This window comes from Amycolatopsis sp. WAC 01416 (genome assembly GCF_003947485.1).
Classification (GTDB): domain Bacteria; phylum Actinomycetota; class Actinomycetes; order Mycobacteriales; family Pseudonocardiaceae; genus Amycolatopsis.
Map to the genome: position 1 here is coordinate 169,159 of NZ_QHHX01000003.1, position 57,325 is coordinate 226,483.

Annotated in this window: 52 protein-coding genes (1 of these 52 cut by a window edge); 38 read left to right on the top strand and 14 right to left on the bottom strand. The window is 69.2% G+C overall.

From position 1 onward, the window contains the following. The first annotated feature begins 12 nt into the window (after nucleotides 1-12). The gene (gene zapE / locus DL990_RS10695) at nucleotides 13-1,047 is read left to right on the top strand and encodes a cell division protein ZapE (RefSeq protein ID WP_125798579.1); all 1,035 of its coding nucleotides are present in this window, start codon (nucleotides 13-15) and stop codon (nucleotides 1,045-1,047) included. Here zapE and DL990_RS10700 read toward each other — a convergent pair. Beyond that, a complete protein-coding gene (locus DL990_RS10700) occupies nucleotides 1,001-1,609 on the bottom strand; it encodes a phosphatase PAP2 family protein (protein WP_125798580.1) in 609 nt (202 codons plus the stop codon). The two genes, zapE and DL990_RS10700, sit on opposite strands and share 47 nt — an antisense overlap. A gap of 69 nt (nucleotides 1,610-1,678) precedes the next feature. Here DL990_RS10700 and DL990_RS10705 point away from each other — a divergent pair, with 69 nt between their 5' ends. Next, the gene (locus tag DL990_RS10705) at nucleotides 1,679-2,554 is read left to right on the top strand and encodes an FAD-dependent oxidoreductase (RefSeq protein WP_125798581.1); all 876 of its coding nucleotides are present in this window, start codon (nucleotides 1,679-1,681) and stop codon (nucleotides 2,552-2,554) included. A 191-nt stretch (nucleotides 2,555-2,745) separates the two neighbouring features. Here the strand turns inward: DL990_RS10705 and DL990_RS10710 are convergent, their stop codons facing one another. Further along, nucleotides 2,746-4,107, bottom strand: coding sequence for a DUF2252 domain-containing protein (locus DL990_RS10710; RefSeq protein WP_125780391.1), 1,362 nt, complete (start codon nucleotides 4,105-4,107; stop codon nucleotides 2,746-2,748). A 31-nt stretch (nucleotides 4,108-4,138) separates the two neighbouring features. Next, nucleotides 4,139-5,341, bottom strand: a complete 1,203-nt coding sequence (rocD, locus tag DL990_RS10715) for an ornithine--oxo-acid transaminase (RefSeq protein ID WP_125798582.1) — start codon at nucleotides 5,339-5,341, stop codon at nucleotides 4,139-4,141. A gap of 156 nt (nucleotides 5,342-5,497) precedes the next feature. On the opposite strand from rocD, the gene DL990_RS10720 reads away from it, so the two are divergent. The 3 genes from DL990_RS10720 to DL990_RS10730 are packed head-to-tail and all read left to right on the top strand — an operon-like array spanning nucleotide 5,498 to nucleotide 9,446. After that, entirely contained in the window at nucleotides 5,498-6,352 is an 855-nt protein-coding gene (locus tag DL990_RS10720; RefSeq protein WP_125798583.1) for a PPK2 family polyphosphate kinase, read from the top strand. Between the two features lie 20 nt (nucleotides 6,353-6,372). After that, on the top strand, nucleotides 6,373-8,496 hold the full coding sequence (locus tag DL990_RS10725; protein ID WP_125798584.1) for a prolyl oligopeptidase family serine peptidase: 2,124 nt from the start codon (nucleotides 6,373-6,375) through the stop codon (nucleotides 8,494-8,496). Next, nucleotides 8,493-9,446: an LLM class F420-dependent oxidoreductase gene (locus tag DL990_RS10730; protein WP_125780399.1), complete on the top strand. Its 954-nt coding sequence runs from the start codon at nucleotides 8,493-8,495 to the stop codon at nucleotides 9,444-9,446. Before DL990_RS10725 ends, DL990_RS10730 begins: the two co-directional genes overlap by 4 nt. A 74-nt stretch (nucleotides 9,447-9,520) precedes the next feature. Here DL990_RS10730 and DL990_RS10735 read toward each other — a convergent pair whose 3' ends face one another. Continuing rightward, complete coding sequence (locus DL990_RS10735) at nucleotides 9,521-10,597, bottom strand: NAD(P)/FAD-dependent oxidoreductase (protein ID WP_125780401.1); 1,077 nt, start codon at nucleotides 10,595-10,597, stop codon at nucleotides 9,521-9,523. An 86-nt stretch (nucleotides 10,598-10,683) separates the two neighbouring features. Between DL990_RS10735 and DL990_RS10740 the strand changes: the two genes are divergently transcribed. Then, on the top strand, nucleotides 10,684-11,109 hold the full coding sequence (locus DL990_RS10740) for a MarR family winged helix-turn-helix transcriptional regulator (RefSeq protein WP_125780403.1): 426 nt from the start codon (nucleotides 10,684-10,686) through the stop codon (nucleotides 11,107-11,109). Nucleotide 11,110: 1 nt separating this feature from the next. On the opposite strand, the gene crcB (DL990_RS10745) is transcribed toward DL990_RS10740, so the two are convergent. Continuing rightward, a complete protein-coding gene (gene crcB / locus DL990_RS10745) occupies nucleotides 11,111-11,485 on the bottom strand; it encodes a fluoride efflux transporter CrcB (protein ID WP_125780405.1) in 375 nt (124 codons plus the stop codon). Beyond that, nucleotides 11,482-11,892, bottom strand: coding sequence for a fluoride efflux transporter CrcB (gene crcB / locus DL990_RS10750; RefSeq protein WP_125780407.1), 411 nt, complete (start codon nucleotides 11,890-11,892; stop codon nucleotides 11,482-11,484). Before crcB (DL990_RS10750) ends, crcB (DL990_RS10745) begins: the two co-directional genes overlap by 4 nt. 172 nt (nucleotides 11,893-12,064) lie before the next feature. Between crcB (DL990_RS10750) and DL990_RS42140 the strand changes: the two genes are divergently transcribed. From DL990_RS42140 to DL990_RS10795, 10 genes are all read left to right on the top strand, one after another. Continuing rightward, on the top strand, nucleotides 12,065-12,196 hold the full coding sequence (locus DL990_RS42140) for a hypothetical protein (RefSeq protein WP_255431246.1): 132 nt from the start codon (nucleotides 12,065-12,067) through the stop codon (nucleotides 12,194-12,196). Further along, nucleotides 12,197-13,387, top strand: coding sequence for a cupin domain-containing protein (locus DL990_RS10755; RefSeq protein WP_125798585.1), 1,191 nt, complete (start codon nucleotides 12,197-12,199; stop codon nucleotides 13,385-13,387). An 85-nt stretch (nucleotides 13,388-13,472) separates the two neighbouring features. Further along, complete coding sequence (locus tag DL990_RS10760; RefSeq protein WP_125798586.1) at nucleotides 13,473-14,420, top strand: sucrase ferredoxin; 948 nt, start codon at nucleotides 13,473-13,475, stop codon at nucleotides 14,418-14,420. A 90-nt stretch (nucleotides 14,421-14,510) separates the two neighbouring features. Continuing rightward, nucleotides 14,511-16,418, top strand: coding sequence for an intein-containing Rv2578c family radical SAM protein (locus DL990_RS10765; RefSeq protein WP_199746303.1), 1,908 nt, complete (start codon nucleotides 14,511-14,513; stop codon nucleotides 16,416-16,418). 467 nt (nucleotides 16,419-16,885) lie between these two features. Then, nucleotides 16,886-17,461, top strand: a complete 576-nt coding sequence (gene merB, locus DL990_RS10770) for an organomercurial lyase (protein WP_125788003.1) — start codon at nucleotides 16,886-16,888, stop codon at nucleotides 17,459-17,461. A gap of 287 nt (nucleotides 17,462-17,748) precedes the next feature. Next, the gene (aspS, locus tag DL990_RS10775; RefSeq protein ID WP_125788002.1) at nucleotides 17,749-19,521 is read left to right on the top strand and encodes an aspartate--tRNA ligase; all 1,773 of its coding nucleotides are present in this window, start codon (nucleotides 17,749-17,751) and stop codon (nucleotides 19,519-19,521) included. Beyond that, nucleotides 19,521-20,462: a DUF389 domain-containing protein gene (locus tag DL990_RS10780; RefSeq protein WP_125788001.1), complete on the top strand. Its 942-nt coding sequence runs from the start codon at nucleotides 19,521-19,523 to the stop codon at nucleotides 20,460-20,462. Before aspS ends, DL990_RS10780 begins: the two co-directional genes overlap by 1 nt. Nucleotides 20,463-20,541: 79 nt before the next feature. After that, entirely contained in the window at nucleotides 20,542-21,729 is a 1,188-nt protein-coding gene (locus DL990_RS10785; RefSeq protein ID WP_125788000.1) for a phosphotransferase, read from the top strand. A gap of 75 nt (nucleotides 21,730-21,804) precedes the next feature. Then, nucleotides 21,805-22,653 (top strand): SGNH/GDSL hydrolase family protein, encoded by an 849-nt coding sequence (locus tag DL990_RS10790; protein WP_125793727.1) that lies wholly within the window; start codon nucleotides 21,805-21,807, stop codon nucleotides 22,651-22,653. Nucleotides 22,654-22,696: 43 nt separating this feature from the next. Then, nucleotides 22,697-24,064, top strand: a complete 1,368-nt coding sequence (locus DL990_RS10795) for a replication-associated recombination protein A (RefSeq protein ID WP_125787998.1) — start codon at nucleotides 22,697-22,699, stop codon at nucleotides 24,062-24,064. A gap of 507 nt (nucleotides 24,065-24,571) precedes the next feature. Here the strand turns inward: DL990_RS10795 and DL990_RS10800 are convergent. After that, nucleotides 24,572-25,825, bottom strand: a complete 1,254-nt coding sequence (locus tag DL990_RS10800; protein ID WP_125798587.1) for an HNH endonuclease signature motif containing protein — start codon at nucleotides 25,823-25,825, stop codon at nucleotides 24,572-24,574. A gap of 269 nt (nucleotides 25,826-26,094) precedes the next feature. Between DL990_RS10800 and DL990_RS10805 the strand changes: the two genes are divergently transcribed. From DL990_RS10805 to DL990_RS10855, 11 genes are all read left to right on the top strand, one after another. Next, a complete protein-coding gene (locus tag DL990_RS10805; RefSeq protein ID WP_125798588.1) occupies nucleotides 26,095-27,678 on the top strand; it encodes a metallophosphoesterase family protein in 1,584 nt (527 codons plus the stop codon). A gap of 68 nt (nucleotides 27,679-27,746) precedes the next feature. Continuing rightward, a complete protein-coding gene (locus DL990_RS10810) occupies nucleotides 27,747-28,784 on the top strand; it encodes a BMP family ABC transporter substrate-binding protein (protein ID WP_233599085.1) in 1,038 nt (345 codons plus the stop codon). Further along, nucleotides 28,765-30,282 carry an ABC transporter ATP-binding protein gene (locus DL990_RS10815; RefSeq protein WP_233620436.1) on the top strand — a complete coding sequence of 506 codons (1,518 nt, stop codon included), beginning with the start codon at nucleotides 28,765-28,767 and terminating at the stop codon, nucleotides 30,280-30,282. The genes DL990_RS10810 and DL990_RS10815 overlap by 20 nt, the downstream gene beginning before the upstream one ends. Continuing rightward, nucleotides 30,279-31,283 carry an ABC transporter permease gene (locus tag DL990_RS10820; protein ID WP_125798589.1) on the top strand — a complete coding sequence of 335 codons (1,005 nt, stop codon included), beginning with the start codon at nucleotides 30,279-30,281 and terminating at the stop codon, nucleotides 31,281-31,283. Before DL990_RS10815 ends, DL990_RS10820 begins: the two co-directional genes overlap by 4 nt. Next, on the top strand, nucleotides 31,280-32,137 hold the full coding sequence (locus DL990_RS10825; RefSeq protein WP_125798590.1) for an ABC transporter permease: 858 nt from the start codon (nucleotides 31,280-31,282) through the stop codon (nucleotides 32,135-32,137). Before DL990_RS10820 ends, DL990_RS10825 begins: the two co-directional genes overlap by 4 nt. Continuing rightward, nucleotides 32,134-32,862: a nucleoside phosphorylase gene (locus DL990_RS10830; protein ID WP_125787994.1), complete on the top strand. Its 729-nt coding sequence runs from the start codon at nucleotides 32,134-32,136 to the stop codon at nucleotides 32,860-32,862. Before DL990_RS10825 ends, DL990_RS10830 begins: the two co-directional genes overlap by 4 nt. Then, nucleotides 32,859-33,989 (top strand): acyl-CoA dehydrogenase family protein, encoded by a 1,131-nt coding sequence (locus DL990_RS10835; protein ID WP_125798591.1) that lies wholly within the window; start codon nucleotides 32,859-32,861, stop codon nucleotides 33,987-33,989. The genes DL990_RS10830 and DL990_RS10835 overlap by 4 nt, the downstream gene beginning before the upstream one ends. Next, a complete protein-coding gene (locus tag DL990_RS10840) occupies nucleotides 33,989-34,999 on the top strand; it encodes a methylthioribose-1-phosphate isomerase (protein ID WP_125798890.1) in 1,011 nt (336 codons plus the stop codon). The genes DL990_RS10835 and DL990_RS10840 overlap by 1 nt, the downstream gene beginning before the upstream one ends. Then, nucleotides 34,996-35,712 (top strand): acireductone synthase, encoded by a 717-nt coding sequence (gene mtnC / locus DL990_RS10845; RefSeq protein WP_125798592.1) that lies wholly within the window; start codon nucleotides 34,996-34,998, stop codon nucleotides 35,710-35,712. The genes DL990_RS10840 and mtnC overlap by 4 nt, the downstream gene beginning before the upstream one ends. Beyond that, nucleotides 35,709-36,350 (top strand): methylthioribulose 1-phosphate dehydratase, encoded by a 642-nt coding sequence (gene mtnB / locus DL990_RS10850; RefSeq protein WP_125798593.1) that lies wholly within the window; start codon nucleotides 35,709-35,711, stop codon nucleotides 36,348-36,350. The genes mtnC and mtnB overlap by 4 nt, the downstream gene beginning before the upstream one ends. Then, nucleotides 36,347-36,925 carry an acireductone dioxygenase gene (locus DL990_RS10855; RefSeq protein WP_125787990.1) on the top strand — a complete coding sequence of 193 codons (579 nt, stop codon included), beginning with the start codon at nucleotides 36,347-36,349 and terminating at the stop codon, nucleotides 36,923-36,925. Before mtnB ends, DL990_RS10855 begins: the two co-directional genes overlap by 4 nt. A gap of 114 nt (nucleotides 36,926-37,039) precedes the next feature. Here DL990_RS10855 and DL990_RS10860 read toward each other — a convergent pair whose 3' ends face one another. Both DL990_RS10860 and DL990_RS10865 read right to left on the bottom strand, forming a co-directional pair. Then, on the bottom strand, nucleotides 37,040-39,436 hold the full coding sequence (locus DL990_RS10860; protein WP_125798594.1) for a glycosyl hydrolase family 18 protein: 2,397 nt from the start codon (nucleotides 39,434-39,436) through the stop codon (nucleotides 37,040-37,042). 178 nt (nucleotides 39,437-39,614) lie between these two features. Next, nucleotides 39,615-40,310, bottom strand: coding sequence for a VOC family protein (locus tag DL990_RS10865; RefSeq protein WP_125798595.1), 696 nt, complete (start codon nucleotides 40,308-40,310; stop codon nucleotides 39,615-39,617). A 153-nt stretch (nucleotides 40,311-40,463) separates the two neighbouring features. Here DL990_RS10865 and DL990_RS10870 point away from each other — a divergent pair, with 153 nt between their 5' ends. Next, nucleotides 40,464-41,057, top strand: coding sequence for a hypothetical protein (locus DL990_RS10870; protein WP_125787987.1), 594 nt, complete (start codon nucleotides 40,464-40,466; stop codon nucleotides 41,055-41,057). Between the two features lie 336 nt (nucleotides 41,058-41,393). Here the strand turns inward: DL990_RS10870 and DL990_RS10875 are convergent, their stop codons facing one another. Then, entirely contained in the window at nucleotides 41,394-43,472 is a 2,079-nt protein-coding gene (locus tag DL990_RS10875; protein ID WP_125798596.1) for a phosphocholine-specific phospholipase C, read from the bottom strand. A 94-nt stretch (nucleotides 43,473-43,566) separates the two neighbouring features. Here DL990_RS10875 and DL990_RS42290 point away from each other — a divergent pair, with 94 nt between their 5' ends. From DL990_RS42290 to DL990_RS10915, 8 genes are all read left to right on the top strand, one after another. Further along, nucleotides 43,567-44,088 (top strand): hypothetical protein, encoded by a 522-nt coding sequence (locus DL990_RS42290; protein ID WP_125798597.1) that lies wholly within the window; start codon nucleotides 43,567-43,569, stop codon nucleotides 44,086-44,088. Nucleotides 44,089-44,218: 130 nt separating this feature from the next. Beyond that, entirely contained in the window at nucleotides 44,219-44,617 is a 399-nt protein-coding gene (locus DL990_RS10885; RefSeq protein WP_005157207.1) for a DUF948 domain-containing protein, read from the top strand. Continuing rightward, on the top strand, nucleotides 44,614-44,925 hold the full coding sequence (locus DL990_RS10890; protein ID WP_037305987.1) for a hypothetical protein: 312 nt from the start codon (nucleotides 44,614-44,616) through the stop codon (nucleotides 44,923-44,925). Before DL990_RS10885 ends, DL990_RS10890 begins: the two co-directional genes overlap by 4 nt. Nucleotides 44,926-45,025: 100 nt before the next feature. Continuing rightward, nucleotides 45,026-47,689, top strand: coding sequence for an alanine--tRNA ligase (gene alaS, locus DL990_RS10895; RefSeq protein WP_125787984.1), 2,664 nt, complete (start codon nucleotides 45,026-45,028; stop codon nucleotides 47,687-47,689). Beyond that, nucleotides 47,682-48,185, top strand: coding sequence for a Holliday junction resolvase RuvX (gene ruvX, locus DL990_RS10900; protein WP_125787983.1), 504 nt, complete (start codon nucleotides 47,682-47,684; stop codon nucleotides 48,183-48,185). The genes alaS and ruvX overlap by 8 nt, the downstream gene beginning before the upstream one ends. 356 nt (nucleotides 48,186-48,541) lie before the next feature. Continuing rightward, complete coding sequence (mltG, locus tag DL990_RS10905) at nucleotides 48,542-49,987, top strand: endolytic transglycosylase MltG (RefSeq protein ID WP_125798598.1); 1,446 nt, start codon at nucleotides 48,542-48,544, stop codon at nucleotides 49,985-49,987. Beyond that, nucleotides 49,977-50,831 carry a shikimate dehydrogenase gene (locus DL990_RS10910; protein ID WP_125798599.1) on the top strand — a complete coding sequence of 285 codons (855 nt, stop codon included), beginning with the start codon at nucleotides 49,977-49,979 and terminating at the stop codon, nucleotides 50,829-50,831. The genes mltG and DL990_RS10910 overlap by 11 nt, the downstream gene beginning before the upstream one ends. Nucleotides 50,832-50,889: 58 nt before the next feature. Then, on the top strand, nucleotides 50,890-52,182 hold the full coding sequence (locus tag DL990_RS10915; RefSeq protein WP_125798600.1) for a GrpB family protein: 1,293 nt from the start codon (nucleotides 50,890-50,892) through the stop codon (nucleotides 52,180-52,182). A gap of 135 nt (nucleotides 52,183-52,317) precedes the next feature. Here DL990_RS10915 and DL990_RS10920 read toward each other — a convergent pair whose 3' ends face one another. Both DL990_RS10920 and DL990_RS10925 read right to left on the bottom strand, forming a co-directional pair. Continuing rightward, a complete protein-coding gene (locus tag DL990_RS10920; protein WP_125798601.1) occupies nucleotides 52,318-52,998 on the bottom strand; it encodes a TetR/AcrR family transcriptional regulator in 681 nt (226 codons plus the stop codon). Nucleotides 52,999-53,015: 17 nt separating this feature from the next. Beyond that, nucleotides 53,016-53,435, bottom strand: a complete 420-nt coding sequence (locus DL990_RS10925; protein ID WP_125798602.1) for a hypothetical protein — start codon at nucleotides 53,433-53,435, stop codon at nucleotides 53,016-53,018. A 152-nt stretch (nucleotides 53,436-53,587) separates the two neighbouring features. Between DL990_RS10925 and DL990_RS10930 the strand changes: the two genes are divergently transcribed. Next, nucleotides 53,588-54,787: an endonuclease/exonuclease/phosphatase family protein gene (locus tag DL990_RS10930; protein ID WP_125798603.1), complete on the top strand. Its 1,200-nt coding sequence runs from the start codon at nucleotides 53,588-53,590 to the stop codon at nucleotides 54,785-54,787. Between the two features lie 3 nt (nucleotides 54,788-54,790). Here DL990_RS10930 and DL990_RS10935 read toward each other — a convergent pair whose 3' ends face one another. Next, a complete protein-coding gene (locus DL990_RS10935) occupies nucleotides 54,791-55,420 on the bottom strand; it encodes a maleylpyruvate isomerase family mycothiol-dependent enzyme (protein WP_125798604.1) in 630 nt (209 codons plus the stop codon). A gap of 92 nt (nucleotides 55,421-55,512) precedes the next feature. Between DL990_RS10935 and DL990_RS10940 the strand changes: the two genes are divergently transcribed. Beyond that, nucleotides 55,513-56,454, top strand: a complete 942-nt coding sequence (locus DL990_RS10940; protein WP_125798605.1) for a D-2-hydroxyacid dehydrogenase family protein — start codon at nucleotides 55,513-55,515, stop codon at nucleotides 56,452-56,454. A gap of 150 nt (nucleotides 56,455-56,604) precedes the next feature. On the opposite strand, the gene DL990_RS10945 is transcribed toward DL990_RS10940, so the two are convergent. After that, on the bottom strand, nucleotides 56,605-57,325 hold the 3' portion of the coding sequence (locus DL990_RS10945) for a serine hydrolase (RefSeq protein ID WP_125798606.1). The gene runs 98 nt beyond the window's last position; only the last 721 of its 819 coding nucleotides appear in the window; its start codon lies beyond the right edge, outside the window — the gene reads right to left on this strand; its stop codon occupies nucleotides 56,605-56,607.

Sequence of the window (57,325 nt, forward strand, 5' to 3'; positions counted from 1 at the left end):
TACCCTCGGCGAATGCCCGCCCGCCTGATCGATCGCCGTCCGGAGCTGTCCGCCGAGGAGCTGATCACCGCGCTCGTCCCGCCGCCCCGGTTCGACGCGGTCCGGTTCTCCACCTACGTGCCCAACCCGGACGAGCCGAGCCAGGCCGAGGCCGTCGTCACCTGTGGCGCGTTCGCGAAGCGCGTGGCGGAGGCGTCGAACCGGAAGCCGAAGTCGAAGCTGCGCGCGTTGTTCGGCGGCGGGGACGAGGCGCCGTCCGGACCGATGGGGCTCTATCTCGACGGCGGTTTCGGCGTCGGCAAGACGCACCTGCTCGCTTCGACGTGGCACGAGACTCCGTCGCCCAAGGCGTACGGGACCTTCGTGGAGCTGACCCACCTCGTCGGCGCCCTGGGTTTCGCCGAGGCGGTGCGGCGGCTCTCCGAACACCGGTTCCTGGCGATCGACGAGTTCGAACTCGACGACCCCGGCGACACCATGCTCGTCACCCGGCTGCTGCAGGAGCTCATCTCGGCGGGCGTCTTCGTGGCGGCGACCTCCAACACGCTGCCGGACAAACTCGGCGAGGGCCGCTTCGCCGCGACGGACTTCCTGCGCGAGATCCAGTCGCTGTCCGCCCGGTTCGGCGTCTGCCGGGTCGACGGCCCGGACTATCGCCACCGCGGCCTGCCGGACGCGCCGCCGCCCGCGACCGCGGAGGAGCTGGAAGCCTCCGCCGCCACCCATCCCGAGTCCACTGTGGACGATTTCGACGCGTTGTGCGAACACCTCGGCGGGTTGCACCCTTCGCGCTACGGCAGGCTTCTCGACGGCGTGACCCGGGTGCATCTGCGCGACATCCACCCGGTTCCCGACCAGAACGTCGGACTGCGGCTGGTCGCCTTCGCCGACCGGCTCTACGACCGCGCGATCCCGCTGGTGGTGTCGGGCGAGCCGGTGCCGGACCTGTTCACCGAGGAGATGGTGAACGGCGGCTACCGCAAGAAGTACCTGCGAGCCGTCAGCCGTCTGACGGCACTGGCGCGCGACGCCGTGCAGCCCAGGTGAGCAGCACCCACGTCGCGCAGACGGTCGCGACGGCGAACAGCGTGCCGCCCACCACGTCGGTCAGGTAGTGGTAGCCGAGGCCGATCATGCCGATCGTGACCCCGCCGAGCACCACCGCGCCCACGACCGCGATGGCGGCCGTCGCGACCCCGGGGCGGGCGAGCAGGACTAGCACGGTCAGCACCGCGACCAGCGCGACGGTATGCCCGCTCGGGTAGGCGAGGTAGGTGTACTTCCAGCGGTCGAAGAGCGGTTTGAGCACCCAGGTGTTCGCGAGGATCGCGACGAGCGGGCCCACGATGGTCAGCACCGCTTCGAGCCGTCGCCCGCCGATCAGGCAGAGAACGGCGGCGAGGACCGCGACCGGGATGAGGACGTAGGCCTCGGTCGGCAGCACCAGTAGCCGGAGAAGGCCGGTGTCGCGGCCGAAGCTGCGCTCCACCCACTTGACGGCGAGCTCGTCGGGGCCGGAGAGGCCTTCGCCCGAGACCAGCATCCCGAGCACGACCATGATCACCGCGCAGGTGACCGCGACCAGCCCGTACGGCGCTCTTCCGCTCATCCGGCGAGATTACGGGACGGGTGATCAGTCACCATGCAGGGACGGCTCGCGAGGACGAAGGGGCTTTCGATGCGGATCAGCGTGGTCGGTGGCGGCGTGATCGGGCTGAGCTGCGCGCACCGGCTGGCCGGGGCCGGGCACGACGTCACGGTGCTCACCGACGCCGGACCGGGGGAGACGACGTCGGCGGTCGCCGGTGGCGTGCTCTTCCCGCCGTTGGCGGCGAACTCCCGCCGGGTCGATCGCTGGACCGCGGCGAGCGTGCGGGAGTACCGCTCGCTCGGCGCGCCCGGGATCCGCATGATCCGGGGGACCTACCTCGTCCCGCACGAGGCGCCGGTGCCGTCGTGGGCGTTCTCGATGCCCGGCCTCGACCACGAACCCGGACGGCTCACCTTCACGACCGCGGTGGTCGACACCCCGGTGTATCTCGCCTGGCTCGCCGACGAGGTCGCCGCGCTGGGCGCGCGCATCCAGCGCCGCACCGTCACGCGACTGGACGACCTCGACGCGGATCTCGTGGTGAACGCGGCCGGGCTCGGCGGCGGGCGGCTGGCGGGGGACGGCACCGTGGTGCCGGTCGGCGGCCAGGTCGTCCATCTCGCCGATCCGGGGCTGACCGAATGGATCGTCGACGGGGCCACCCCGGTGCTGCGGCACGTGATCCCGCACGGACGGCACGTCGTCTGCGGTGGCACGCAGGAACCGGGGCGCGACTCCGTCGAACCCGATCCCGGAGTGACCGCGGACATCGTGCGGCGGTGCCGGGAACTCGTGCCCGCGCTGGCCGACGCGCCCGTGCTGGGGGCGAAGGTGGGGCTGCGGCCCTTCCGGCCCGAGGTCCGGCTGGAGCGGGAAGGGCGTGTCGTGCACTGCTACGGGCACGGGGGCGCTGGGATCACCGTGGCCTGGGGATGCGCGGACGACGTCCTGGCCCTGATGTGACCCCCCCGCCGGGAGCCGGCCGCTTCCGGTGCCGAGCTGAAGTACATGAAGGGGTCCTTCACGGCGCTAGGCGCAAGGAAGGGGTCCTTCATGTACTCGGGAAGGTTCCCTCACGGACAGTGCGCCGGCAGCGCAAGTAGGTGACGAATTGCGCTGCCGGCCCTCGCAAGTAGGTGACGAATTGCGGTGGGTCAGAGAGCGGCGAAGGCGGCGAAGTCCGCTTCGGTCTGATCCGCGTAGCGCACGGCGTAAGCCCCGATGGCCTCGTCGAGGTCTTCGTCGTCCTCGAAGTACCCCGCCAGCATCCGCGGATGCAGTGACCGCGCGTGCGCCCGCGCCAGCAACGCGCCCGCCAGTCGGCCGTAGTCGTCGAGGTGGTCCTTCTTCAGCTCCGCCGGATCGATGTCGCCCTTGAGGTTCCGGAACTGCCGCACGATGTACGGCACGCCGTCGATGGTGGTCCAGCCGAGCAGGATGTCGGTCTCGGCCTGCACGAGCCGCGCGCCCTCGACGATCCGTCGGCCCTCGTGCTCCGGCGAAGCCAGCCCGAGATACGGCGCCAGTGCCGACGGGTTGGCCTGTTTCACTTGCAGCACAAGGTCTTCGCCCGAGTTTCCATGCAGCAGCGCGACGTAGCTGCGCAGCCCGACGCTGCCGGTGCCGACCACCCGGAAGGCCACATCGGACACCCGGTACCGCGAGATCAGCGTCCGCCGCGACTCGCGCAGGGTGTCCACATAGGACACCAAACCGGTGACGACCGCTTCCGCCGTCGCGTCGTCGACGTGCGTGAGCACCGGCGGGTCCTCGACGAACCGATGCCGTTCGAGGCCGGTCTCGTGGTCGTCGATCCGCCGGGTCCATTTCGCGGTGACCTTGGCGCTGGTGTTCTTCCGCGCCTTCTCGGCCGCTTCCTCGAAGTCGTCGATCAGATCGTGCGCCTTGACCTCGCTCAGCACCGACGCGTCCGGCAGCGCGTTCCACGACCGCAGGAACGGCAGTTCCGCCAGCCCCCGGATGGTGCGCCGGTACGATTTCACCGCGTCTTCGGCGGCCTCACGGCAGCCCGATTCGCCGATGCCGCCTTCGCGTCCGGCCAGTACGAGACTCGCGGCGAGCCGTTTGAGGTCCCATTCCCACGGGCCCGGCACGGATTCGTCGAAGTCGTTGATGTCCATGACGATCTGGCCTTCTGGCGTGCCGTACAGCCCGAAGTTCGCGGCATGCGCGTCCCCGCAGAGCTGAGCCGTCAGCCCGGACGACGGCGTGCCCGCCAGATCCGCGGCCATCAGCCCGGCCGCGCCGCGGTAGAAGGTGAACGGCGACGCGAGCATGCGCTCGCGCCGCAGTTCCACCAGTTCCGGCAGACGGCCTTCGTTGCTTCGCGTGAAGAACTCCGCCACGCTCGGCCGACCGTCGCCGGCCGCCGCGTGATCGTGCGCGGCCGTCGGCGCCTCGGCTCGCAGCGCCTTGCCCCTGGCGGACCAGTCCTCCGGCGACACCGTGTCGGTGCCGACCAGTGGCCGCTCCACCCATTCCCGCTCGTCTCCCATGGACAGGCAACGTACAGCCCGCCCGAAAGGTTCACCGGGTCCTGACGACCTCCGTGATGGCGTCGATACCGCGGTCGAGTTCCTCGCGCGTGATCACCAGCGGCGGCGCGATCCGCAGCGTGTGGTCGTGCGTCTCCTTGCACAGCACGCCGCGTTCGGCCAGCGCGGTGGACGCCTCCCGGCCGGTCGGCCCGCCGGGCGCGATGTCGATCCCCGCCCAGAGCCCGCGCCCGCGGACCTCGGCCAGCCCGTTGCCGACCAGTTCGCCGAGCCGCGAGTGCAGGTGGGCGCCCAGTTCCCGCGAGCGCTCCTGGAACTCGCCGGTCTTCAGCAGCCCGACCACGGCCCGTCCGATCGCGCAGGCGACCGGGTTCCCGCCGAAGGTCGAGCCGTGTTCACCCGGTCGCAACACGCCGAGCACGTCCTTGCCGCCGACCACGGCCGACACCGGCATGATCCCGCCGCCGAGCGCCTTGCCCAAGGTGTAGATGTCGGCACGGACGCCTTCGTGGTCGAGCGCGAGGACGGTGCCGGTGCGGGCGAGACCGGACTGGATCTCGTCGGCGATCAGCAGGACGTTGTGCTCGTCGCACAGCCGCCGCGCCTCGGCGAAGTAGCCGGTGGGCGGCACGATCACGCCCGCCTCGCCCTGCACCGGTTCCAGCAGGATCGCGGCGGTGCGTTCGGTGATGGCGTCGCGCAGCGCTTCGGCGTCGCCGTACTTGACCGTGACGAAGCCGGGGGTGAACGGGCCGAAGTCGGCGCGCGCGGTCTCGTCGGTGGAGAAGGACACGATGGTCGTCGTCCGGCCGTGGAAGTTGGAGCCGGCGACGACGATCTCCGCGGTCCCGTCCGGGACACCCTTGACACGGTACGCCCACTTCCTGGCGATCTTCACCGCGGACTCGACGGCTTCGGCGCCGGAGTTCATCGGCAGGGCCATCTCGGTGCCGGTCAGCTCGGCCAGCTCCTTGCAGAACAGCCCGAGCTGGTCGTGGTGGAAGGCGCGGGAGGTCAGCGTCACCCGGCCGAACTGTTCGACCGCGGCGGCGATGAGCCCGGGGTGGCGATGCCCGAAGTTCAGCGCGGAATAGCCGGAGAGGAAGTCGAGGTAGGTCTTGCCCTCGACGTCGGTGACCGAAGCGCCCTCGGCGGTGGCGATCACCACGGGCAGGGGGTGGTAGTTGTGCGTGCTCCACTGCTCGTCGAGCGCGATGAAGTCGGCGGTCGTCATGCGTTCAGGTTAGATGCCCATCCGTCTGCTTTCATCCGGGAAACGTTGCTTTGACCCGTTGTTCGTTGCGTATCGACTCCTTCGGGTGGCGAAATCGTGCATCGGCGTACTCGATCACCGCAGGCGCGGGACCCGGACCGCGGTTATCGTCGCCGGATGGCGAAAAAGGACACCGTCTCCGTCCGGGACACGCTGCGGATCGGCAAGGGGACCGAGCGGCACCATCCGGGCTCGTTCCCGATCGGGCCGCACAAGAAGCCCAAGGGGCTGAAAGACCTCGCCGACGCCGGTGGCAAGCTCGCCAACCTGCAGGAGGCCCTCTACGCGGAGGGCGTCGGCGGGGGAAACCGCAGCGTCCTGCTGGTCCTGCAGGGGATGGACACCTCCGGCAAGGGCGGCACGGTGGGTCACGTCCTCGGTCTGGTCAACCCGATGGGCGTGCGGTACGCGGGGTTCAAGAAGCCGACCGCGACCGAGCGGCGTCATCACTATCTGTGGCGGATCCGCAAACAGCTCCCCGTGCCGGGGCAGGTCGGCGTCTTCGACCGCTCGCACTACGAGGACATCCTGGTCCCGCGGGTGCAGAAGCTGGTGCCCGCGACCGAATGGCGCAAGCGCTACGCCGAGATCAACGCGTTCGAGAAGGAGCTGACCGACGCCGGAACGACGATCGTGAAGGTCTTCCTCGACATCTCGCCGGAGGAGCAGCTGAAGCGGCTCAAGGCGAGGTTGGAGACCCCGGAGAAGTGGTGGAAGTACAACCCCGCCGATCTCGACGCGCGTGCCCAGTGGAACGACTACCAGAAGGCCTACGCCGACATCTTCGCCAAGACCTCCACGGCGGCCGCGCCCTGGTACGCCGTCCCCGCCGACCGCAAGTGGTACCGCAACTGGCTGGTCGCGCGGCTGCTGATCGAGACGATCGAGGAGATGGACCCGGAGTTCCCTCCTGCCGGCTTCGATCCCGAGACGGAGATCGAGAAGCTGGAAGGCGTTGGCGTCTCCGGTTGATCGTCTGAGAGAGTGCGGACGTGACCGACACCAGCCTCGAAGATCTCCCGTTCCTCCGCCGCCAGGCCCGGACCCAGCGCTTCACCCTCGGCGCGCCGAAAGAGTTCAAGGTCGCCCCGGACGGTTCCCGCATCCTGTTCCTGCGGTCCGAGTCCGGCACCGACCCCCGGCACAGCCTGTGGTCGTTCGACGTCTCGTCGGGTGAGGAAACGAAGCTGGTCGACGCCGCCGAACTGCTGCCCGGTGAAGAGGACCTGCCGCCCGAGGAGCGTGCCCGCCGCGAGCGCAGCCGGGAGACCGGTGGCGGCGTGGTCGGCTACGCGGTCGACGCCGCCTTCACCGTCGCCGCGTTCTCGCTTTCGGGCAAGCTCCACACGCTCGACCTGGCCACCGGCGCGGTGGCGGTGCTGGTCGAGGGTTCGGTCGTCGACCCGCGGCCCAGCCCGGACGGCGCCAAGGTGGCTTACGTCCGCGACCGGCGGCTGCGGGTGATCGACCGCGCCACCGGTGAGGATCGCGTGCTCGGCGGTGAAGACAGCGAAGACGGCGACGACATCGCCTGGGGGCTCGCGGAGTTCATCGCGGCCGAGGAGATGGGCCGCACCCGCGGCTACTGGTGGGCTCCGGACGGGAAGAGCCTGCTGGTCGAACGCTCCGATCGCGCGAACGTGCCGCGCTGGACGATCGCCGATCCGGCCAATCCGCAGTCGCCGTCCAACGTCGTCGCGTATCCGGCGGCGGGCACCACGAACGCGGACGTGACGCTGGCGATCCTCGGGCTCGACGGCTCGCGCGTCAACGTCGAGAAGACGGACTGGGAGTACCTCGCCGCGGTGCACTGGTCGGCGGCAGGCAAGCCGCTGCTGTCCGTGCAGTCGCGTGACCAGCGGAAACTGGAGACCCAGGCGGTCGACCCGGCGGACGGTTCGGTCGAGGTCCTGCACACCGAGACCGACGAGCACTGGGTGGAGCTCGCGGCGGGCGTCCCGGCATGGACCACCGATGGCCGCCTGGTCCGGGAGAGCGCCGTCGACGGCGACCACCGGCTCGTCGTCGACGGGGTCGCGGTCACCCCGCCCGGACTGCAGGTGCGGTCGGTCCTGCACGTCGGCGACGAGGTGTTGTTCAGCGCGTCGGAGGCCGATCCGACGCAGATCCACGTCTTCCGCACCGAAGGCGGCGAGCTCCGCCGTCTGTCCACTGAGGACGGTGTGCACGTCGGCTCCGGGAACACCTCGCTGACCGTGCTCTCGTCGTGGAGCCTGGAGCGCAGCGGCCCGGTGGTGACCGTCGTCTCCGGCGAGAAGACGGTGGCGCGTATCGGTTCCTGCACCGTCGACCCGGACGTCGTGCCGAACCTGACCTGGCTGACGCTGGGGGAGCGGGGCCTGCGTGCCGCGCTCGTGCTGCCGACCGGATACGAGGAGAGCGAAGGCAAGCTCCCGGTGCTGCTCGACCTGGTCGGCGGCCCGCACGCCCAGCGTGTCCTGCAGACCCGCAACGCCTTCCTGACCCCGCAGTGGTTCGCGGACCAGGGTTTCGCGGTGCTCGTCGCCGACGGGCGCGGGACGCCGGGCCGGGGTTCCGCGTGGGAGAAGGAGATCGCGGGCAAACTCGCCGACGTCACCCTCGCCGACCAGGTCGACGCCCTGCACGCGGCGGCCGCGCTCCATCCGGAGCTGGATCTGGAACGGGTCGCGATCCGCGGCTGGTCCTACGGCGGCTACCTGTCCGCGCTGGCCGTGCTGCGCCGTCCCGACGTCTTCCACGCCGGTGTCGCGGGCGCGCCGGTGACCGATTGGTCGTTGTACGACACGCATTACACGGAGCGTTATCTCGGGCTTCCGCAGGAGGAAACGGCCGCGTACGAACACAACTCGCTGATCGCCGGCGCCGGCGACCTTTCGCGGGCGCTGTTGATCGTGCACGGACTGGCCGACGACAACGTTTTCGTCGCCCACTCGTTGCGCCTGTCGTCGGCCTTGCTGGCCAAGGGACGCGCGCATGTGTTCCTGCCGCTGGCAGGCGCGACGCATATGACGCCGCAGGCCGAAGAGGTCGCGGAGAACCTGATGCGCACGCAGGTGGACTGGATCGTGCGTGAGCTGTCCGGTGCCGCGGTCAAGAGCGAGGAGAACGCATGAAACGGTGGGGCATCACCATTCCGCTGACCGGGGTGCCGCTCGCGGCGCACGAGGAGCTGGTGCGGGAGCTGCCGGACCTCGGCTACACCGACGCGTGGTCGGCCGAGACGGCGGGCAACGACGCCTTCACCCCGCTGGTGCTGGCCTCGCAGTGGGCGCCGCGGTTGCGGCTGGGCACCGCGATCGTGCCGGTGTACACGCGCGGGCCCGGGCTGCTGGCGATGAGCGCGGCGACCGTCGCGGAACTGGCGCCCGGCCGGTTCGTGCTCGGCATCGGCGCGTCGTCGCCGGTGATCGTGAAGAACTGGAACGCCGCCGAGTTCGAGGCCCCGTTCGCGCGCTCCCGGGACACTCTGCGGTTCCTGCGGTCGGCGCTGGCGGGGGAGAAGGTCACCGAGGAGTACGAGTCGTTCTCCGTCAGCAAGTTCCGGCTGGAGCGGCCCGCCGACCCGCCGCCGTCGATCATGCTCGCCGCGTTGCGGCCGGGAATGCTGCGGCTGGCCGCGAAGGAGGCCGACGGCGCCATCACCAACTGGCTCGCCGCCTCCGACGTGCCGAAGGTGCGGGCCGAGATCGGTCCGGACACCGAGCTGGCCGCGCGGATCTTCGTGTGCCCAACCGAAGACAAGGCCGCCGCGCGCGGCCTCGGCCGGATGCTCATCTCGAGCTACCTGACCGTGCCGGTGTACGCGGCGTTCCACGAATGGCTCGGCCGCGGCGACGCGCTCGCGCCGATGCACGAGGCGTGGGCCGCGGGCGACCGGCAGAAGGCGAATCAGGTCATCCCGGACGAGGTCGTCGACGACCTGATCGTCCACGGCAGCCTCGACTCCTGCCGCGAGCAGGTGCAGTCCTATGTGGACAACGGGCTGACGACGCCGATCATCGCGCTGCTGCCGACGGGGGAGGATCCCTTCGCTCAGGTGCGGGGTCTGGCTCCGCGGTCCTGATCGCGTGTCACCGGCTGCTATGAAGGACGCTTTCATTGCCAAATTTGCAATGAAAGCGTCCTTCATAGCGGCCCCTAGGCGGTCCTGAAGAGCTCGTCGTAGCGCGAAGCCATCATGTGCGACCCCTTGATCTCCGAGGTCGTCGCCGCGTCCAGGACGCCGACCTCCTCGGCGTAGGTCGCGCCCCCGGAAGGTCCGAGCGGCAGCGAGATCATCGGCCCGCCCGGGCTGTGGGTCCGCAGTTCGCCGCCGTCGATCAGCGCCCGGATGTTGGCCACGACGACCTCCGCGTGGTCGCCCGCCACCTTCGCCAGCTTTCCTTCCGGCAGCGCGGTGATGTCGCCGAGCGCGAAGACGCGCGGCTGTCCCGGAAGCCGCAGGTCGGGTGCCACGTCCACCTGCCCGTTCGCCTGCCGCGCCGCCGCCAGATCGCCGGAGAGGTAGGCGGTGTGCGGAGCGCCGCCGTAGCACTGGAACCACAGGTCGGCGGTCACTTCGCCGCCGCCGGTGAGTCCCGAGGTGAACGTCTTGGCCTGCCCCGGTTCCGAGACCGGGGGCTCGGTCAATGAAGTGCCGAGCAGGAGCTCGACGCCCAGTTCGTCGAGCTGACGGCGGATCTCCGTGCGGAACTCCTCCGGGAAGCCGGGCAGGATCTCCTTCGCCGGGTCGACGATCGCCACCGCCTTGTCCGGCCACACCGCCTTGATCTCACCCGCCAGTTCGAGGCCCACCGGGCCGGCGCCGAGCAGCAGCACCTTGTCCGCGCCCGCGAGTTCCTCCCGGGTGGCACGGATCTTCGCCTTCGCCGACGCGCTGTCGTGGAAATCGATCTTCGCCGGGAACGGGTACGCCGAACCGGTAGCCAGCACGACGTAGTCCGGGGTGAGCCGCTCGCCCGACGCGAGCGTGACGCCGTCCTGGTCGACGCTCACCGCGCGGTCGCGGAGCACTCGCCCCCGTTCGAGAAGCCGGGCGTACGGGTAGAAGAGCCGATCCGTCCACTCGGGATCGACGAGCCCGCGCAACGCGGCCACGTGGTGGACGAAGTCCTCGCGTGGCTCGACGAGAACGACGTCGGCGAACGAGTCCAGCTCTTTGGCGACGGTGGTGCCGCCGTATCCCCCGCCGATGACGGCCACGGTCGTGGTCATGAGATCCCCTAGTTCGTAGTGCGTAATATTCGTACTGCGAACTACAGTAGTTCGTACTCCGAACGATCGTCAAGTAGACTCCGGTCATGACCACGGCCGAAGACCTCGGATTCGCGACGGCGCTGGTGCGGCTTTCGCATCTGGTGCAGCGGGCTTTCATCGACGTCGGCCGGTCGCACGACCTCACGCCGCAGCAGGCACAGCTGCTCTGTGTGCTGGCGCAGGGGGAGTCGGGCGTCGGGATGACCGACCTCGGCAAGATGCTGAACCTCGAGAAATCCAGCGTCACCGGCCTGGTGGACCGGGTGCAGCGGCGCTCTCTCGTCGAACGGGTCGCGGATTCCGGTGACCGCCGCGCGCTGAAGATCACGCTGACGGAAGAGGGCCTCCGGCTCGCGAACGCCGCACACGAGGGTGTCGTCGAGAAACTGGAGGAGATGGCGGCCGATCTCCCGGCCGAACAGCGTGAGGCGGTCGCGGCGGCCGTGTGGCGGATGGCGCCCGAAGACTGATTCAGGTCCAGATCGCGTCGGCGAGCAGGAGTCCCGCCGCCGCGGCGCCGATCCCGGCGACCATCGTGACGCCGACGTTCAGCACGGCCCGCGAGGGCGTCTTCTCGGTGAAGAGGCGCAGCGTTTCGTAGCCGAAGGTCGAAAAAGTGGTGAGCCCGCCGCAGAATCCGACGGCCACCAGTGAGCGGATCCCGTCCGGCTGGCCGCCGTGCAGTGCCCAGCCGGTGAGGACCCCGAGGATCGACGAGCCCACGACGTTGACCGCCAGCGTGCCCCACGGGAAGGCGGTACCTCGCCACGCTCGCAGCCGAAGATCGGTCAGGAAACGGATGATCGCACCGAAACCGCCGCCGAGCGCGACGAAGAGAACGGTCATTTCTTCACCGCGCGAGTGATCTCGTGGCCGGCGTAGACCGCTACCAAAGCGGCCGCCACCGTGCCGGACGCGTACGCCAACCCGGTGAACGGACGCCCGTTCGTCACAAGATCGAGTGTGTCCGTCGCGTACGTCGAAAACGTGGTGTAACCGCCCAGGATCCCGACCCCGAGGAAGGGGCGCAAGAGCCGGTGCGGGTCTTCCGCCGCGGTCAGCAACGCCATCAGGACACCGATGAGCAGACAGCCGGAAACGTTGGTGGCGAAGGTGGAAAGCGCGAACTGGCCACGGGAATGGGGGATCGCGACCGACAAGCCGTAGCGGGCGAGGCTGCCCAGCGCGCCACCCGCGCCGACGACCGCGAGCACGTCCCATCGCGGGCGGGGAACGGATGCCGCATCAGCCATGGATGGAAGCTTAGAACCGCTGTCCGGGTGAACTCGCGCCGCGGTGTCGAAGATCGCTCGCCAGGCCGTTTTTCCCTTCTGGACAGTGAATTTTCACGAAACGTGTCGTAGGCTCGGTGGCGCTCCAGGCCGATTTTCGGTCCGTCCGCTCGTCTGAGAAAAAGGTGGCAGGATGGCACAGGAACAGTCAGGTACGCAGGCTCCCGACAGCGGTTTGCTGCTGGAGGTCGAAATGATCCCGACCGCGGTCGACCGCGGGAAGGCCAACGGCGCGGCCGCCGACAACGACGGCAACGACGGCTGAGTGCCCGAAACGCCGACGCTGGCTGACCTCGTGGCTCCGCTCGGGGTCAGCCAGTTCTTCCAAGACGTCCAGGGCGAGACCTATCGCCGCTTCGAAGGCCGCGCGGGCCGCTTCGCCGACCTGCTGCCGTGGCCGGCGCTGAACGCCATCCTCCGGCAGCATCGCCTCGAGTTCCCGAGGCTGCGCCTCGCGCTCGACGGCACCCCGGTGCCCATGGAGAGCTACACCGATCTCGTCCCCACCCGCCGCAGCGGCACCGTCCCGCGGCTGCGAGCCGCTCCGTTCACCGAGCAGCTCCGCGGCGGCGCGACGATGGTGCTCGACGCCATCCAGGAACTCAGCGACCCGATCGGCGACCTCGCCAGGGGGCTCGAACACGACCTCCGCGAGAGCGTCCAGGTCAACCTGTACGCGGGCTGGGGCGTGACCCACGGCTTCGACGTGCACTGGGACGACCACGACGCGTTCATCATCCAGGTCTCCGGCCGCAAACGCTGGCGGATGCACGGCCCGACCAGGCCCGCTCCGCTGCACCGCGACGTCGAACAGCCCGAGCGGCCCGGTGAGCCGATCGACGACTTCATTCTCGAAGACGGCGACGTCCTCTATGTCCCGCGCGGGCACTGGCACGACGTCACCGCGGTGGGGGAGATGTCACTGCATCTCACGCTCGGATTCAGTCCGGCCACCGGGATCGACCTCGTGTCCTGGCTTGCCGACAAGCTCCGGGCGAGCGCCGTGTTCCGTCAGGACCTCCCGAGGTTCGGGACGGAGGGAGAGCGGGCGGACCGTGCCGCCGCACTGCGCGCGGAACTGGAAGCCACGCTGACCGCCGACGTCCTCGACAGGTTCCTCACCGAGCGCGACTCGTCCGCCCCGGCGCATCCGCGTGTCGGGCTGCCGTGGGCGGCGACCTCCGGGCTGTTGCCGGACGGCGACGAGACCGAGGTCCGCTTCCTCGTCCCACGGGCGGTGCTCGAAGAAGGCAGCGCCCGCGATGACCGGGTGACCCTGCTCGCGGACGGCAAACGGTTCGTCTTCGCGGGCGCCGCGGCCCCGCTGCTGAAGGCGCTGCTCGACGGCACGCCGCAGGCGGTCAAGCGACTCGCCGAACTGTCCGAACTCGATCGAGGGACCGTGCGGACCTTCCTCGGCGAGCTCACCACGCAGGGGCTCCTCTCGATCGGCTGAAAGTCACAGGGGACGAGAAGTGTGAAGGGAGCCCGGGCGGGGTAAGCTAAGGCATGCCTAAGGTGAAGTCCGGAGCGGTCGGCCGATGACCGCTCAGCTCTCGGACACCCCAGCGCCGCCCGCCGCTTTGCCGGGCTGCGCCACTGTCGCGCGCATGCTGGGCGCGAACCCCGCCGGCACCGCGGCGGACATGCGCTGCTGGCTGCTCGTCGAGCAGCCGGGCCCCTGGCCCGCGGACGCGCTGGAAAACGTCCTCGACGAGGCATTCCCCGCCGAGCGCCGTGAGCTGCTCGAGAACTTGAGACGGTCCCACGGGCTCCGCCCGCTGCTGATCCGGCGCCCCGGCAAACATCGTCGCGACCCGGATAGCCCTCGCTCCGTCTACGTCGGCGGAGGCGAACCGGGTAACCGCTGGCTGGAGCGGCTGGAGATCCGCGACCTGGGTGAACTTGCCGAACTGGACCTCGAAGCGGTCGCGGACGGCACCGGCGGACTCGGCACCCGGGTGGCCGGGCCGCTGTTCCTGGTCTGCACGCACGGCACCAAGGACATGTGCTGCGCGGTGCTCGGCCGCCCGCTGGCCTCGACGCTCAACACCAATCACCCCGGCAGGGCCTGGGAGGTCAGCCACGTCGGCGGTGACCGCTGGGCGGGCAATCTCCTGGTGGTCCCCGACGGTTTCCTGCACGGCCAGCTCAACCCTGCCGAAGCGGCGCTGGTCGCCAAGGCGGCCCTGCGCGGCCAGGTCGAGCCGGAGCAGCTTCGTGGCCGCACATCCGCCCGGACGGCGTGGGCGCAGTTCGCGGAGATCGCGCTCCGGCGGCAGCTGGACCTGCCCGGTCTGGACGACGTGCTCGCCGTCCAGGAGGAGCCGCTGCTCGAATCCGACGCGCGGGTGGTCACCGTGCGCGGCGGCCAGGACTTCTACTCGGTGACGGTGCGCCGCCGGTCGGCGACGCCGCGCGGGGAGAGCCGGTGCGCGGGGCTGATCCAGCCCGCCGGGTACGTGACCGAGGAGATCACGAAGCTCTGACGGCGCAAGTAGGTGACTACTTGCGCCCAAGATCACCCTTGTTCGAACGTCTGTTTGACACCTGTCTAGAACATGTGTTCGACTGGCTTGGTGCGATGGGATCGACAGCGGGCGGACGGCGGCGAGCCGGTGCTGCCCGGATTGGACGGGTTGCCGCGCTCTGTGCGCACCCCCGGGTTCGACGGCGTCACCTTTCACGAGGTGCACGCCAAATCCGTGCTGAACAAGGTGCCGGAGGGGTCGGGTGTCCCGTTCGGATGGACGGTGAACCCGTATCGCGGTTGTTCTCACGCGTGCACGTACTGCCTCGAAGGCGGGACGCCGGTCCTGATGGCCGACGGCCGGACGAAGGCGCTGGCGGACCTGGCGCCGGGCGACGCGATCTACGGCACGCGCGGGCGCGGCGCGGGGCGACGGCTGGTGCCCACGGAGGTGCTCGCGCACTGGTCGACGCTGAAACCGGCGTACCGCCTGACCCTCGAAGACGGAACGTCCATCGTGGCCAGTGGCGACCACCGGTTCCTGACCGGCCGCGGCTGGAAACACGTCACGGGTACCCGGTTCGGCGCGGCACAGCGGCCGCATCTGGTCGGCGGCACCGAACTCGTCGGCGTCGGCCAACTCGCCCGCACCCCGGACGACACCCTCGGTTATCGCGCCGGGTACCTGTGCGGGATGTTGCGCTCCGGCGGCTTCTCGGCCGAGAAGGACGCCGCGGACCGCGCGCTGAGGTATCTGCCCGATTTCGGCGCGTCGGTCGGTTTCGTCCAGGTGCCGCCTTCGCCGGATGCCCATTGGCGGCGCGGCTTCCTGGCCGGGCTGTTCGATCTCTCCGGGAGTTACCGGCACGGCGCGCTGCGCGTCACCCACGACGAGCAGGACATCGTCTCGACCTTCTGCGCCGCTCTCGACAACTTCGGCTTCCGTTACGTCAAAACCGAAAACGCCAAGTTCAGTCCGTTGTGGACGGTGCAGCTGCTCGGCGGGCCGTCGGAGGAAGTGCGGTTCTTCCATCTCTCCGATCCGGCCGTCGGCTGGAAACGGTCGCTGGACGGCCTCGTCATCGGCCGGACCAGGCGAAAGGTGACGTCCATCGAACCGCTGGGCATCGAGCTGCCGCTGTTCGACATCACCACCGGCACCGGCGACTTCATCGCCGACGGCATGGTCACGCACAACTGCTTCGCCCGGAACACCCACACGTACCTGGACTTCGACGCCGGACGCGATTTCGACACGCAGGTGATCGTGAAGGTCAACGCGCCCGAGGTGCTGTCCGCGCAGCTGCGGCGGCCGAGCTGGACCCGTGAGCATGTCGCGATGGGCACGAACACCGATCCCTATCAACGCGCCGAAGGCCGGTACAAGCTGATGCCGCGCATCATCACCGCACTGGCCGATTCGGGTACGCCACTGTCCATCCTGACCAAGGGCACCGTGCTGGCCAGGGATCTGCCGTTGCTGGAGTCGGTGTCGAAGGACGTGCCCGCCGGGCTGGCGATCTCACTGGCGCTGCTCGACGAGGACCTGCAACACCGCCTGGAACCAGGGACGCCGAGCCCGCGGGCGAGGCTCGACCTGATCCGCAAGGCGCGGGACGCCGGGCTCCCGTGTTCGGTGCTGGTCGCCCCCGTGCTGCCGTATCTGACCGATTCGGTGGAGGCGCTCGACGCCTTGTTCTCACGGCTGGCCGAGGCCGGCGCCACGCGGGTCACCGTCCTCCCGCTGCACCTGCGGCCGGGCGCGCGGGAATGGTTCGCGCGCTGGCTCGGCCGGGAACATCCGGAGCTGGTGCCGAAATACCGCGAGCTGTATGCCCGCGGTGCCTACCTGCCGAAGTCCTATCGGGAGCGGCTGGGCGCGCGCGTCGGTCCGCTGCTGCGGCGTCACGGCTTCGGTTCCCGTGCGGATGACGGGGACCGAATGCAGGTGACGATGCCCGTGCAGCGTTCGGGAGAGGCGGTGATCCCGGCGGCGGAGCAGCTCAAATTGCTGTAAACGGCCGGTCGGGTGGGTCGTGAGTGTTTTGGGTCGTTGTGGCGAGCCTCGGCCCAGGCTGAGGCGGGCCGGTGTGTCGTGAAGGGCCCCTTTGAGACCTTCAACGTCTCAAAGGGGCCCTTCACGACATCCCCACGACCGCGAAAGCTCACGTGAGCGCCTCTGACCGGAGTCCTTCACGGACCGGCCTGGCATCAACCGCAGCCGGAACCACGTAGGTACCTAAGACCCCCTTGGCTCTAACGACCCAAAACACCCACGACCCACCCGACCGCACCTCACGCGTCACTTTCGCCTCAAGTGGCCGAAAGTCCGCTCTTCCCGCGTCGCACCGGTAGGTCTTCCCGTTGCGCGGTGTGCGCTGTGGATTTTCTTACCGCGCAACGGATTCGGCCGTTCGGCGCAGTGACTTGGCGGAAATCCCTTTCGTGCTTAATCTCAAAGGGACGAAGGCGAGGAGGTGCCTGTTGACCACCCGTACGGATCGCACCGCCGCTGTCCGCATCGCCTGGGCCGCGACCAAGCTGACCAGAGCGGGCAGACACCCCATCGCCATCGGCAGACTCGCCGCCACCGTCGGCATGGCCCCGGACGAAGCTCACCGCCTGATGGATCTGATGGGTTTCGTCATCCGCGACGGCCTGGTCGTGATGGACCGCGGCTCGCGCCCGGCCGAGCGCGCGGGCTCCGACCGGTACCGGGTCGACCTGTTCCTGCTGGCCGTCGCCACCGGTGAACCGGTGCACGCGGATTCGGTCTGCCCGGCGACCGGAGCACGCGTCCGCGTCCACTTCACCCGCGAGAGGGTCTTGAGCGTCGATCCGCCGCACGCCGTCGTCGCCGCGTCGCGACTGTCCGGGATCGACCTCGCGCTCGGCCAGGACTACGTCGAGGCGCTGGTCTGCACACAGTTCTTCGCGTCGAAGGAGGCGGCCTCGGGCTGGCTGCTGGAGAACATCGACGGCCGGGTCCTGTCCGTACGCGACTATCTGGCGCACACCCGGCGGATGGTCGCGGCGCTGGAGTCCTGGCCGACGCTCTGAGCGTCGGCAGGTGAACCCGCGTCCGCGATCGACGTCGGCAGGGCGCAATCTGGTCTTTCACGTCGTGAAGGTGGTGAAGGCGCCCTGCCACCGCGATAGCGGGGCCTTCGGCCGGGCGGGTTCACGCCTATGGTCACGTTCCGGGCAAGACCTCGGCTCCGCCCACAGCCCCTGAAGACACCGGGCTTGTACCTGGTCGCGAGGCATCCGGGGCGATTCGTTAGCCTTTGACGTCGGCGAAAAGCCGTCGAATCGCAGAATCGTGATGCCGAAGGAGAGCACCCGCAGTGCTTCGCACCCACAAAGCCGGCACCTTGCGTGCCGAGCACGCCGGTCAGACGGTCACCCTCACCGGATGGGTGGCTCGGCGGCGCGATCACGGCGGCGTCATCTTCATCGATCTGCGCGATGCCGGCGGCGTGAGCCAGATCGTCTTCCGTGAAGGCGAAATGGCCGAGCGCGCCCACCAGCTGCGCTCCGAATACTGCGTCCGCGTCGTCGGCGAGGTCTCGAAGCGCCCCGAGGGCAACGCCAACGCCGAGATCCCCACCGGTGAGATCGAGGTGCTGGTCACCGAGCTCGAGGTGCTGTCCGAGGCCGCCGTGCTGCCGTTCCCGATCGACGACAGGGTCGACGTCGGCGAGGAGGTGCGCCTCAAGCACCGCTACCTCGACCTGCGCCGCAGCGGCCCCGCGGCCGCGATGCGCCTGCGCAGCGAGGTCAACCGCGCCGCCCGCGAGGTGCTGCACGCGCAGGAGTTCGTCGAGGTCGAGACCCCGACGATGACCCGTTCCACCCCCGAGGGCGCTCGCGACTTCGTGGTCCCGGCCCGGCTCAAGCCCGGTTCCTGGTACGCGCTCCCGCAGTCACCACAGCTGTTCAAGCAGCTGCTCATGGTCGGCGGGCTCGAGCGGTACTACCAGATCGCGCGCTGCTACCGGGACGAGGACTTCCGCGCCGACCGGCAGCCGGAGTTCACCCAGCTCGACATCGAGATGAGCTTCGTCGAGCAGGACGACGTCATCGCCCTCGGCGAGGACATCGTGACGGCGCTGTGGAAGCTGATCGGGGCCGAGATCCCCCGGCCGTTCCGGCGCATCTCCTACGCCGAGGCGATGGAGAAGTACGGTTCGGACAAGCCGGACCTGCGCTTCGACCTCGAGCTCACCGACATGACGGCGTTCTTCGCCGACACCCCGTTCCGTGTGTTCCAGGCGCCGTACGTCGGCGCCGTCGTGATGGCGGGCGGGGCCGACCAGCCGCGCCGCACCCTCGACGCCTGGCAGGACTTCGCCAAGCAGCGCGGGCACCGCGGGCTCGCGTACATCCTGGTGAACGAGGACGGCACGCTCGGCGGCCCGGTCGCGAAGAACCTGTCGGAGAAGGAGCGCGAGACGGTCGCCGAAGCCGTCGGCGCCAAGCCCGGCGACTGCGTCTTCTTCGCCGCGGGCAAGGCCGCCGACGCGCGGGCCCTGCTGGGCGCCACCCGCCTGGAGATCGGCAGCCGTCTCGGCCTGATCGACGAGAACGCCTGGTCGTTCGTCTGGGTCGTCGACTTCCCGATGTTCATCTCGGCCGAGGAGTCCGACGACGTCGCCGTCGGCGGCGGCAAGTGGAAGGCGCTGCACCACGCCTTCACCTCGCCGACCCCGGAGTGGATCGGCAAACTCGCCGACGACCCCGGCAACGCGCTTGCCTACGCCTACGACATCGTCTGCAACGGCAACGAGATCGGCGGCGGCTCGATCCGTATCCACCAGCAGGAACTGCAGAAGCAGGTCTTCGAGCTGATGGGCCTCGGCGAGGAGGAGGCGCAGGAGAAGTTCGGCTTCCTGCTCGACGCCTTCGCCTTCGGCCCGCCGCCGCACGGCGGGATCGCGTTCGGCTGGGACCGGATCGTCATGCTGCTGGCCAAGGCCGAGTCGCTGCGTGACGTGATCGCGTTCCCGAAGACCGGCGGCGGGTTCGACCCGCTGACCGCCGCTCCCGCGCCGATCACGGCGGAGCAGCGCAAGGAAGCGGGCATCGACGCCAAGCCCGCGCCGCCCGTCAAGAACTGATGCTCCACCTCAGGGCCGTGTGCCCGCCGGACCGGACCGAGGAAGCGATCCGGATCCTGCGGGCACACTCCGGGACCGCGCACCTCGTCGTGCATCACGGGGTGGCGGTCGCGCCCGAGGGCGACCTGATCGAAGCGGACATCGCCCGGGAGGCGACCGACGAGATCATCGAGTCGCTGTGCGGGCTCGATCTCGACCACACCGGCGGCATTACGCTGGAAGCGCTGGACACCGCGGTGTCCGACGCCGCGGACAAGGCTGAGGAAGCCGCGCCGGGCGAAGGCGCGGACGCCGTCGTGTGGCAGGAACTCGTCGGCCGCTCCGGCGAGGAGTCCCGGCTCACCTGGACGTTTCAGGCGTTCCTGACCATCGCTTGCCTGCTGGCGTCGGTCGGGGTGCTCACCAACTCGTCGGTCACGATCGTCGGCGCCATGGTCGTGGGGCCGGAATTCGGCCCGCTCGCGGCCATCGCCGTCGGGTTGGTGCTCCGGCGGGGAGATCTCGTGAAGCAGGGCGCCGTCGCGCTGCTCGGCGGCTTCCCGATCGCGATGGTGATCACCCTCGGTGTGGTTCTGGTGGGCAACGCCACCGGCGTGCTCGAAGTCAGCAAGCTCTTGGACAACCACGAGGTGGATTTCGTTTACCAGGTGGGAATCGCGTCGCTCATCGTCGCACTGCTCGCCGGTGCGGCCGGGATGCTTTCCATGACTTCGGCCAAATCCGCCGCGCTCGTGGGTGTGTTCATCTCGGTGACGACGGTTCCCGCGGCGGGTTACGCGGTGGTCGCGGCGGTTGCCGGTCAGTGGGAACGGTGCCTTTATTCGGCCGGTCAGCTGCTGGTCAATCTCATCGGAATCGTTGCAGCTGCGGCCATTGTGCTGACATTGCGCCGTCGTGGGCAACGATCGAGGGTGACGGAACGTCCGCTTTCACGCGGATGAGTCCCAGATCGCGCCAGTGCGCGCGATTGCCCGGATCTCAGTGGTCATGGTTGCTCAGTCACGAGTAGGGTCGGTGGCAATGACAGTCGATACCTCCTCTGCCGACGATTCGACCGTCGGAGCTGGAGCCGAAACTCTCGCCGTCGCAGCGGCGGTCGCTGCCGGCGAGTCGGTCCTTTCGCGCCGCTTCGGCAGCGCGATCACTCTCGTAGCCCCAGAAGACCTGGACGGCAGTGGTCCGGCGACGGTCGTGCGGGCGCGAGTGGCGACGTCACCGTTCGCGCTGCCGCGCACGCTGGTCATCAAGCACTACCCCGATCCACCCGAACCGGGACGACCGGATCCGTTCGCGCAGGAGGCGGTCAGCTACCAGCTGTTCACCGCGCTCGCGCCGGAGGACCGGATCTGCCCGGAGCTGCTGGCGCACGACGGCCGGTACCGCGTCCTGGTGATCGAGGACCTCGGCGGCGTCCCGACGCTGCACGACAAGCTCCACGCCCGTGACGCTCGCGGCGCCGAGCGCGCGCTGCTGTCCTGGGCTCGGTCGCTCGGCAGGCTGCACGCGAGCACGGCGAGCCGCGAACCCGATTTCAACGCGTTGCTGCGCCGTCTCGGCGGCCCGGTCAAGAACGAGGACGCGCCGCTGCCCGCGGTCTGCGCGCAACTGCCGGGGCTGCTTGAGGAACTGCTCGACGTCGAGACCCCGGAGCCGGTGCAACGGCGGGTCATGGAGGTCGCCGAGCGGGCGGGCTCACCGTCTTACCGCGCGTTCAGCCCGGTCGATCTCAGCCCGGACAACAACCTCGTGACCAGCGACGGGGTGCGATTCCTCGACTTCGAACGCGGCCGGGTGCGCAGCACCCTGATGGACGTGGCGTACCTGCGGCTCCCGTTCGCGTCGAGCGCGGACGCGCTGGCGCTGCCGCCGGGAATGAGCGAGGCGATGATCGCGGCCTGGCGGTCCGAGGTCGTCTCGGTCTGGCCGGGGCTCGCGGACGAAGACGCGCTGGCCGAGCACCTGATGGACGGTCAGCTGCTCCTGCTGTGGGTGATCACCTGGGAGATCCTCCCGGAGCTGGATCTGGAGCGGCACGCCACGCCGATCAGCCAGGAGGCCGCGCTGGTCACCTGGTGGCGGGAACTGGCCAAGCAATCGCTGCGTGCCCGCCTCACGGACATCTCCGAGCACGCCACCAGGGTCGCCGCGGCGCTCGGGGCCAGGCTGGGGCCGCACGCGGACCTCGCCTTCTACCCGGCGTTCCGGTAGCCGCCGCACGGACTTTTCGCTCGACCGTCCTCGTCGCGTTACCCAGGCATCACCGCTGGTGAGTCTGCGTGGCCGATGGTGGCTACCGTGACCGTGATCAGTGTCGAAGTCACTCCGAGTCCCGAACCTCTCCTTCCTCCTGCCCCGGCCGTACCGCGGTCCGCTCGCAGACTGGTCGTGCTCGGCGATTCCACGGCCGTGGGCCTCGGCGACCCGCTGCCGAACCGAGGCGGCTGGCGCGGGGTCGGCCCGCTCGTCGCCGAAGCGCTGGGCGTCGAGCCGGACGGCTACCTGAACCCGTCGTTCACCGGAGCGCGCATGGGATGCGTGCTGACGGAGCAGCTCCCCGCGGCCGTGGCGCACCGGCCGGACGTCGCGCTGGTGGTGGCGGGGATGAACGACACCCTGCGCCCCGATTTCAGCGCCGAGAAGATCGCCGCGGACCTCACCGAGGTGATCCGTTCACTGGCCGCCGTCGGCACCACCGTGGTCCCCGTGCGCTATCACGACCACGGCAAGGTGTTCCGCCTCCCAGGGTCGCTGCGGCGCGCGCTGAGCGAGCGGGTGGCCGAACTGAACGCCGCCATCGCCGGCGTCGTCGAGCGCGAGGGCGTGCCGTGCCTCGACCTCGAACTGCTGCCCGGTGCCTACGACCTCACCGCGTGGAGCGTCGACCGGCTGCACCCGTCGGAACTCGGGCACCGGATGCTGGCCACCGGGTTCACCGAACGGCTCGCCGAAGCCGGGTTCGCGGTGCCGCGGCCGGTCAGCCTGACCTGCTCGGGAGGGGTCGAACCGAGCACCGCCGGGCACGTCGGCTGGCTGGTGCTCAAGGGCGTCCCGTGGGTGTGGCGGCGGGGCCGCGAGTTCGTGCCGTACGCGGCCGTGATCATGTGGCACTCATTCCGGGAGCGGCTGCGCTGACCTGTGGCCGGAACCGTCGGTGGCTACGGCTACCGTCGACACCGTGGCACAGGACGAACTCTTCACCGTGAACCCCGACCTCGGGCCGCCTCCGGAGCAGGCCGAGCCGAGGGACACCGCCGTTCCGGCGGGCTCACCGCTGGCGGTGCGGATGCGGCCGCGGTCGCTCGACGAGGTCGTCGGCCAGCAGCATCTGCTGCGCGAGGGCGCGCCGCTGCGGCGGCTCGTCGAAGGCGCGGCTCCCGCTTCCGTGCTGCTCTACGGTCCGCCGGGGACGGGCAAGACCACGCTGGCGAACCTCGTTTCGGCCGCGACCGGCCGCCGGTTCGTGGCGATGTCGGCGCTGTCGGCCGGGGTGAAGGAAGTGCGCGGCGTCATCGAAGAGGCCCGCCGTCGCCGGAACTACAACGCCGAGAACACGGTGCTGTTCATCGACGAGGTCCACCGGTTCTCCAAGACACAACAGGACGCCCTGCTCGGCGCCGTCGAAGACCGGACGGTGCTGTTGGTGGCCGCCACCACGGAGAACCCGTCGTTCTCCGTCGTCTCGCCGCTGCTTTCGCGGTCGCTGGTGCTCCAGTTACGGCCCTTGACCGACGCCGACATCGTCGCGTTGATCGACCGGGCGCTGGCCGACGAACGCGGTCTCGGCGGCGAACTCACCCTGACCGAAGACGCGCGGGCACATCTGGTGCGGCTGGCCTCCGGCGACGCGCGGCGCGCGCTCACCGCACTGGAAGCGGCCGCCGACGCGGCGAGCGCGACCGAGGCCAAGACGATCGACCTCGCCATCGTCGAGTCCACTGTGGACAAAGCGGCGGTGCGCTATGACCGCGATGGCGATCAGCACTACGACGTCATCAGCGCGTTCATCAAATCCATCCGCGGGTCCGATGTGGACGCCGCGCTGCATTATCTGGCGCGGATGATCGAAGCGGGGGAGGACCCGCGATTCCTGGCCCGCCGCCTGGTGGTGCACGCGAGCGAGGACATCGGCATGGCCGATCCGACGGCACTGCAGTCGGCCATCGCGGCGGCACACGCGGTGCAGTTCATCGGGATGCCGGAAGGTCGTCTCGCGCTGGCACAGGCGACCGTGCACCTGGCGACGGCGCCGAAGTCGAACGCCGTCATCACCGGCATCGACGCCGCGCTCAGCGACGTCCGGTCCGGGCGAATCGGCACGGTGCCGCCGCATCTGCGGGACGGGCATTACGCGGGGGCGGAGAAACTCGGCAACGCGAAGGGCTACCGGCATCCGCAGAAAGTGCCGGAAGGCGTGCTGGCACAGCAGTATCCACCGGACGAACTGGTCGGCCGGGATTACTACGAACCGACGCAGCACGGAGCGGAGCGGACGTTGTACGAGCGGGTGCCGAAGCTGCGGCGCACCGTCCGGGGTGAGCGTTAGGTTCGCATTCGGACGGATTCGATGATCATGGGGCCAGATGCGCTGTGGCTGGGGATCATCGGGTGGATTTCGGGGCGTTGGATGACCCGGTCGGGCGTCATCGGTCCTGTCACGCAAGTATCGGGTGCTGATTCGGGGGTTTGAGGCGGCCGGGTCCGTGAAGGGCCCCTTGAGGGACTCTGGGTCCCTCAAGGGGCCCTTCACGGAACGAGCCACTCTCACGGGTCTCAGCGGCATTGCCAGTCACAACGGTGCGCGTGAAGGGCCCCTTCCCTCGGCTTAGCCAAGGAAACTCGACCTTCGCACCTTCCCGAGTACATGAAGGCCCCCTTCCTTGCGTCAGGCGCAAGGAAGGGGGCCTTCATGTACTTCAGTCGAGATCCCAGTGTTGTCCGGCAGGTAGTGAAGGCCTCCTTCGCTACCCTCAGGGTAGGCAAGGAGGCCTTCACGGAGCATCGGGCATGGCGAGGGGCCCGTCGCCGGTGTGGCTGGCGGGCTCCTCGGGGTTCAGCGGTGGTGGAGGGTGTTGCGTCGGGGTTGTCGGAGCGGATCTCGGTATTGGGGCGGGATGAACTCCGGTAACCCATCGGCGGCCATTCGTACTTCCCAGTCCCCGTGATGAATCAACCGATGATGGAATCCGCAGAGCAGCACCAGGTTCCGGAGATCTGTCGGGCCGCCGTCTGCCCAGTGCTCGATGTGGTGGGCGTGGCAGTTCTTCGGCTTGCGATGGCAGCCGGGGAACGCGCAGCCCCCGTCGCGGATGTTCAACGCCCGGCGCTGGCCTGGGGTGACGAAGCGCCGTAGTCGTCCGACGTTGAGGGGTTCGCCGGCGGCGCTCATCACGACCGGGAGCATTAGGCAGTCGCAGGCGGCCAGCCGGGCTTCCCGGGCGGTCATCGTCCCGACGAAGTCCAGGCACGCAGTCCCGAGGCCCGACTTGAGTTCCTCAAGGCCGATGGTGACGTTCACCAACGTCCGATAGCCGCTGGTGCCGGGCTGGTCCGGGCACGCGATCGCCAGATCCAGGATGTCGACCCACGCATCACCCAGGCGCTCGCACTTCATCCGCAGATCTGCTTGTCCGAACTCGTCCACCGGGCGCGGCTGAGCGTAGGCCTCCAGGGCGGCGGCGGTGCGGGCTCCGGTCTCGTCGTCGAGGAGACCGGTCAGTTTCCAGAAGCCGTCTTTCCGGCGCTCCAAGGTGATCTCGCGGCGCGGTTCCTTGGGCTCGGGCTCTTTGGGCTCGTTGCCGTCGGGGTCCAGCCAGCCCAGCAGTTTCGCTTCGGCGTCCACCAACTGTCGTGGCCCGGCGTTCGGGGCCAGGTCGGCCAGGATCTTCTCCGCACTCGCCCGGTCCTCGGCGGAGGTGTCGGCGGGGAGCTTCTTCAGGATCTCCAGGATCTGATCGATCCGCTCGTCCCCGACCAACCCCTCCGCGGCCACCGCGGCGGTCGCGGGAGCAATGGCGGGAACCTCGGTACCATCCAGAGCCCGGGTCGGGTTCAACGCGATGGCCCGGTTTACCACCGCACGTGCTTCGCCGACCGACAAGCCCGCGATATCGGCGAACCACTTATCCGTACGACCGTAGCCGAACAAGTCTTTGATGCCCCGAGACTCGATCTCCGCCAGGTATTGCCCCAACCCGGCGGTAGCCATCCGAATCACCTGCAAGGACTGCTGCACGCCATGGGCAAGCTCCAGCTTGCCGGCGCGCCACAACTCCTGCGGAAACTCAGGAAGGAAGGTCTCGGACACCTCTCCATGATAGCGCAATTCCGTCGAACAGGTGTTCGTAATTTTAAGCGACAAGCGAAATGTGTGAACAACGCTGAAGGGTGATTATGCCTCGCATGGAGGTCGCGGAAAGCGAGCGTGCCGCAATTAGTCGACTAAATGCGGCCTCGCGAAAGCCTGAAAGGGTAAAGCCCGCTTGAGAATTCCTTGAGCCGGTCCTGGGCAGCTCGACCACTCCCGTTCGTTTCACCGTCGCGAGCCGAACATCTGCGTCGGCGAGTATCCCGCGCATGGAAATCCCCAGGGTCGGTGTGCCCGACGCGCTGGCCTCGCACCTCACGATGGCCGAACAACACGAGTACCTGAGCCGCCGCTCGATGCTCAAGGGAACCGGTGCCCTCCTCGCCGCCGGGCCGCTTCTCTTGCAGGGCACCGCGTACGCCGACGGCGACAAGGTCGTCCCGGCGGGGCGGCATCTGGCGTTCGGCCGGAATCCGCGGACGTCGATGCGGGTCGCGTGGCAGGTGCAGGTGCCGGCGCCGGTGCGGAAGCCGTTCCTGCGGATAGCCGACGGTCATGGCGGCTGGAGTCACCGGATTCCGGCCGAGGTCCGCGCGCTGCATTCCGAGGTCGCCGGGGTCATCGCGCCGTACGACCAGTACTACCTGCACGCCGAGGCCGATCACCTCTGGCCCGGCCACACCTATCGGTACGCCGTCGGGCACGACGGTTTCGACCCGGCGTCGGGTGACGGCGGGCCTGCCGCGATCTCGACGTTCACCACCGCGCCCGCGCGGGGTGTTCCGGCGGGCAAGTTCACCTTCACCGCGTTCGGCGACCAGGGCGTTTCGACGACGGCGCTCGCGCAGGACGGCGCCGTCGCGGGACAGAATCCGCGCTTTCACCTGCTGGCCGGCGATATCGCGTACGCCGATCCGAGTGGTGCTGGCAAGCCGCCCGGGTCCAAGCCCGACGCGGACCACGACCTCTTCGACCCCGAGGTCTGGGACGCTTACTACCGCCAGATCGAGGGCGTCGCGGCGTCGGTGCCGTGGATGGTCACCACCGGCAACCACGACATGGAGGCCCTCTACTCCCCGGACGGCTATGGCGGCCAGCTCAAACGCTGGGACTTCCCCGGCGGCGGTCCGCACGACTGTCCCAGCGTGTACTCGTTCATCTACGGCAACGTCGGGGTGATCTCGCTCGACGCCAACGACGTCTCCTACGAGATTCCCGCCAACCTCGGTTACTCGCACGGCTCCCAGACGGCGTGGCTCAAGCGGCGCCTGCGGTACCTGCGCTCGCAGCCGGACATCGACTTCGTCGTGGTGTTCTTCCATCACTGCGCCTACTCGACTACGAACCAGCACGCCTCCGAGGGCGGCGTCCGCGAGCAGTGGGTCCCGCTGTTCGACGAGTTCCGGGTCGACCTCGTGATCAACGGGCACAACCACATCTACGAGCGGACCGACGCCCTGCGTGGGGGCAAGGTGACCCGTGAGGTCGAGATCGGCGACACCGTCGAGCCGGATCGCGACGGCACCGTGTACGCGACCTGCGGTGGCGGCGGGAAGAGCCTCTACAGCTTCCCGGTGCCCGACACGTTCGCGGGGGAGTTCGAGTCGTACCACTGGGTCAAGGGCGGCGAGAAGGTGACCGAGACCGTGTCCTGGTCGCGGGTGCGCTACACCGGATACTCGTTTCTCGCCATCGACGTCGAGCCCGCTTGGCCCGGCCGCCGGACGACGCTGACCGTGCGGACCTTGCGCAACGACGGCGCCGAGATCGACCGGTTCACCCTGCGCCGCACCGCCGGCCTCCACCGTTCGCGGCACGGGACTGTGCTCGGGGCGGATCCGGGCGACGTATAACGACCTACACGGTTCCGCATGGTGGGAATCGGTGTCATATCGTGGACCGGAGACATACAGTCCGGGACATGTCGCCGAGAACCCTCCTGCGGGCCGTCATGGCCGTTTCCGCCGTCACGCTCCTCGCCGCGTGCAACGCCTCGGCCAAGGACCCGGCCGCGCAAAACGCCGCCGGGCCGGCGCTGGTCCTGATCACGCCGAGCCCGGTCGGTGTCAACGACTTCCTCAAGCTCGCCGTCCAGGGCATCGAGGACTCGGCCAAGAAGCACAACGGGACGCAGAAGGTCTACCAGAGCACCGATCCGGCCTCGATCCAGCAGAATCTCGCGGCCGCGGTGCGCGAGAAGCCGGCCGTGATCGTCGCCGTCGGCTTCAACTTCGCCGACGCGATCGCGGCCGAGGCCGAGCGCAACCCGGAGCAGAAGTTCCTGTTCGTGGATTCCTGCACCACCAAACCCTTCCCGAACGTCACCTGCGCGGTGTTCCGTGAGCACGAGGGCAGCTACCTCGCCGGTGCCGAAGCCGGGCTGCTGAGCAAATCCGGCAAGGTCGGCGCGGTCGTCGTACTCGACACGCCCCAGTTCCGCCGCTACTCGATCCCGTTCGGGCAGGGCGCGGAGAAGGCCAAACCCGGCACCACGCTGGCCCCGTTGTTCATCGGCGGAGCGAACCCGTTCAACGATCCGGCCCGCGCGAAGGCGCTGGCCACCACGCTGGCGGGTCAGGGCGTCGACCACGTCATGGGCGCGGCCTCCGCGGCGGGCAACCTCGGCGTGTTCGAGGCCGCGAAACAGGGCAAGTTCTTCGCGTTCGGCGTCGACGCCAACCAGTGCCCGGCCAGTCCGGGGCAGGTCGTGGACAACGTCATCAAGCGCACCAACGTCGTTGTCGGCGACGGGGTCGAGGCGATCCTCGGCGGCAAGACCGGCGAGACGAAGTCCTACGGCGTCAAGGAGAAGGGCATCTCCCTGACCGGGCTGGAGCCGGACGCGGCGACGTCACAGTGCGTCGTCGCGAGCCACCCCGACGTGCTGGCGAAGGTCGGCGAGCTGCGGGACCAGATCATCTCGGGCGCGATCGTCGTCGATGACCCCGCCAAGTCCTGACGCCGTCTCACTCCGGGGGATCGTCAAGCGGTTCCCCGGAGTGCTCGCGAACGACCACGTGGACCTCGACGTCGGCAGCGGCGAGATCCACGCCCTGATGGGCGAGAACGGCGCGGGCAAATCGACGCTCATGTCCGTGCTCTACGGTCTGCACCGACCCGACGAGGGCACGATCTCCTTGCACGGCAAGGAAGTCTCCTTCGGTTCGCCCGCACAGGCCATCGACGCCGGTGTCGGCATGGTGCAGCAGGGGTTCGCGTTGTTCGGTGAACTCACCGTCACCGAGAACGTCGTGTTCGGCAGCGAGCCGACGCGCCGCGGCCTGCTGGACCGCAAGGCGGCGACGGCCCGTGTCAGCGAGCTGATCGAACGACACGGACTGCGGCTGCGACCGGGTGACCGGGTCCGCGACCTTCCGGTCGGCCTGCGGCAGCGCGTCGAGATCCTCAAACTGCTGTACCGCGAGGCCGGCGTGCTGATCCTCGACGAACCGACCGCCGTGCTGACCCCGCCCGAGACCGAGCGGCTGTTCGGTGTGCTGCGTGCCCTCGCCGCCGAGGATCGCACGATCCTGCTGGTGTCGCACAAACTCCAGGAGGTCCTCGCCGTCAGCGACCACGTCACGGTGCTGCGGGACGGCCGAGTCAGCGCGCTCGGGCGCACCGCGGACCAGACGGCCGCCGGGCTGGCCGCGGCGATGACCGGGCGCGTGGTCGACCTCGACCGCGTGCATCCGGCCGGGACACCAGGGGACACCGTCCTCGAAGCACGCTCTCTGACCGTTCCCGGAGCGGAAGGAAAACCGTTGCTGGACAACGTTTTCCTGACCGTGCGCGCGGGGGAGATCGTCGGCGTCGCCGGGGTCGCGGGCAACGGGCAGGCCGAGCTCTCCGACGCCATCACCGGTCTCCGGACGACCGGCGGCACCGTCGTCCTCAATGGACAGAGTCTCGACGGGCTGTCGGTCCGTGCGCGAAGGGATGCCGGGCTCGCCCATGTCCCGGAAGATCGCGCCGAGGTCGGCTCGGCGCCCACGGCGGGCCTCAGGGAGAACCTCGCCGTCGGTTTTCACCGCAAACGCCCGTTGGTGCGCAAGGGATTCCTGCGTCGCAAGGCGATCGACGAGCACGCGTCGGCGATCATCGAGGACTACGACGTCCGCGCGTCCGGCCCCGCCGCCGCGATGGGCACGCTGTCCGGCGGTAACCAGCAGAAGGCGATCTTCGGCCGCGAACTCACCCACGACGCGCCCTTCCTGCTGGTCGAACAGCCCACCCGCGGTGTCGACGTCGGCGCGATCGAGAACATCCACGCCCGGCTCGTCGCCCATCGCGATGCCGGACACGCCGTCCTGCTGATCTCCGCCGAGCTCAGCGAGATCCTCGCGTTGTCGGATCGGGTGCTGGTGCTGTTCGAGGGCCGGATCGTCGCGGAGTTCACCAAGGACGAGGCGGATCAGCACACGATCGGCCTCGCGATGGCCGGAGGTGCCGGATGACCCGCGTCCGTCTCGTCGCCGTCCCGGTCGCCGCGGCGCTCGTCCTCGGCGCGATCCTGCTGCTGGCCACCGGAACCGATCCGCTGGCCGCGTACGGCGCGATCGTCTCCGGCGCGTTCGGCCCCGACGGCATCGGCGACACCCTGGCCTACGCCGTCCCCGTCGCGGGAATGGCGACCGCGCTCGCGATCCCGCTGCGCGCCGGCATGGTGAACCTCGGCGGTGAGGGACAGCTGGTGCTCGGCGCGGTCGGCGCGCTCGCCGTCGGCCTGTACGTGCCCGGTCCCGGGCCGGTCAAGGTGATCCTGGCGCTGCTCGCGGGCATCCTCGCGGGAGCCGCGTACGCCGCGCTGGCCGCGGTCTGCGAAAACCGGCTCGGCGTCCCGTTGCTGATCAGCACGCTGCTGCTGAGCTATCCGGCGATGTCGCTCGCCGGGTATCTGGTGCGGTTCCCGTTGAAGGACGCCGGGTCCAGCCTGCCGCAGAGCCCGCAACTGCCCGACGGCGCGCGCCTGCCCGAAATCGACGGCGTGACGACCGGGATCTTCCTGGTGGTGGCGGTGATCGCGGTCTACACGGTGATCGACGCCCGCACCCCCGCCGGCTTCGAGACGAAGGTGACCGGCTGGGCGCCGCGGTTCGCCGCCTACGCCGGGATCGACCGGCCGAAAGTCACCCTGCGGCTGCTGGCCGCCTCGGGCGGGACGGCCGGACTGGTCGGCGCGATCGCCGTCCTCGGCTTCCCGTACCGGTTCATCGACGGCGCGCTGATCACGCCGCAATACACCTGGATCGGCCTGCTCGCGGCACTGCTCGCCGGGGCCAGCCCGCTCGGGACCCTGCTCGCGGCGGTGTTCTTCGCGGCGCTGACCAGCGGCGGATTCGCGATGGAACGGGCCACCCAGGTCCCGCGCGAGCTGACCGCGGTCCTGCAGGCGGTGCTGATCATCTTCCTCGCGGCCGCCTCGGGGGTCTTCAAGCGGAAGGGGAAGCGGGCATGATCGACGCGAGCCTGTTCTCCTCGGCGCTCACCGCGCTGACACCGATCCTGTTCGCCGCGCTCGCGGGCGCGCTGTGCCAGCGGGCCGGGGTTTTCAACATCTCGCTCGAGGGCTCGCTCCTGGTCGGTTGCTTCGGCGCCGTCGCCGGGAGCTGGTACACCGGCAGCGCCTGGATCGGCGTCGTCGTGGCGGTGATCGCGGCGACGGCGTACTCGCTGATCCTCGCGATCGGTTCGATCACCTTCGACGGCGACCCGATCGTGCTGGGCGTCGCGAGCAACCTGCTCGCGGTCGGCCTGACGAGCTTCCTCATCCGCACCGTGTTCGGCACCGAAGGCTCGTTCAGCGACCCCTCGTTGCAGGGGCTGGGTCAGTTCGGGCCGATTCCCGGGCAGTCGTTGCTGGTCTACCTGTCCTGGCTGGCCGTACCCGCGCTCGCGGTCCTGCTGTACCGGCATCCGTGGGGCCTGCGGCTGCGCGGTGTCGGCGAGCGCCCGGAGGCCGCCTCCAGCCTCGGCGTCAACGTGATCAAGTACCGCTACGGGGTGATCCTCGCCGGGGGAGCGCTGTGCGGTCTCGGCGGTGCGCAGCTGGCGCTGGGCTCGGTGACGCTGTTCGCCGAGAACATGACCGCGGGCCGCGGCTGGATCGCCGTCGTGGCGGTCATGCTGGGCCGCGCGCATCCGCTCGGGGTGCTGCTCGCGGCGCTGCTGTTCGGCCTCGCCGAGGCGTTCGGCTTCCGGCTCCAGGGGATCGGGTTGCCGCAACAGGCCACCGATGCCGCCCCGTACGTCGTCACGCTAGTGGCGCTGTTCCTGTCCAATTTCAAGCGCAAGAGAGGACAGCCCGCGTGAGCGACGTCCTGCCCATCACCAAGATCCCCCGGCACGGACTGCCGCCGCGCGCCCTCGTCGTGGGTGATCCGGACCGCGCGACGGCGGTGGCCGAATCGCTGGTGGACTCCGCTCTCGTCGGACAGAACCGCGAGTACCGGACCTATACCGGCACCTGGAAGGGCGTCCCGGTCGTCGTGTCGTCGCACGGAGTCGGCGGGCCCGGCGCGTTGTGCCAGTTCGGCGAGCTGGCCGAGGCGGGCGTCCGCACCTTCCTCCGGCTCGGCACCGCCGGTTCGCTGGCCGAGGGGATCACCGACGGCGACCTCGTCATCGCCGAGGCCGCCGTCCGCGACGACGGCGTCACCCAGCAGCTGATCCACCCCGAGTACCCGGCGTTCGCCACCCCGGAGATCGTCGTGGCGCTGAGCCGCGAGGCACCGGACGCGCACCGGGGCGTGGTGTGGACGCGGGCCGCGTTCAGCCCGCTGGTGCTCACCCTCCCGATGGCCGAGTACCTGGCCGCGCGGGTGATCGCCATTGAGATGGAACTCTCCACGCTGCTGGTGTTCGCGGCATTGCGCGGCCTGCGGGCCGGTGGTGTGCTCGTGATCGACGGCGACGCGCGGCCCGAGCACCCCGACCCGTCGGCCTACGACCCGCACCGCGACGTCGTGGCCGCCGGGGTGGCGAGGGCGACCCGCGTGGCGCTCGACGCTCTCATCGACGTGGAAGGGGCGGAATGACCGAAGTGTGGCGAAAAGCGGCGCTCGAGCTGGCGAGCACCCTGGCGGCGGACGCGGCCGAGCGGGACCTCGCCGGACGCCTCCCGGTCGAGGAAGTCGGCTTGCTGCGCGAGTCCGGGCTGCTGCCCTTGCTCGACACCGCCGGCTGGGCGGCCGCGAACGAGGCCACCCGGATCGTGTCCGCCGCGGACGCGTCGGTCGGCCATTTGCTCGGTTACCACTACCTGCAGCTGTGGCGCACCGGCCTGTTCGGGCCGCGCGCGGCGAGCGAGCCGGGCTGGTTCTGGGCGGGCGTGAGCAACCCGCTCGACGCCGCCCTGCTCCTGACCCCGGCCGACGGCGGGTTCACCGTCGAGGGCACGAAGACCTTCGCCACCGGCGCGGCCGTCGCCGACCGTCTGGTGGTCAGCGCGACGAGGACGGACAACGGCGACAAGCTGACGTTCGTCGTCGACGCGCGGGCCGACGGGATCACCTTCCCCGGTGAATGGGACAACATCGGCCAGCGGCTCACCGCGAGCGGCGCGGTGCGGTTCGAGGCCGTCCGGATCGCCGCCGACGACGTGCTCGGCACCCAGCCGGAGGACCAGTCCGATCCGAAGGTGCCCCGGATCTCCCTGGCGGCGATCGGCTTCCAGCTCATGCTCGCGCAGGTGTACGTCGGCCTCGCGGTCGGCGCGCTGGACGCGGCCGCGGTGTACACCCGCGAGACCGCGCGGCCCTGGACATTGTCCGATGTGGACAAAGCGACGCAGGATCCGTACATCCTGGCCGGATACGGCGAGCTGGTCGCGACCGCGCGGGCGGCCGGGTTCGCCGTCGACGCCGCGGTTTCCGCGCTCGGCGATGCCGACGAGCGCGGATTCGAGCTGACCCCGGCCGAGCGTGCCGAAGCGGCGATCGCGATCTCGTCGGCGAAGATCGTCGCGAGCCGGGCCGCCGTCGAGACCACGAGCAAGGTCTTCGAGTTCACCGGCGCGCGGGCCACCGCGACGAAGTACGGCTTCGATCGCTTCTGGCGCAACGCCCGCACGCTGACCTTGCACGACCCCGTGACGTACAAGGCGCGCGAGGTCGGCGACCACTTCCTCAACGGGATCCCGCCGTGCCTTTCGGGGTACAGCTGATGACGCTGCCGATCCTCGCCGAAAGCGTCCGCCTCGACGACGAAGGCGTGCACATCCTCGACCGCCGGGTCTTCCCGTTCGAACGGGAATGGGTGCTGTGCCGGACTTCGGAAGAGGTGGCGGTGGCCATCGAAGAGATGGTCACGCAGTCTTCCGGGCCGTACTTCGCCGCGTTGGGCGCGATGGTGCTCGCGGCGCGCGAGGCGTCCGGGCTCGCGGACCCGCGGGCGTACCTGGAGCGGGCGGGGGAGCGGATCGTCGCGACCCGCAAGACCAACAACCATCTGCGCAAGGCCGTCGCCGCCGTACTGTCCGAAGTAGACGAATCGGCAGGCGACCTCGTCGAAGCCGCTACGGCCGGTGCGCAAGCAGGTGACGAATTGTATCGGTCGCGCAGCCGCGCGCTGGGTGAGCACGCGGCCGCGTTGGTGCCGGACGGGGCGACCGTGCTGACGCATTGCTGGGCGGATCTGTACCTGGTCGAATTCGTGCTGGCCGCGCGACGCCACGGCAAGGAGTTCTCCTTCCTCTGCACGGAAACCCGGCCGTACCTGCAGGGCGCGCGGCTGACCGCCGAGACGCTCGCCGAGATGGGTGCCGACACCCGCTTGATCACGGACGGGATGGGCGCCGCGGTGCTGTCCTCGGGGGAGGTCGGCGCGTTGGTGACCGCGGCCGACCGGGTCACCATGGACGGCCACGTCGTCAACAAGATCGGCACGCTGGGGCTCGCGGTGGCGGCGGAGGCGTTCGGCGTGCCGTTCCACGCGATGGTCCAGGCGCCCGACCAGGCCGCGCCGACCGGCGCCGACGTGCCGATCGAATACCGCGACGGCGACGAGGTGCTGAGCGCGCTCGGCCACCGAGTCGCGAGCGAACGCGTACGGGGCCACTATCCGGCCTTCGACGTGACACCACCGCGGTTCGTGACCTCGGTGGTGACCGACCGCGGGGCCTTCGAGCCCCGGCGGCTCCGCGAGTACTACGCAGAAGGGGAAGCGAACCAGTGACCGCAACGCTGACCGCCCGATGGGTGGTCCTCGACATCGAGGGCACGCTGACCGCCACCAGCTACGTGCACGTGACCCTCTACGACTACGCGCGCCCGCGGCTGGGCCCGTGGATCGACGAGCACCCGGACGACCCCGAGGTCGCCGGTGCCGTCGCCCGGATCAAGGAACTCGGCGGGCTCCCGGCGGACGCGTCCACAGTGGACGTCGTTCGGGTGCTGCACGGCTGGATGGACGCGGACCAGAAGATCGCGCCGCTGAAGACGTTGCAGGGTCTCATTTGGCAGCAGGGGTACGCCGACGGCGACCTCACGACGGAGTTCTTCGGCGACGTCGCCCCGGCGCTGCGGTCGTGGCACGAGTCCGGGCTGCGGCTCGCGGTGTTCTCGTCCGGTTCGGTCGCGGGGCAGATCGCGTCGTTCTCGCGGACCACCGACGGCGACGTCACCGGCCTGTTCGAGAAGCATTTCGACACCGTCAACGCCGGGCCGAAGCGGGAGGCGCCGTCGTACCGCGCGATCGCCTCCGCACTGGAGGCCGAGCCGGGTGACATCGTGTTCTTCTCCGACGTCCCGGCCGAACTCGACGGCGCCGCCGCCGACGGCTGGCAGACCGTCGGCCTCGCCCGCGACGGCGAGCCGTTCGGCGACGCGGATTTCGGGACGCACCGGACGATCCGGACGTTCGACGAGGTGAAGGTCGTCCGTCAGTGAATACACCGAGTGTCCTGGAACTCGCCGGGCGCGCGCTGGCCGAGGAGTCCGCCCGGTTCGCCGGGCTGGGCTGGATGCGGGGCACGTCGGGCAACCTCTCGGTGGTGCTCGGCCGTGCTCCGCTGCGGGTCGCCGTCACCGTCAGCGGCCGGGACAAAGGCGAGCTGACCAGCGACGACGTCGTGGTGGTCGGTGAGGACGGGCTGGCCGTCGCCGACCAGCCGCATCCGGAGAAGGTGCCCTCGGCCGAGGCGGGACTGCATGCCCGGATCGCGGCGGTGTCGGGCGCGGGCGCGGTGATCCACGTGCACGCGCTCGCGCCGGTGGTGGCCGCCGAACACTGGCCGGACGGCGTCGAACTGCGGGACCTGGAGATGCTCAAGGGCTTCGGCAGGGCCGCGCACGACGACCTGGTGACGATCCCGGTGATCGCCAACGGCCAGGACATGCGCGTCCTCGGTGACGCGTTCGAGGCGGGGTTCCGGGCGGACACGCCGGCGGTGATCGTCGCGCGGCACGGGATCTACGTCTGGGGCGATGACCTGCGCCACGCTCGCCACCGTCTGGAATGTTTGGAGTGGTTGCTCCGGTTCCGGGTAGAGACAAGACTTGTCGGTCGAGAAAGGGGAGTGCGATGACCCTGCTGACGGTGTGGCCGGACGACCGGCCCGACGAGATCGCGCTCAGGACCGAGGATCCGGCCGTGATCACCGGGGAACTGGGGCGGCTCGGTGTCCGTTTCCAACGCTGGGACCTCGTCCCGGACCTGCCGCGCGACGTGACGCCCGAGCAGGTGCTGGCCGCCTACGAGGAGCCGATCGGCAAGGTTTCGGCGGCCGAGGGTTACACCTTCGTGGACGCCGTCCGCATGACCCCGTCCGACGAGCCCGGCTGGGCGGCCGAAGCCGCCGAAGCCCGGCAGAAGTTCCTCGCCGAGCACACGCACGACGATGACGAAGACCGCTTCTTCGCGCGTGGGTCCGGCGTGTTCTACCTGCACGTCGGCGGCAAAGTGTACGCGGTGCTGTGCGAGGCGGGAGACCTGCTGAGCGTGCCCGCGAACACCACGCACTGGTTCGACATGGGCACACGACCCGACTACGTGTCCATCCGGTTCTTTCACGACGACGGCGGCTGGGTCGGCAACTTCACCGGCGAGACACTGGCCGGGGACTTCCCGGACTTCGACACGTTGACCGCCGGGCGTTACTGACCGCTTCCCGATGTGTCCCGAACGACCCGTTCATGACATCCGGACGCCATGAACGGTCCTTTCCTTGCGAAATTCGCAAGGAAAGGACCGTTCCTAGCGCGCTGCCGGGCTCTGTCAGGCGGGGGTCCAGAGGGCAGGCACGTTCGGCGGCTCCCAGCCGGGCAGGGACCGATGGCCCTGACGGCATACGTAGGCCGCGCCGTTGTGGGTCACGCGAGCACCGGTGGCGTAGTCGGTGTTCGGCTTCCACGCGTCGGACGGCACCGTGGTGGTCGTCGTCGGGGTGGTCGTGGTCGGGGTGGTCGTGGTCGTCCGCGTCGTCGTCGGACTGGTCGTGGTGGTGGTTGTCGTACCGGTTGTCGTGGTGGGTGTGGTGGATGTCGGCGGGGCACCGCCGCCACGCGGGTGGTCCGACGCGATCGCGTACGTCGTCCCGCCGAAGGTGAACGTGAAGTTCGACGGCGACGCGATCGGCATGTAGTAGTTCAGCCGGATCTCGACCGTCGCGCCCGGCGCGATGTTCTGCCAGGTCGGCACGGTCACCGCGACGTGCTGGAAGTCTCCCTTCATCCCGCCGACGTTGGGCCCGCTGTGGCCCTTGCTCGTGACCGTCAGGCCGAAACCGGACTGGTCGGACATGCTGCCGGGCGCACTGGTGCCGTAGTCGAACTCGATTTTCGTTCCGCCGGGGATGGTGGTGGTCGAATTGTTGGTGACGCGCATCCGCGGGGTGATCGGGTAGTTCGCGTCGCCCAGCGCGAATCCGGTCAGGTTGACGTTCGCGTTCAGCACCGACGACGGCGCGGGGCGCGACGACTTGGTGTTGCCGTACGGGGCGGCGCCGCGCAGGCCGTCGTTGATCTTCGTGATCAGCGTGTCGCCCATGAAGTACTGGCCCTTGGCCTCGTCGAAGGCGTAGTCGCCAGCCAGTTCCCAGATCATGATGCCGCCGATGCCCTTGTCGGCCACGTACTTGGCCTTCGTGGCGAGCGAGGCTTCGTCCTCAGTGGACAGGAACACCTTCTTGTCGTTGTTCCACAGCCACGGTGTCACCATCGTGTTGTCGTAGTGTCTGTTGTAGCTTCCGGAGACCCGATCCGTCGGGTCGGTCTTCGGGGTCAGCCCGTACGCCTCCAGGTAGTCCGGGGTGATCTCGTTCTCGAGGTTCTTCGCGTGCCACATGGGGTTCGCGCCCGCGGGGACCTCGCCGCCGGCCAGGCCCAGATCGTGCCAGAGGTTGTCGATGCCGATCGCGCCGTTACCGCACGGCACCGTCGAACCGACCTGGGATCCGGTGCCCGGTGGACACTGTTTCTGGTCCGGTAGTGGCGCCTTGCCCCACAGCCCGTTCGTTCCGCCGGACACACCTTGCCAGCCTCGGGTGTAGAAGCCGACGCCGATGTTGATCCGGCCGGCTTGCATGGCACCGCGGAAGTAGTGATAGGCCCAGTCGGTGTTGAGATAACCCTGCCCGTCGTACTGCGGTGTCGTGTACACCTGCCAGTGCGCGAGTTCCGCGTCGTTGCCGGCGTCGTAGAGCGCCGCGTTCGGCCCGACGAACTGGTTCCACGCGCCGTGCAGGTCGTAGCTCATCATGTTGGCGTAGTCGAGATACCGCGTGACGCCGTAGACCTCCTGGCCGCGCAGCAACCAGCCGGACGCGGGCACGGCGGCCGTCAGCAGATAGTGCCTGCCGTCGGCGGCGCCCGCCCTGTCGAGCTTCTCGCGCAGCGTGCGCATCAGGTTCTCGTAGCCCGCCCAGAGGGTGCCGCGGTTGGACTGCGCGATCCAGTAGTCGTCCGGGTTTCCGGCGTAGCTCGCCGACGTGGCGTACTCGTAGTCGATGTCCGCGCCGTTGAAACCGTAGGCGCGCAGGAACTCCACGACGGAATCCGCGAAGACGTCGATACCAGCCTGAGTCTGCGTCATCTTGTAGAAGCCGCCCGAGGCGTTACGGGTGCCGTCGGGATTGAGGAAGCCGCCGGTCTCGGCCCAGCCGCCGATCGAGATCAGCGACTTCACGTTGGGGTTCTGCTTCTTGTACTTGGTCAGCAGGTTGAAATGTCCCTTGTAGGGCAACGACGGATCCATCTCGGCGCCCGGCACTCCCGGCCATTCCATGCCGATGGACTCGTTGGTCGCGCTCGGGGCGCCGACCGACACCTTGTTCTGCGCGTCGACGTGGGCGAACGCGTAGTTGAGGTGGGTGACCTTCGACCACGGGATGTTGTTGACCAGATAGGCCGGTGCACCGTTCTTTCCGGTGCGCCAGCTGGTGAAGTAGCCGATCACGCGGCGGGAATGCCCTTCTCCCAGGGATTCGCGGCCCGCGGTGTCGTAGACGGTGCAGTAGGGGGTGTCGACGCCGGGTGTCCGGTACAGCCCGTCGGGACGACAGTCCTCGTGGCCTGCCGCGCTCGACGTGGACGGGGTGATGACGACGATCATGAGTCCGGCCAGCGTGATGAGCGCCGCCAGCAGGGGGAGTAGTTTCCTGGTTCTCCTTGGCACGCCGAACCTCCGACAGTGGAAGATGGCCCTCGGTCACAGCAGCTTGAGCCGCTGACCTGGCGTGCGTCAATAGGTGTAGACCAATTTCCATCCTGTGCCGTACGGCGGAGCGTACCTGCGGTTCGTCAGGTCCGGGATTGTCGGGTGTGGCCATACCCTCGATCACATCCGGTGCGTGTTATGCCGCCGTTTCCCGCACCACGAAGGAAAACTCGTTCCCGTCGGGATCCGCCATCGCCACCTGGCCGCGCTCACCGGTGCCGAGCCGGGTCGCGCCGAGCGCGACGAGCCGTTCGACTTCCGAAACAGGGCCGTGCACAACGAAATGGAGCCGGTTCGGCCCGGTTTTCGGGGTGAACGGCGGGCCGCCCCAGGTGATCTTCGGGCCGCCGTGCGGCGACCGGATCGCGGTCTCCTCGTCCTGATCCCAGACCAGCGGCCAGCCGAGCGCCTTGCTCCAGAAATAGCCGACTTCCTGCGAACCGTCGCTCGCCACCGCGCCGACGAAACCGCATTCGGCGAGGAAATCGTTGCCCGGCTCGATGACGCAGAACTCGTTGCCCTCGGGGTCGGCGAGTACCACGTGTTCTTCCTCGGGAAGCTGGCCGATGTCGAGAGGGCTGCCGCCGAGTTCGAGCGCCTTCGCGACCGTCCGCCGCTGGTCATCGAGGGACTCGCTCGTCAGGTCGAAATGCATCTGGTTCTGGCGGATCTTCGGTTCTTTCGTCGGCACGAAACCGAGCCGGAAGCCGGTGCCGTCGTTCGGGACCAGGGTGTCGCCTTCGTTTTCCCAGCCGAGGAGGCCCGCCCAGAAGCGCGCCAGACGTCGCGGGGCGTGCGCGGCGAAACAGAGCGTGTGCAAGGTGACGGTCATAAGCGACGCTAGAAACGACGGCGACCCGCACGCAAGCGAATAAGGTGCTCTCCCCCGTGGAGTGGACCCGCTTCAATCCGGCGGGGGACGCGGCGGACAAGGGCGGCTGTGATCGTTGAAACCGTTCAAGCGAGCGGACCCCGAGGAGCACGTATGACCGTCCACCAAACCACCGCGACCGGGCGACTGCGCGCCGCGTGGACCAGAGCACACGCCCCGGTGCCCGGGGTGCCCCGGTGGGCCCGGATCGCCGCCTACGCCATCCCTTTCGTCGTGCTGCCCTCCGGCCTGTGGCGGATCATGACCGTCGTCTTCCACATCGGCGACGACGTCGCGCACGGTGCGGGCCAGCTCCCGTCGTGGTTGCCGGGTCCGGTGTACGTCATCGCGTTGTCCGTTGTCTCCGAGCTGATCGCCTTCACCGCCGTCGGGCTGATCGCCGAGTGGGGGGAGGTCCTCCCGCGCTGGATTCCGCTGCTGGGCGGCCGCAAGGTACCGCCTCTCGCCGCCGTCGTGCCCGCCGCGCTCGGCGCCACGATCCTGACCGCTCTGTGGACGACCGCCTACGCCACCTCGCTGGCCGGGCTCACCCTCCAAGGCGATCCCCTGCCGGACGACTTCCCCACGGAGTCACTGCACGGCTGGCAACTCGCCTTCTTCGAACTCACCTACGCCCCGCTCCTGCTCTGGGGACCGCTGCTGGCGGCAGTCTGCTTCGCGTACTGGCGGAGGCGCCGACCGCAGTAAGTACATGGAGGCCCTTCCCGTACCTATGCGCAAGGACCCGGCAAGGTCGCATATCCGCTGGTGCGGTCTGGTCTCAGCCCCGGTCCGTGAAGGCCTCCTTGAGGGACTCTGGGTCCCTCAAGGAGGCCTTCACGTCTTCCCCAAGTCCGAGAAGGACTCCAGTTAGGCGCTCACGTGAGTTTCGCGGTCTGTGGGGATGTCGTGAAGGGCCCATCGGAAGCGCTGAAGGAGCCGCCCACTCATCCTCGCGACCCAGCCGGCGGCCCCTTCGAACAGTCCACGATGTCCGGTTCGAATCACCAGGAGCCCCACCGGTAGGAGGCCTTCACGGAACGATCAGCAGGAGACGCCGGTGCGCCCGTTCTCCACCCGCGCGGTCAGCGTCCGCAGGAACGACGGATCCCCGTCCGCGGTGACCTTCACGTCGTACCAACCACCCGAAACCGGCCAGTCCACCGTGACCGAACGCCCGGCACCGACCCGCACGACGCGCGTGAGCCGCGAGGACGAAAGCCGCAGCGTCAGCGCCGAAGTGCCCGAGTTGGACAGCTTGAACTCGACACCCGAACGCCACGTCAGGAATCGCGTCCGGACATCGACACCCGCGGCGGCCCCGCGACGGTTCCCTCGCAGTTCCCACCACGACCGGTTCGGTCCCTGGACGACGACGCGGTACTCGTCACCGGCCAGGCGCACGAGTTCCGGCGCCTCGCCGCGGACGTCGCGGTGCGCGGGCTCGGCGAATTCGCCCTTGTACGGGTACAGCGCGAAATGCGCCGACGAGGAGCCGCTGTTGGCCAGCGAAAGCGCCAGGTTCCCCGACTTGTCCACCGAACCGGACACCGACACCTGGTACGGCAGCGGACGGGACGGCCGGTTGCCGGGCTCGGCCACGGGCAGGCTCTGCTCCGCCGGGGCGGACGGCCGCCACCGGCTGATCGGCGCGGGCACCGGGCCTGGCCGGTTCACGCGCGGCTGACGTCCGGCGCGCGAGAAGTCGAAGGCGCCGGTGAGGTCGCCCGCGACGGTCCGCCGCCACTTGCTGATGTTCGGCTCGCCGATCCCGGTCCAGCGCTCGAGGAACCGCAGCACCGAGGTGTGGTCGTACACGGTGGAGTCGACGTTGCCGCCGATCGACCACGGCGAGACGACCGTCATCGGCACGCGCGGCCCGAAGCCGAGCGGCTGGCCGTTGAAATGGTCCGCGTCGTTGGCCGCGTTCCCCGGCGGCATCGGCGGCGGGACGTGGTCGAAGTAGCCGTCGTTCTCGTCGAAATTGATCAGCAGCACCGTTTTCGACCACGTTTCGCGGTCGGACGCCAGCGCGTCGAGCACGCGGTAGATCAGGTTCGCGCTGCCGACCGGGGTGGACGCGCCGGGGTGCTCGGAGTCCTTCGCGGACGGCACCAGCCAGCTGACCGCGGGCAGGCGCCGCGCCTGGATGTCCGCCTTCAGCCGGGTCACCAGTGTCTCCGGCTCGCTGCGGTACATGGCCTTCTGGAACAGGTTCCGCTCGGCCGGCGTCAGCTTCGCGACCCCGGCATCGAACTGCGCCAGCAGTTTCGCGCGCTCTTCGGGGGTCTTCTTCGGCAGCGCGTCGTAGAACTCCTCGGTGGTGCGGAACTTCCCCTCGACCGAAGCGAGGATCTTCGTGCCGACCTTTTTGAACGGCAAGAAATACTCGACGGCGTTGTCGGTGAAGTTGTCCCACTCCTGGTAGATCTGCCACGGCACCCCGGCGGCCTCGAGGCGCTCCGGGTAGGTCGTCCAGTCGTAGCCCTTGTGGTCGTAGGAGTACGCCGCGTTCGTCACCGCGCGGTTGGTCGTGCTGCCCGGTTCGAAACCCGTGGTCCCGGTCCAGAGGAAGTTCCGGTTCGGGTTGGTCGAGCCGAAGATCGAGCAGTGGTAGGCGTCGCAGATGGTGAACGTGTCCGCGAGTTCGTACTGCAGCGCGATGTCACGGCGCTCGTAGTAGGTCATGGTGGCGGGCGTCTTCGCCGCGATCCAGCCGTTGTTCCAGCCGCGCGCCCACGCCTTGCCGCTGCCGTTCCAGCTGTGGTCGAGGTCGCCGAGGTACTGGATGTCGTCCGCTTTCCGCCCGGCGAGTTCGGCCGCCTTGCGCACCGAAAACGGCAGCACCGTCCCACCGGCGGGATTCGGCTGCTCGAACACCGATTTCCCCGACGGCAGTTCGAGTGGGTGGGCGTCGGAGAAGCCCCGGACGCCGCGCAGGCTGCCGTAGTAGTGGTCGAACGACCGGTTCTCCTGCATCAGCACGATCACGTGCTCGATGGCGTCGAGTCCGCCGCGCCGCATGGGTTCGGCCATGGCGGCGTGCACGGACGGCGGGAGCAGGGTGGTGGCGGCCGCGGCGCCGGTGGCGCCCAGCATCGTACGGCGAGACAGTTCAGGCATGCCGGAACCTTGACCCAGTAACATGAACGTCACAAGAACCGAACCGGTCGACTCGGAGTCGGCAGCCGGAGTGGTCCGCCCGTACGATCCCTGGATGGCCGTGATTCCCGAGCATCACGACGAAAACGGCGGTGGGGGAGAACCCGCGAAGCCGGTGTCCGCCGAGCCCGGTGCCCGTCGCCGCGTCGTCCGCCGGATCGCGATCGGTGCCGGCGCCGCCGCCGGCTACGGAGTCCTCCTTCTGGTCGCGCTCTCCGGCGTACCGGACCTGCCCACCGCGCTGGGCCCCAGGCCGGTACCCGGGCCACAGGCGACGTCCCAGCCGCCCGCGACGACCCCGCCTACGACAGTGCCCCCCACGACACCGCCGTCCACGACAACGCCGGACGGGCCTCGAACGGCTTCGCCGCCGGAATCGTGGGGAGCGCTCGAGCCGGCCCGCGAAACCGCGCCCTCGAGCGCCAGGCCTGCTCCGGTCCGGACCACGACCGCGCCCGGCCCGCCTGACACAGGGGCCCCCTCCGCCTCTTCGCCGCCGGACAGCGAGCGCCGCAACAGCCGCGCGCTTGACCCGCCCGGGCACGCGAGGACCACGCCGCCCAAGAGCGGGCGCTGACGTCCGGTTCTCCCCGGTTCGTCGTGAGGTCACTGCGCTGAGTGACCGTCCGGCGGGGTGACACCGCCGAACGGCTGGCGGGGCGGTAACCTCACGGGCACCAAAGACCGCAGACCCTTGAGGAGGGCCCGTGTCGGCAGGGCAGATCGCCGCGCTGATCGCCGCAGGAGCATTCGTCGTACTCGTCGTGCTGCTGGCGATCGTGCTGTTCAAGCTCGGCCGGACCCTGGACGAGGCCACGATCGCCATCCGCAAGGCGCACGAGAACACCGACCCGTTGCTGATCGGCGCGAACGAGACGATCACGCACGTCAACACGCAGCTGGAGCGGGTCGACGGCATCACCGCGAACGCGCAGGCCGTCAGCGGCAACGTGTCCGCGCTGTCGTCGGTGTTCACCGCGACGCTCGGCGGACCGCTGGTGAAGACGGCCGCCTTGTCCTACGGCCTCAGCAAGGCCATCAAGGCCCGCCGTAAGAAAGCGGAAGCCAAGGCGGCCCGCCCGGCGAAGAAGCGGGGCCGCAAATGAAGCGCCTGTTCTGGCTCGGCGTCGGCGTGGTCGCCGGCGTCGCCCTGTCACGCAAAGCGACCGAAACCGCTCGCCAGGCCACGCCGGCGGGGTTAGCCTCGAACCTGGGCGACGCCGTGCGGGAACTCGCGGGCGCCGTTGGTTCGTTCGGCGCGGAGGTCCGCGCCGGGATGAGCGAACGGGAACAGGAGCTGCACGACATGGTGTCCGAACGCACCGGTTTGAGCACGGCCGCCGACGGCCCTGCGGGCAGGCACGCGGCGTCGCCGCGGCGCCCGGCCCGGCGAGCTCGCCGGGCGGAGGGCTGATCGGGTCGCGTCCGCGACCGGAAAAGACCCAGCCCTCCGCCGTTCCCGCCTGTCCGCATTCCCAGCGCTTTCGCGCGAGCCCGTATACAAGGACGATCCCGTGGAAACACACGAAATCACCCAGCGTTTTCTGAGCCATTTCGAGAACAAGGGACATACGCGCGTCCCGAGCGCGCCGTTGATCCTCGACGACCCGAACCTGCTGTTCGTCAACGCCGGAATGGTCCAGTTCAAGCCGTACTTCCTCGGCGAGGTCCCCCCGCCGTACCCGCGGGCGACCAGCGTCCAGAAATGCGTCCGCACGCCGGACATCGACGAGGTCGGCAAGACCACGCGGCACAACACGTTCTTCCAGATGGCCGGGAACTTCTCCTTCGGCGACTACTTCAAGGAAGGCGCCATCGAGGCGGCCTGGGAGCTGATCACCAAGCCCCAGAGCGAAGGCGGCTACGGCCTCGACCCGGCGCGCATCTGGGCGACGGTCTACGAGGACGACGCCGAGGCGGCGGGACTTTGGAAGAAGCTCACCGGCCTTCCCGGCGAGCGCATCCAGTCCCGTGACGGCAAGGACAACTACTGGGACATGGGAGTGCCCGGTCCCGGTGGCCCCTGCTCGGAGATCTACTACGACCGCGGCCCGGACTACGGCCGCGAGGGTGGCCCGGTCGCCGACGAGGACCGCTACATCGAGATCTGGAACCTCGTCTTCATGCAGGACGTGCGGGGCGACAAGAGCCCGAAGCACGGCCACAAGCCGATCGGTGAGCTGCCGAAGAAGAACATCGACACCGGCATGGGTGTCGAGCGGGTCGCGACGATCCTGCAGGGGGTCGAGAACGTCTACGAGACCGACCTCGTCCGCCCGGTGATCGGCCGCGCCGAGGAGTTCTCCGGCCGCCGCTACGGCTCCGACCACACCGACGACGTCCGTTTCCGCGTCATCGCCGACCACGCCCGCACCGGCGTCCTGCTCATCGGCGACGGCGTCACCCCCGGCAACGACGGCCGCGGTTACGTGCTGCGCCGCCTGCTGCGCCGCATCATCCGTTCCGCGCGCCTGCTCGGCGTGCACGAGCCGGTGCTGCCCGCCTTCGCGGCGGTCGTCCGCGACACGATGGGCCCGACGTACCCCGAGCTGGTCTCCGGTTTCGACCGCATCGATGACGTCGTGCGCGTCGAGGAGGAGGCGTTCCTCTCGACGCTCACCAGCGGTTCGCGCATCTTCGACATGGCGGCCGAGGAGACCAAGCGCGAGGGTGGCTCGCTGCTGGCCGGCGACAAGGCGTTCCAGCTGCACGACACCTACGGCTTCCCGATCGACCTGACCCTGGAGATGGCGTCGGAGCAGGGCCTGACCGTCGACGAAGACGGCTTCCGCACGCTCATGAACGAGCAGCGGCAGCGCGCGAAGGCCGACGCGGCGTCGCGCAAGACCGGCCACGGTGACCTGTCCGAGTACCGCAAGGTGCTCGAACAGCACGGCGAGACCCAATTCCTCGGTTACACCGACCTGCAGGCCGAGGCGAAGGTCGTCGCACTGCTCGAAGGCGGCGTGCCGGTGCGCAGCGTCGGTACGGGCAAGAAGGCGGAGCTGGTCCTGGACCGCACGCCGTTCTACGCCGAGAGCGGTGGCCAGGTCGCCGACACCGGCGTGCTGCTCGGCGACGGCGTCGAGCTCAAGGTCCACGACGTGCAGAAGATCGTGCCGGGCCTGTTCGTGCACCGTGTCGAGGTGCTCGACGGCGAGGTCGGCATCGGCACCGCGCTGACCGGTTCGGTCGACCAGCACCGCCGCCTGTCGATCGAGCGGTCGCACTCCGCGACACACCTGGTCCACGCGGCCGTGCGCGGTGCGTACGGCAAGCGCGCGGCGCAGGCCGGTTCGCTGAACTCGCCGGGCCGGATGCGCTTCGACTTCACCACCTCCGGCGGCGTCTCGGCCGACGTGCTGACCGAGGTCGAGGAGGAGGTCAACGACTACCTCCAGACCAACGTCGAGGTGAACACCTTCGTCACCACGAAGGACAAGGCACTCGAACTGGGCGCGGTCGCGCTGTTCGGCGAGAAGTACGGCAACGACGTCCGCGTCGTCGACATGGGCGAGTACTCCCGCGAACTCTGCGGTGGCACCCACGTCGACCGCATCGGCCAGCTCGGCCTGGTGAAACTTGTCGGCGACTCGTCCATCGGTTCCGGCGTGCACCGCGTCGAGGCGCTGGTCGGCACGGACGCGCTCAAGTACGTCCGCAAGGAGCAGCTGCTCGTCTCGCAGCTCGCGAGTACCTTCAAGGTGCCGTCGGAGCAGCTGCCGTCGCGGATCGACGACGTGCTCACCCGGCTCAAGAACGCCGAGAAGGAGATCGAGCAGCTGCGCACCCAGCAGGTGCTCGGCTCGGCGGGCTCGCTCGCCGACAAGGCCGAGGACATCGGCGGCGTCGCGGTCGTGGCGGAGAAGCTCGGCGAGGGCGTCGACTCGAACGGTCTGCGCGCGCTGGCCTCCGACATCCGCGGCAGGCTCGGCAACCGTCCCGGCATCGTCGCGCTGTTCGCCCCGCAGGGCGAGAAGGTCGCCTTCGTCGTCGCCACCACCAAGGCGGCGCAGGAGAAGGGGATCGCGGCGGGCAAGCTCGTCCCGTCGTTCGCCGAGGCGATCGGCGGCCGCGGCGGCGGCAAGCCGGATATGGCGCAAGGCGGGGGTACCAACCCGGCCGGGGCCGAACAGGCCATCGCCTCACTGCGCGCGGCGGTCGCCCAAGTTGGCTGACGACGCCGTTGGGCGGCGCCCGGATCGGCCAGGGGAGTCCGATCCGGGGCGCGGCAGGCGGCTCGGAGTGGATGTCGGATCCGTCCGGGTCGGGGTCGCGCTCAGCGATCCCGACCCCATCCTCGCGAGCCCGCTCGTTACCCTCACTCGCGACGCGGCGGGCGACAAGGACGTCGACCAGCTCGTCGGACTCGTCACGGAACACGACGTCGTCGAAGTCGTCGTGGGCCTGCCGAGGACGCTCAAGGACCGTCACGGCCCGGCGGCCGAAGCGGCGCTCGACTACGCCGAAAAGGTCGCCGCCAGGATCGCCCCGGTGCCGGTGCGACTGGCCGACGAGCGGTTGACCACGGTGACGGCATCCAGGATGCTGTCGCAGCGTGGGGTGAAGGGACGTAAGCAACGTGCCGTCGTCGATCAGGCGGCCGCGGTCGAGATCCTGCAGGCGTGGATCGACGCGGTAGCGGCACATCGCGCACGGAAGGGCGATACATGACCGAGCCCCACGGCCGGCCCGAGCGCCGTCAGGGCGGTAGGCGACGATTGCGGGAGCCTGAGGAGGCCATCCAGCCGCCGGCCCCGCCCCGGCGAAGGCCCGAACCCCAGCCGACGGGACGACGGCACATCCGGCAGGAACCTCCCGAGGCGCCGCCCGTGCGGCGTCCGGTGGAGGAACCGCCGCGTGCCCGCCGGTCTCCCGAAGAGCCACCGCAGCGTGTCCGGCGTGCGGCCGAGGAACCGCCGCCCGCGGCGCAACGGCCGGCCCCGCCGAGGCGGGCCCCGGAACCCGCGGCTCCGCCGCCTCCCGCACCGTCGCGGCGGTCCCCCCAGCCGGGTGACCGGAGTCTTGGCATGCCCGCCTACGCCCAGGACGAGCCGCCCCGCCCCGGCCGCCGCAGGCGCCGCGAGGACGACGGCCCGCTCCCGGACGAGCGGCCGACCGACATCCTCCCCGCGATCCAGGACGCGCCCCTTGCCCGGCGCCCCGGCGCTGCACCCTCTTCGCCGCCTCAAGGCAGCGAAGAGGAATACAACGAGATCTTCGGCGACGACGCGTACGACGACTATGACGAGTACGACGACTACGAGGATTACGACGACTTCGAAGACGACGACCGTGCCGAGCCGGAACGCATCGAGGACGAGCGCCCGGAACGTCAGGGACCGCCGCCCAAGAAGCGGAAGAAGAAACGCGCGGTGGGCTGGATCGCCGCGCTGACCGTGCTCGTCCTGCTCGCCGGTGGCGCCTACTACGGCTTCACGCAGATCTTCGGTTACGACGACTACGAAGGCACCGGCGAGACCGACGTCCTCGTCCAGGTGGAGAAGGGCGACTCGACCTCTGCTATCGGCAACCGGTTGCAGGCGGCAGGGGTGGTCGCCAGCGGCAAGGCGTTCGTGAAGGCGGGCGAGGACAACACCGCCGTCTCGCGGCTCCAGCAGGGCTACTACGTCATGAAGACGAAGATGTCCGGTGCCAGCGCGGTCGAGAAGATGATCGCCCCCGCGTCGAAGGTCGGCCAGGTCGAAATCCGGCCGTACACCCAGTTCCACGACATCACCCAGCCAGACGGCAAGGTGACCCCGGGTGTGTATTCGTTGCTGTCCAAGGCTTCCTGCGCCGACCTGAACGGCAAGAGCACCTGCGTCCCGGTCGAGGAACTGCGGAAGACGATCGAGACCGCGGATCTGGCGAAGCTGGGTGTCCCGTCCTGGGCCATCGACTCCGCCGCGAAGGCGGAGCACAAGGACCGGCGGCTCGAAGGGCTGATCGCCCCGGGCATCTTCAACGTCAAACCCGGCTGGACGGCCGAGGAACTGCTCACCGACGTCGTGAAGACCTCGGCGAAGCGCATCCTCGACGCAGGACTGAGCGATCAGTCCAAGGGCGAGGGCAAGACGCCGTACGAGACGCTCATCATCGCGTCGATCATCGAACGCGAGGCGGTGAAGGCCGACTTCGGGAAGATCTCGCGGGTCATCTACAACCGGCTCGACGAGAAGATGCGGCTCGAAATGGACTCGACGGTCAACTACGTCCTGGACCGGCCGACTCTGCTCACGAAACCCGAGGAACGGGAAAAAGCGGGCGCGTACAACACCTACAAGTCCGTCGGCCTGACCCCGACACCGATCGCGGTGCCCAGCGCGGAAGCGATCCAGGCCGCGCTCAAGCCGGTCGCGGGAGACTGGATCTTCTTCGTCAAGTGCGAGAAGAACGGGCTCTCCTGCTTCGCGGTGACGTTCGAGGACCACAGGAAGAACCGAGATGACGCGGTGAGGCGAGGTGTCATCTAGTCGCAAGGCCGCGATCCTGGGAAAGCCGGTCGAGCACTCGCTTTCGCCCGTGCTGCATGGCGCCGCCTTCCGCGCGCTGGGCCTGGACGGCTGGACCTACGAGCGGGTCGAGATGGACGGGCCCGGGCTACCCGCGTTCGTCGACGGTCTCGGCCCGGAGTGGACCGGGTTTTCGGTGACCATGCCGGGGAAACGGGCCGCACTGGAGTTCGCCGACGAGGTCACGCCGCGGGCGGCGGCGGTCGGCGCGGCGAACACGCTGGTGCGCCGGGAAACCGGCTGGCTGGCAGACACCACCGATGTCGACGGGGTCACCGAGGCGCTGCGGATCGCGGGGGAGTACTCGCCTGGCGAGAACGACGCGGCCGTCGTCCTCGGCGCGGGCGGCACCGCCGCGGCGGCGGTCGTCGGGCTCGCGTCGCTCGGCGTGCGGACGGTGCGGCTCGTCGTGCGGGATCCCGCACGGGCCACGGAAACGGTCGAGGCGGCGCGGCGGGCGGGGCTCGACGCCGAAGTGCTCCGCTGGGCCGACGCCGACTTCGGGAAGCTCGCGGCCGACTCGGCGGTACTGGTGAACACCGTGCCCCCGGACGCGCTCCGCCCGCATCTGGCGGAGCTGGCCCGGATCGGCTGCGTCCTCGACGTCATCTACCACCCTTGGCCGACCGCGCTCGCCGAAGCCGTCGCCGACCAGGGCGGGCGGCTCGCGACCGGACTGGACATGTTGCTGCACCAGGCTTTCGGACAGTCCGAGTACTTCACCGGGCAGCCGGCGCCGCGTGCGGCGATGCGGGACGCTCTTCGGGAAGCGACCGGCGGGATCTTTTCGTTGCCGGTCTCCTGACAAGTTCGCCGAGGTTCGATAATCTGGCCGACTGCCTTGAGAGAGGAACAAGGGGTCGATGCCTAAACCCGATCGAGACGATTACACCGAAGAAGACATCAACAACGCCTGGGTCGAGCAGGCTCCGGTACTGAATTCCACCGTCACGCTGGCCGAATACGACCCGGGGTGGCCCGCCTTGTTCGACCGGGAAGCCAAGCGCATCAGGGGGATCCTGGGGGAACGCGCGCTGGTACTGGAGCACGTCGGCTCCACGTCGGTGCCGGGACTCTGCGCGAAACCGATCATCGACATCATGCTGATCGTCGCCGATTCGGACGACGAGGACGCCTACGTGCCGCAGTTGGAGGCGGCGGGCTACAAGCTCGTCATCCGCGAGCCGGAGTGGGAGAAGCACCGCAGTTTCAAAGGTCCGGACACCAACATCAACCTGCACGTCTACTCGCCGGACAACGGCCAGACCGAGCGGTACCGGCTCTTCCGCGAGCGCCTGATCGCACACGAGGACGAGCGGAAGCTCTACGAGGTCAAGAAACGCGAGCTGGCGTCGCGCACCTGGAAGTACATCCAGCACTACGCCGACGCCAAGACCGAGGTGATCGACGAGATCATCGAGCGGGCGCGCGCCGCCCGGCTCGAGGCACTTTCTTCCGCCGAGAGCGCGGGGACACAGTACGACGGGTTCGCCCGGCTCTACGCGGCGCACGCCGAAACCAGCAGCACCAACGCCCATTACGACCGTCCCGCCATCGTCGAGCTGGCCGGGGACGTGGCGGGCAAACGGGTGCTGGACGTCGGCAGCGCGGCGGGTCACCTCAGCGCGTTGCTCGCCGCGAAGGGCGCGGACGTCCTCGGCGTCGACGCCAGCGCCGGCATGGTCGCCGTCGCCAGGGAGAAGTTCGGGGACGACGCGAAGTTCGAGACGGCCGACGTCTCGCGGCCGATGTCCTTTCTGGACGACGGCTCGATCGACGTCATCACGGCGTCCTTGGTGCTGCACTACTTGAAGGAGTGGGCACCGGCGCTGGCGGAGTTCCGGCGGGTGCTCAAACCGGGTGGGCTCCTGGTGTTCTCTGTGCACCATCCCGGCGAGGACTGGCGCTGGTTCGAGAAGCAGAACTACTTTCAGCTCGAACTGCTGGAGGACGAGTTCCCGGCCGGCCAGAAGGTCCGGTTCTACCGGCGGCCGCTGAGCTGGACTTTCGGTGCCGTGCGGGACGCCGGGTTCGCGGTCGACCGGCTGGTCGAGCCGATGCCGGACGAGGCGATCGCCGAATCGGACCCGCGGTGGTATGCGAAGCTGCGGACCCAGCCGCGGTTCCTCTACTTCCGGACCGTCCGGGAGTCCTGACCCGCCCGCAATTAGTCACCTACTTGCGACCAGTGGGCTTCCCAGAAGTCTGTGAAGGAGTCCTTGAGGGACCCAGGGTCCCTCAAGGAGGCCTTCACGGAATCGTGCCGGCCGGCGAACCCCGCAAGTAGGTGACTAGTCGCGTGGGGGAGCGGGATCGTCCCGCTTCGAAAGGTCCCGGATCAGCGAAACGATCTCGCGGCTGACCGGCCGCAGCACCCGCAGCCGCGAAAGCCCCACCAGCCGTGCGATCAACGGGACCGTCCGTTCCACCAGCACCCGGCTGCGTTTCTGGCCGGGGGAGCGGTCGTGGACCCAGAACAGCACCACACCCATCTGGTGCAGCCACAGCAGGTCCGGCAGGTCGTCGCGCAGGTCCGGGTCGAGTTTCACGTCGGAGTCGGCGATGACGTCGCGCATCAGGCCGATCGAGGCGTCCCGCGCGGGTGAAGACTCCTCACTGAACGGGCTCAGAGGCGAGTCCGGGTCGGCGGCGTTGACGAAGAACTGGGTGCCGAAGCGGTGGTACGGCTCGGCGACGTCGAGCCAGGTGAGCAGGACGGTCTTGAGTCGCGCGCTGAAGTCCCGCTCACCTTCGATCGCCTCCCGCGCCGTCGTCAGGTGCACCCTGGCGATCTCGTCGTAGAAGCCTTGGATCAGCTGGTCTTTCGAGGCGAAGTAGTAGTAGGCGTTCCCGACCGACACACCCGCTTCGGCGGCGATGGCCCGCATGGTCGTGCGGTCGTAGCCGTTCTCGGCGAACAACCGTAACGCGGTCGCCACGATCAGTGACCTGGTTTCCTCACTCTTCGCCACGACTGCACGTTATCCGGTCAGGGCGCGGGGTGCGGAGCGGGCGCCGGGTAGCCGGGGTAAGGCGGCGGCGGCACGGGCCGTGCGGCCGTGTGGTTGAGGTGCTTGCGCCGGATGCCGTTGAACACCAGCACGTTCCCGACGTGCATCACGCCGAGTACGAGCGCCACGGTGCCGACCTTGACCGACAGCATCTCGAAGACGTCGCGCGCGTCGAGGACGGTGTCGTCGCTGGTCAGGAACAGGGTCACGAAACCGAGGCTGACCAGGTAGAACCCGACGACGAGCAGTTGGTTGACCGAATGGGCCAGCGCTTGTTTGTCCTGGAAGACGTCTTCCAGGAACGTCTTGCCGTGCCTGCTCAGCGTGCGGGCGACCAGGACGGTCAGCGGGACGGTGATGGCCAGGTAGAGGGCGTAGGCCGCGACTACGGGTTGCATGGGGACCTCCTTTTGAACGTGTTCAAGAAGTACCGTAGCCCAGATTTTGAACGCGTTCAAGAGGCGCTGTTCACCTGAAGCTCACCCGTGCGGCCGCGTCGAGTGCGTAAGGTCGCACCGACTGTCGCCCTCAAAACGGGGAGTTCAAGACCGTGAAACGCATCGCCGCCGTGCTCACCTCGGGCGCCTTGCTGGCCGGGACGCTGCTGGCCGCCACACCGGCGGAAGCCACCGCCGGGCACAACGTCCGCTTCGCGACGTACAACGCTTCGCTCAACCGTGGCGCCGCCGGTCAGCTGGTGACCGACCTGTCGCAGCCGGGCAACGCCCAGGCGGGCGAGGTCGCCGAGGTGATCCAGCGCAACCGGCCCGACGTGCTGCTGATCAACGAGTTCGACTACGTGCCCGGTAACCGCGCCGCCGATCTGTTCCGCGAGAACTACCTCGAGCGCGGTCAGAACGGGGCCGCGCCGATCGACTACCCGTACGCCTTCACCGCGCCGTCGAACACCGGCGTCTCGACCGGCTTCGACCTCGACCGCAACGGCCAGGTCGGCGGCGGCAACGACGCGCACGGCTTCGGCCTCTTCGAGGGCCAGTACGGCATGCTCGTGCTGTCCAAGTACCCGATCGACACCAAGAGCGTGCGGACGTTCCAGAAGTTCCGCTGGAAGGACATGCCGGGCGCGCTGCTCCCGGACGATCCGGCCACCCCGGCGCCGGGCGATTGGTATTCGCCGCAGGCGCTCGACGTGCTGCGCCTGTCGTCGAAGTCCCACTGGGACGTTCCGGTCCGCGTCGGCCGCTCGACCGTCCACTTCCTGACCGCGCACCCGACGCCGCCCACCTTCGACGGCCCCGAAGACCGCAATGGCACCCGCAACAACGACGAGATCCGCTTCTGGGCGGACTACGTGACCCCGGGCAAGGGCCGCTACATCCACGACGACAACGGTCGCCGCGGCGGGCTCGCCGCGCACGAGAAGTTCGTGATCGCCGGTGATCACAACTCCGACCCGCTCGACGGCGACAGCGTCCCGGGCGCGATCTCGCGCCTGCTGAACGCGCCGCGCGTCATCGAGACCCGGCCGGGCAGCGAAGGCGGCGTGCGCGCCGCCCAAGATCAGGCAGGCGCCAACATCGGTCAGAAGGGCGACCCCTTCTTCGACACCGGCGACTTCAACGACAACGCGCCGGGGAACCTGCGGATCGACTACGTCCTGCCGTCGAAGGGCCTGATCCCCTGGCGTGCCGAGGTCTTCTGGCCGCTGCCCGACTCGCCGCTGGCCCGGCTCAACGACGCTTCGGACCACCACCTGGTCCGGGTCGACGTGTTCGTCCCTCGCTGGTGACGTTCAGCCGGCGCCGAGCCGGTCGGTGCCCGGGCCGGTGAGCGTGGTGAGGCCGGTGCTTCGGCCGCTCACGGCCAGGAGCAGGTCGACGAGCGGGCCCCGGACCTCTTCGGTGCCCGCTCCGCCGGACCATTCGGCGTCGGTGGCGATCAGTTTGAGGTCCTTGCAGCGCTTCTTGGCACCCCAGAACGGGCTGACCAGCAGGTGCTCCAGGGCCGCGATCGCCGGCTTCTCCGGCATGGGCCGGTCGATGCCGAGCGGGCGGGCGACGTCCTGGCCGTGGATGAGGACGTCGGCGAGTTCGTCGACTGGTTTGGCGCCGGGCGGGCGGCGCGCCGATCCGGCGTCCTCGCGGATCTGGGCGACGAGTTCGGCCGGGGTGAACCGCGCGGCATAGGCGACGGCCTGGTCGACGTTCATCCGGTCCCACTTCCCCTTGGCCTTCACGAGGCCGACCAGGGTGTCCTTGAGCCGGTTCCTGGTGGTCTGCGCGAGATGGCCCGCCATCGCGTGAACCGTCCACTCCGTACACAGCGTTTTCGCCGACCAGTCCTGCTCGGCGAGACCCTCCAGCAGATCCGCGAAGCTCAGCCGTTCGGTCTCGGTCCAGGCTAAGACTTCGCCGTCGTCCATCCCGCTCCTCTGCTCGGAGATACACCTCGTCGCCATGGAACCACAGGCCTCGCCGTTCGGGTTCTTCGAAAGAGCTGAACTAGCCTGAGGGTATGAAGATCGCGATTCTCGACGACTACCAGGAAGTGGCGCTCGGCTTCGGCGACTGGGGCTCCCTCGGCGCCGAGATCGAGGTGTTCACGAAGCCGTTCGCGGACCCCGCCGAGGTGGTGGGCCGCCTCCGGGACTTCGACGTCGTGGTCGCGATGCGCGAGCGCACCCGCTTCCCCGCCGAGGTCCTCGACCGGCTGCCCGCGCTCAAGCTGCTGGTGAGCACCGGCCACCGCAACGCCGCGATCGACGTGGCCGCCGCCCGGCGCAACGGCGTGGTCGTCTCCTCCACCGGGTACATCGCGGCTCCGGCGGCCGAGCACACCTGGGCGCTGATCCTCGCCGCCGCCCGGAACGTGCCGGTGGAGTCCGCGAACATGCGCGAGGGCGGCTGGCAGACCACCGTCGGCACGATCCTGTCCGGCAAGACCCTCGGGCTGCTCGGGCTCGGCAGGCTCGGCGCCGGGGCGGCCAAGATCGGCCAGGCGTTCGGCATGGAGACCATCGCCTGGAGCCAGAACCTGACCAAGGAGAAGGCCGATCCCCACGGCGTGACGGTGGTGTCGAAGGAAGAACTGTTCGCCCGTGCGGACGTCCTGTCGGTCCATCTGGTGCTCAGCGACCGCAGCCGCGGGCTGGTCGGCGCGCCCGCGATGGCCGCGATGAAGCCGACGGCGATACTGGTCAACACCTCGCGCGGCCCGATCGTGGACGAGGTCGCGCTGGTGGACGCATTGCGCCGCAAGGAGATCGCGGTCGCCGCGCTGGATGTCTACGACGTCGAGCCGTTGCCGGTGGAGCATCCGCTGCGGACGCTGGACAACGTCGTGCTCACCCCTCACATCGGCTACGTCACCCGGGAGGCCTACGAGATCTTCTACCGCGACGCGGTCGAGGACATCGCGGCCTTCCAGGCGGGTTCGCCGATTCGCGTCATGGAGTGAGGTCGCGGGCGTGAGTGTTTTGGGTCGTCGGAACGGACCCTCTTGGATACCCTGCGCGTGGCCGTGAGGTACTGGGGAAGTGTGAAGGGCCGGCCGCTACCCGGCTCACCCCCAGCAGGTATCTAAAGCACCCTTGCCAGAACGACCAAATCACTCACGACCCAGCTCGGCCAGCACAGCGTCGGTGTAGGGCGGCCACACCTCGGCCGCCCACGGGCCGAAGGCGCGGTCGGTGAGCGCGACGCAGGCGGCGCCGGCGTCGGGATCGACCCAGAGGAACGTGCCGGACTGCCCGAAGTGGCCGAAGGTCTGCGGCGAGCTCGACGACCCGGTCCAATGTGGACTCTTGTGGTCGCGGATCTCGAAGCCGAGGCCCCAGTCGTTCGGCTTCTGGTGGCCGAAGCCGGGCAGGACACCGGAAAGCCCCGGGAAGACCACGGAAGTCGCCTCGCGCACCGTTTCGGCGGCGATGAGCTTCGGTGCCTGCAGTTCGGCGGCGAACGAGATCAGATCGTCCACAGTGGACTCGGCGCCCGAAGCGGGGGAGCCGCTCAGCTTGGTCGCCTTCATGCCCAGCGGCTGGAAAAGCGCCTCCGCCTGATAGTCGGCGAAGGGGATGCCCGAGTGCTCGGTGAGCGCGTCGGCGAGCTGTTCGAACCCGGCGTTGGAGTACAGGCGCCGGTTGCCCGGCGCGGCCATCTGCTTGTGCTCGTTGAAGGCCAGCCCCGAGGTGTGCGCGAGCAGATGCCGGATCGTGGAGCCCTCCGGTCCGGCGGGGGTGTCGAGTTCGACGACGCCCTCTTCGATGGCGATCAGCGCGGCATAGGCGGTGAGCGGCTTGGTCACCGACGCCAGCTTGTACACCTTCGTC

Coding starts and splice junctions, on each gene's coding strand:
- DL990_RS10820 (WP_125798589.1), top strand. CDS start 30,279: ATGACCCGCGTCCGTCTCGTCGCCGTCCCGGTCGCCGCGGCGCTCGTC.
- DL990_RS10835 (WP_125798591.1), top strand. CDS start 32,859: ATGACCGAAGTGTGGCGAAAAGCGGCGCTCGAGCTGGCGAGCACCCTG.
- DL990_RS10785 (WP_125788000.1), top strand. CDS start 20,542: ATGACAGTCGATACCTCCTCTGCCGACGATTCGACCGTCGGAGCTGGA.
- DL990_RS10865 (WP_125798595.1), bottom strand. CDS start 40,310: ATGACCGTCACCTTGCACACGCTCTGTTTCGCCGCGCACGCCCCGCGA.
- DL990_RS10735 (WP_125780401.1), bottom strand. CDS start 10,597: ATGACCACGACCGTGGCCGTCATCGGCGGGGGATACGGCGGCACCACC.
- DL990_RS10940 (WP_125798605.1), top strand. CDS start 55,513: ATGAAGATCGCGATTCTCGACGACTACCAGGAAGTGGCGCTCGGCTTC.
- crcB (WP_125780407.1), bottom strand. CDS start 11,892: ATGGCTGATGCGGCATCCGTTCCCCGCCCGCGATGGGACGTGCTCGCG.
- DL990_RS10870 (WP_125787987.1), top strand. CDS start 40,464: ATGACCGTCCACCAAACCACCGCGACCGGGCGACTGCGCGCCGCGTGG.
- DL990_RS10825 (WP_125798590.1), top strand. CDS start 31,280: ATGATCGACGCGAGCCTGTTCTCCTCGGCGCTCACCGCGCTGACACCG.
- rocD (WP_125798582.1), bottom strand. CDS start 5,341: ATGACGACCGCCGACTTCATCGCGCTCGACGAGCAGTGGAGCACGCAC.
- DL990_RS10805 (WP_125798588.1), top strand. CDS start 26,095: ATGGAAATCCCCAGGGTCGGTGTGCCCGACGCGCTGGCCTCGCACCTC.
- DL990_RS10875 (WP_125798596.1), bottom strand. CDS start 43,472: ATGCCTGAACTGTCTCGCCGTACGATGCTGGGCGCCACCGGCGCCGCG.
- DL990_RS10815 (WP_233620436.1), top strand. CDS start 28,765: ATGACCCCGCCAAGTCCTGACGCCGTCTCACTCCGGGGGATCGTCAAG.
- DL990_RS10855 (WP_125787990.1), top strand. CDS start 36,347: ATGACCCTGCTGACGGTGTGGCCGGACGACCGGCCCGACGAGATCGCG.
- DL990_RS42290 (WP_125798597.1), top strand. CDS start 43,567: ATGGCCGTGATTCCCGAGCATCACGACGAAAACGGCGGTGGGGGAGAA.
- crcB (WP_125780405.1), bottom strand. CDS start 11,485: ATGACCGTTCTCTTCGTCGCGCTCGGCGGCGGTTTCGGTGCGATCATC.
- DL990_RS10760 (WP_125798586.1), top strand. CDS start 13,473: ATGACCGCTCAGCTCTCGGACACCCCAGCGCCGCCCGCCGCTTTGCCG.
- DL990_RS10790 (WP_125793727.1), top strand. CDS start 21,805: ATGGTGGCTACCGTGACCGTGATCAGTGTCGAAGTCACTCCGAGTCCC.
- mltG (WP_125798598.1), top strand. CDS start 48,542: ATGCCCGCCTACGCCCAGGACGAGCCGCCCCGCCCCGGCCGCCGCAGG.
- DL990_RS10730 (WP_125780399.1), top strand. CDS start 8,493: ATGAAACGGTGGGGCATCACCATTCCGCTGACCGGGGTGCCGCTCGCG.
- DL990_RS10840 (WP_125798890.1), top strand. CDS start 33,989: ATGACGCTGCCGATCCTCGCCGAAAGCGTCCGCCTCGACGACGAAGGC.
- DL990_RS42140 (WP_255431246.1), top strand. CDS start 12,065: ATGGCACAGGAACAGTCAGGTACGCAGGCTCCCGACAGCGGTTTGCTG.
- DL990_RS10720 (WP_125798583.1), top strand. CDS start 5,498: ATGGCGAAAAAGGACACCGTCTCCGTCCGGGACACGCTGCGGATCGGC.
- zapE (WP_125798579.1), top strand. CDS start 13: ATGCCCGCCCGCCTGATCGATCGCCGTCCGGAGCTGTCCGCCGAGGAG.
- DL990_RS10780 (WP_125788001.1), top strand. CDS start 19,521: ATGCTCCACCTCAGGGCCGTGTGCCCGCCGGACCGGACCGAGGAAGCG.
- DL990_RS10700 (WP_125798580.1), bottom strand. CDS start 1,609: ATGAGCGGAAGAGCGCCGTACGGGCTGGTCGCGGTCACCTGCGCGGTG.
- DL990_RS10705 (WP_125798581.1), top strand. CDS start 1,679: ATGCGGATCAGCGTGGTCGGTGGCGGCGTGATCGGGCTGAGCTGCGCG.
- DL990_RS10935 (WP_125798604.1), bottom strand. CDS start 55,420: ATGGACGACGGCGAAGTCTTAGCCTGGACCGAGACCGAACGGCTGAGC.
- DL990_RS10810 (WP_233599085.1), top strand. CDS start 27,747: ATGTCGCCGAGAACCCTCCTGCGGGCCGTCATGGCCGTTTCCGCCGTC.
- DL990_RS10915 (WP_125798600.1), top strand. CDS start 50,890: ATGCCTAAACCCGATCGAGACGATTACACCGAAGAAGACATCAACAAC.
- DL990_RS10710 (WP_125780391.1), bottom strand. CDS start 4,107: ATGGGAGACGAGCGGGAATGGGTGGAGCGGCCACTGGTCGGCACCGAC.
- DL990_RS10925 (WP_125798602.1), bottom strand. CDS start 53,435: ATGCAACCCGTAGTCGCGGCCTACGCCCTCTACCTGGCCATCACCGTC.
- DL990_RS10740 (WP_125780403.1), top strand. CDS start 10,684: ATGACCACGGCCGAAGACCTCGGATTCGCGACGGCGCTGGTGCGGCTT.
- DL990_RS10890 (WP_037305987.1), top strand. CDS start 44,614: ATGAAGCGCCTGTTCTGGCTCGGCGTCGGCGTGGTCGCCGGCGTCGCC.